This window comes from Kitasatospora sp. NPDC127111 (genome assembly GCF_042677465.1).
In the GTDB taxonomy this organism is placed as follows: Bacteria; Actinomycetota; Actinomycetes; order Streptomycetales; family Streptomycetaceae; genus Kitasatospora.
In genome coordinates this window covers 1-47,589 of sequence record NZ_JBHXTG010000073.1, presented here as the reverse complement: position 1 = coordinate 47,589, position 47,589 = coordinate 1, and the positions used below count along the sequence as shown (strand labels likewise).

The 47,589-nt window shown below is 73.1% G+C and carries 40 protein-coding genes and 1 pseudogene; 17 read left to right on the top strand and 24 right to left on the bottom strand.

Features of this window, described 5'->3' with window-relative positions; translation table 11 throughout:
* Window positions 1-29: 29 nt before the first annotated feature.
* Window positions 30-2,132 carry a hypothetical protein gene (locus ACFVHB_RS32480; protein WP_380329366.1) on the bottom strand — a complete coding sequence of 701 codons (2,103 nt, stop codon included), beginning with the start codon at window positions 2,130-2,132 and terminating at the stop codon, window positions 30-32.
* A 182-nt stretch (window positions 2,133-2,314) separates the two neighbouring features.
* Here ACFVHB_RS32480 and ACFVHB_RS32475 point away from each other — a divergent pair, with 182 nt between their 5' ends.
* Window positions 2,315-3,235, top strand: a complete 921-nt coding sequence (locus ACFVHB_RS32475) for a 1-aminocyclopropane-1-carboxylate deaminase/D-cysteine desulfhydrase (RefSeq protein WP_380329364.1) — start codon at window positions 2,315-2,317, stop codon at window positions 3,233-3,235.
* Here ACFVHB_RS32475 and ACFVHB_RS32470 read toward each other — a convergent pair.
* The gene (locus tag ACFVHB_RS32470) at window positions 3,232-4,809 is read right to left on the bottom strand and encodes an LCP family protein (RefSeq protein WP_380329362.1); all 1,578 of its coding nucleotides are present in this window, start codon (window positions 4,807-4,809) and stop codon (window positions 3,232-3,234) included. The two genes, ACFVHB_RS32475 and ACFVHB_RS32470, sit on opposite strands and share 4 nt — an antisense overlap.
* A 158-nt stretch (window positions 4,810-4,967) precedes the next feature.
* A complete protein-coding gene (locus ACFVHB_RS32465) occupies window positions 4,968-5,432 on the bottom strand; it encodes a MarR family winged helix-turn-helix transcriptional regulator (RefSeq protein ID WP_380329360.1) in 465 nt (154 codons plus the stop codon).
* Between the two features lie 94 nt (window positions 5,433-5,526).
* On the opposite strand from ACFVHB_RS32465, the gene ACFVHB_RS32460 reads away from it, so the two are divergent.
* Complete coding sequence (locus tag ACFVHB_RS32460) at window positions 5,527-6,549, top strand: NADP-dependent oxidoreductase (RefSeq protein WP_380329358.1); 1,023 nt, start codon at window positions 5,527-5,529, stop codon at window positions 6,547-6,549.
* A 373-nt stretch (window positions 6,550-6,922) separates the two neighbouring features.
* Window positions 6,923-7,417: a DUF3145 domain-containing protein gene (locus ACFVHB_RS32455; protein ID WP_238740953.1), complete on the top strand. Its 495-nt coding sequence runs from the start codon at window positions 6,923-6,925 to the stop codon at window positions 7,415-7,417.
* Window positions 7,418-7,588: 171 nt separating this feature from the next.
* Here the strand turns inward: ACFVHB_RS32455 and fabF are convergent, their stop codons facing one another.
* From fabF to ACFVHB_RS32430, 5 genes are all read right to left on the bottom strand, one after another.
* Window positions 7,589-8,854, bottom strand: coding sequence for a beta-ketoacyl-ACP synthase II (gene fabF / locus ACFVHB_RS32450; protein ID WP_380329356.1), 1,266 nt, complete (start codon window positions 8,852-8,854; stop codon window positions 7,589-7,591).
* Between the two features lie 146 nt (window positions 8,855-9,000).
* Window positions 9,001-9,243 (bottom strand): acyl carrier protein, encoded by a 243-nt coding sequence (locus tag ACFVHB_RS32445; protein ID WP_380329354.1) that lies wholly within the window; start codon window positions 9,241-9,243, stop codon window positions 9,001-9,003.
* Between the two features lie 80 nt (window positions 9,244-9,323).
* Complete coding sequence (locus tag ACFVHB_RS32440; protein ID WP_380329352.1) at window positions 9,324-10,355, bottom strand: beta-ketoacyl-ACP synthase III; 1,032 nt, start codon at window positions 10,353-10,355, stop codon at window positions 9,324-9,326.
* Window positions 10,352-11,299, bottom strand: a complete 948-nt coding sequence (locus tag ACFVHB_RS32435) for an ACP S-malonyltransferase (protein ID WP_380329350.1) — start codon at window positions 11,297-11,299, stop codon at window positions 10,352-10,354. The genes ACFVHB_RS32440 and ACFVHB_RS32435 overlap by 4 nt, the downstream gene beginning before the upstream one ends.
* Before the next feature lie 91 nt (window positions 11,300-11,390).
* Window positions 11,391-12,587 (bottom strand): PucR family transcriptional regulator, encoded by a 1,197-nt coding sequence (locus tag ACFVHB_RS32430; RefSeq protein WP_380329368.1) that lies wholly within the window; start codon window positions 12,585-12,587, stop codon window positions 11,391-11,393.
* Between the two features lie 264 nt (window positions 12,588-12,851).
* Here ACFVHB_RS32430 and ACFVHB_RS32425 point away from each other — a divergent pair, with 264 nt between their 5' ends.
* Window positions 12,852-13,628, top strand: a complete 777-nt coding sequence (locus ACFVHB_RS32425; RefSeq protein ID WP_380329348.1) for a pirin family protein — start codon at window positions 12,852-12,854, stop codon at window positions 13,626-13,628.
* A 39-nt stretch (window positions 13,629-13,667) separates the two neighbouring features.
* Here the strand turns inward: ACFVHB_RS32425 and ACFVHB_RS32420 are convergent, their stop codons facing one another.
* Window positions 13,668-14,501 (bottom strand): serine hydrolase domain-containing protein, encoded by an 834-nt coding sequence (locus tag ACFVHB_RS32420; protein ID WP_380329346.1) that lies wholly within the window; start codon window positions 14,499-14,501, stop codon window positions 13,668-13,670.
* Window positions 14,502-14,658: 157 nt separating this feature from the next.
* On the opposite strand from ACFVHB_RS32420, the gene ACFVHB_RS32415 reads away from it, so the two are divergent.
* Window positions 14,659-15,168 (top strand): MerR family transcriptional regulator, encoded by a 510-nt coding sequence (locus ACFVHB_RS32415; protein ID WP_380329344.1) that lies wholly within the window; start codon window positions 14,659-14,661, stop codon window positions 15,166-15,168.
* Window positions 15,165-16,178, top strand: a complete 1,014-nt coding sequence (locus tag ACFVHB_RS32410; RefSeq protein WP_380329342.1) for an aldo/keto reductase — start codon at window positions 15,165-15,167, stop codon at window positions 16,176-16,178. The genes ACFVHB_RS32415 and ACFVHB_RS32410 overlap by 4 nt, the downstream gene beginning before the upstream one ends.
* A 122-nt stretch (window positions 16,179-16,300) precedes the next feature.
* Here the strand turns inward: ACFVHB_RS32410 and ACFVHB_RS32405 are convergent, their stop codons facing one another.
* The gene (locus ACFVHB_RS32405) at window positions 16,301-16,879 is read right to left on the bottom strand and encodes a TIGR03086 family metal-binding protein (protein WP_380329340.1); all 579 of its coding nucleotides are present in this window, start codon (window positions 16,877-16,879) and stop codon (window positions 16,301-16,303) included.
* Between the two features lie 102 nt (window positions 16,880-16,981).
* On the opposite strand from ACFVHB_RS32405, the gene ACFVHB_RS32400 reads away from it, so the two are divergent.
* Window positions 16,982-17,965 (top strand): helix-turn-helix transcriptional regulator, encoded by a 984-nt coding sequence (locus tag ACFVHB_RS32400; RefSeq protein ID WP_380329338.1) that lies wholly within the window; start codon window positions 16,982-16,984, stop codon window positions 17,963-17,965.
* A 35-nt stretch (window positions 17,966-18,000) separates the two neighbouring features.
* Here the strand turns inward: ACFVHB_RS32400 and ACFVHB_RS32395 are convergent, their stop codons facing one another.
* The 7 genes from ACFVHB_RS32395 to ACFVHB_RS32365 all read right to left on the bottom strand — a co-directional run bounded on the left by ACFVHB_RS32395 (window position 18,001) and on the right by ACFVHB_RS32365 (window position 27,223).
* Entirely contained in the window at window positions 18,001-19,212 is a 1,212-nt protein-coding gene (locus ACFVHB_RS32395) for an alpha/beta hydrolase (RefSeq protein WP_380329336.1), read from the bottom strand.
* A gap of 181 nt (window positions 19,213-19,393) precedes the next feature.
* Window positions 19,394-19,759 carry an MmcQ/YjbR family DNA-binding protein gene (locus ACFVHB_RS32390; RefSeq protein ID WP_380329334.1) on the bottom strand — a complete coding sequence of 122 codons (366 nt, stop codon included), beginning with the start codon at window positions 19,757-19,759 and terminating at the stop codon, window positions 19,394-19,396.
* 78 nt (window positions 19,760-19,837) lie between these two features.
* On the bottom strand, window positions 19,838-22,198 hold the full coding sequence (locus ACFVHB_RS32385; RefSeq protein WP_380329332.1) for a Dyp-type peroxidase: 2,361 nt from the start codon (window positions 22,196-22,198) through the stop codon (window positions 19,838-19,840).
* A gap of 29 nt (window positions 22,199-22,227) precedes the next feature.
* Entirely contained in the window at window positions 22,228-24,162 is a 1,935-nt protein-coding gene (locus ACFVHB_RS32380; protein WP_380329330.1) for a galactose oxidase-like domain-containing protein, read from the bottom strand.
* A gap of 283 nt (window positions 24,163-24,445) precedes the next feature.
* The gene (locus tag ACFVHB_RS32375; protein WP_380329328.1) at window positions 24,446-25,120 is read right to left on the bottom strand and encodes a response regulator; all 675 of its coding nucleotides are present in this window, start codon (window positions 25,118-25,120) and stop codon (window positions 24,446-24,448) included.
* On the bottom strand, window positions 25,117-26,412 hold the full coding sequence (locus tag ACFVHB_RS32370; RefSeq protein ID WP_380329326.1) for a sensor histidine kinase: 1,296 nt from the start codon (window positions 26,410-26,412) through the stop codon (window positions 25,117-25,119). Before ACFVHB_RS32370 ends, ACFVHB_RS32375 begins: the two co-directional genes overlap by 4 nt.
* Before the next feature lie 109 nt (window positions 26,413-26,521).
* Entirely contained in the window at window positions 26,522-27,223 is a 702-nt protein-coding gene (locus ACFVHB_RS32365; RefSeq protein ID WP_380329324.1) for a TetR/AcrR family transcriptional regulator, read from the bottom strand.
* 222 nt (window positions 27,224-27,445) lie between these two features.
* Between ACFVHB_RS32365 and ACFVHB_RS32360 the strand changes: the two genes are divergently transcribed.
* Window positions 27,446-29,050: an MFS transporter gene (locus ACFVHB_RS32360; protein ID WP_380329322.1), complete on the top strand. Its 1,605-nt coding sequence runs from the start codon at window positions 27,446-27,448 to the stop codon at window positions 29,048-29,050.
* A 150-nt stretch (window positions 29,051-29,200) separates the two neighbouring features.
* Here the strand turns inward: ACFVHB_RS32360 and aceE are convergent, their stop codons facing one another.
* The gene (aceE, locus tag ACFVHB_RS32355) at window positions 29,201-31,951 is read right to left on the bottom strand and encodes a pyruvate dehydrogenase (acetyl-transferring), homodimeric type (protein WP_380329320.1); all 2,751 of its coding nucleotides are present in this window, start codon (window positions 31,949-31,951) and stop codon (window positions 29,201-29,203) included.
* Between the two features lie 512 nt (window positions 31,952-32,463).
* Here aceE and ACFVHB_RS32350 point away from each other — a divergent pair.
* The 5 genes from ACFVHB_RS32350 (at window position 32,464) to ACFVHB_RS32330 (ending at window position 36,458) form a co-directional block, all read left to right on the top strand.
* Entirely contained in the window at window positions 32,464-32,898 is a 435-nt protein-coding gene (locus tag ACFVHB_RS32350; RefSeq protein ID WP_380329318.1) for a DUF3052 domain-containing protein, read from the top strand.
* A gap of 229 nt (window positions 32,899-33,127) precedes the next feature.
* Window positions 33,128-33,586 (top strand): peroxiredoxin, encoded by a 459-nt coding sequence (locus ACFVHB_RS32345; RefSeq protein WP_380329316.1) that lies wholly within the window; start codon window positions 33,128-33,130, stop codon window positions 33,584-33,586.
* Window positions 33,587-33,781: 195 nt separating this feature from the next.
* On the top strand, window positions 33,782-34,357 hold the full coding sequence (locus tag ACFVHB_RS32340) for a TerD family protein (protein ID WP_380329314.1): 576 nt from the start codon (window positions 33,782-33,784) through the stop codon (window positions 34,355-34,357).
* Window positions 34,358-34,711: 354 nt separating this feature from the next.
* Window positions 34,712-35,287 carry a TerD family protein gene (locus ACFVHB_RS32335; RefSeq protein ID WP_380329312.1) on the top strand — a complete coding sequence of 192 codons (576 nt, stop codon included), beginning with the start codon at window positions 34,712-34,714 and terminating at the stop codon, window positions 35,285-35,287.
* A 61-nt stretch (window positions 35,288-35,348) separates the two neighbouring features.
* A complete protein-coding gene (locus ACFVHB_RS32330; RefSeq protein WP_380329310.1) occupies window positions 35,349-36,458 on the top strand; it encodes a DUF475 domain-containing protein in 1,110 nt (369 codons plus the stop codon).
* Window positions 36,459-36,564: 106 nt separating this feature from the next.
* Here the strand turns inward: ACFVHB_RS32330 and ACFVHB_RS32325 are convergent, their stop codons facing one another.
* A complete protein-coding gene (locus tag ACFVHB_RS32325) occupies window positions 36,565-37,776 on the bottom strand; it encodes a DUF2637 domain-containing protein (protein WP_380329308.1) in 1,212 nt (403 codons plus the stop codon).
* Between the two features lie 633 nt (window positions 37,777-38,409).
* Between ACFVHB_RS32325 and ACFVHB_RS32320 the strand changes: the two genes are divergently transcribed.
* Complete coding sequence (locus ACFVHB_RS32320) at window positions 38,410-39,150, top strand: Tellurium resistance (RefSeq protein WP_380329307.1); 741 nt, start codon at window positions 38,410-38,412, stop codon at window positions 39,148-39,150.
* A 139-nt stretch (window positions 39,151-39,289) separates the two neighbouring features.
* Here ACFVHB_RS32320 and ACFVHB_RS32315 read toward each other — a convergent pair whose 3' ends face one another.
* Window positions 39,290-40,489 (bottom strand): TerD family protein, encoded by a 1,200-nt coding sequence (locus tag ACFVHB_RS32315; RefSeq protein ID WP_380329305.1) that lies wholly within the window; start codon window positions 40,487-40,489, stop codon window positions 39,290-39,292.
* Between the two features lie 569 nt (window positions 40,490-41,058).
* On the opposite strand from ACFVHB_RS32315, the gene ACFVHB_RS32310 reads away from it, so the two are divergent.
* From ACFVHB_RS32310 to ACFVHB_RS32300, 3 genes are all read left to right on the top strand, one after another.
* Complete coding sequence (locus ACFVHB_RS32310) at window positions 41,059-42,396, top strand: HpcH/HpaI aldolase/citrate lyase family protein (RefSeq protein ID WP_380329303.1); 1,338 nt, start codon at window positions 41,059-41,061, stop codon at window positions 42,394-42,396.
* A gap of 153 nt (window positions 42,397-42,549) precedes the next feature.
* Complete coding sequence (locus ACFVHB_RS32305; RefSeq protein ID WP_380329301.1) at window positions 42,550-45,222, top strand: phosphoribosyltransferase domain-containing protein; 2,673 nt, start codon at window positions 42,550-42,552, stop codon at window positions 45,220-45,222.
* Between the two features lie 5 nt (window positions 45,223-45,227).
* Window positions 45,228-46,091, top strand: a complete 864-nt coding sequence (locus tag ACFVHB_RS32300; RefSeq protein WP_380329299.1) for an HAD family hydrolase — start codon at window positions 45,228-45,230, stop codon at window positions 46,089-46,091.
* A gap of 232 nt (window positions 46,092-46,323) precedes the next feature.
* Here ACFVHB_RS32300 and ACFVHB_RS32295 read toward each other — a convergent pair whose 3' ends face one another.
* The 4 genes and pseudogenes from ACFVHB_RS32295 to ACFVHB_RS32280 form a co-directional block, all read right to left on the bottom strand.
* Window positions 46,324-46,545 (bottom strand): zinc ribbon domain-containing protein, encoded by a 222-nt coding sequence (locus ACFVHB_RS32295; protein ID WP_380329297.1) that lies wholly within the window; start codon window positions 46,543-46,545, stop codon window positions 46,324-46,326.
* A gap of 19 nt (window positions 46,546-46,564) precedes the next feature.
* Window positions 46,565-46,864 (bottom strand): DUF4442 domain-containing protein, encoded by a 300-nt coding sequence (locus ACFVHB_RS32290; RefSeq protein WP_380329295.1) that lies wholly within the window; start codon window positions 46,862-46,864, stop codon window positions 46,565-46,567.
* Window positions 46,861-47,052 (bottom strand): hypothetical protein, encoded by a 192-nt coding sequence (locus tag ACFVHB_RS32285; RefSeq protein ID WP_380329293.1) that lies wholly within the window; start codon window positions 47,050-47,052, stop codon window positions 46,861-46,863. Before ACFVHB_RS32285 ends, ACFVHB_RS32290 begins: the two co-directional genes overlap by 4 nt.
* Window positions 47,053-47,246: 194 nt before the next feature.
* A pseudogene (locus tag ACFVHB_RS32280) lies at window positions 47,247-47,589 on the bottom strand (hypothetical protein); the annotation flags it as partial.

Here is a 47,589-nt window from a genome sequence, read left to right as displayed (position 1 = left end):
CTGCGCGGCCGGTCGCGGGCGGCGACGGGTCAGGCCGACTTCATCGGCTCGGCGACGAGGTCGCCGTCGCCGTCCCAGTGGACGACGGAGACCGCCAGCTCCGGGTGGTCGCGGCCGGCCGTCAGTGCCCGCAGGTCGGTGAGCAGCTGCGAGTGCTCCTCGACGAAGAACCGCAGCGGTACCGGGGAGGAGGCCGCGAAGTTCAGGAGGTCCTGCGCGCTCCTGCGGTGGAGTGCCCATTCCCAGCCCCGCCACGAACGGCCCTGGTCACGGTTGAGGACGCTGAGCCAGAGGTTGTCCTCGGCCGAGGCCCAGTCCTCTTCGAGCTCACCCCAGGCGCGGTCGCCGACCAGCGAGACCACGGCGCGGCCGTCCTGCGGGCTGTTGGCCTTGATCGCGGCGATCCGCGCGGCCACGCCGGGGCGTGCCAAGGCGGCGCGCAGCATGGTCCGCCCCTCGGAGGCCTGCCAGCCCGCCGGGCTGGCGTCCGGCTGGCCGTTGTCGACCACCGTGAACAGCAGGCAGCCGGTCGCCACCGCGACGGTCACGCCCGCGCGGAGCCTGGTCGGCCGCTCGCCGCGCCGGTCCGTTCCGGCACCGTTCCACTGACCGGCGAGGACCCTCCGGCCGAACAGCGGCAGCAGGGCGGCGGCGAAGCAGATCAGTCCGATCACGAGCAGCTGGTGGAGCAGCTTCTCGTAGAAGTAGGAGGTCTGGCCGACGGTGCTGATCTGGTAGCTCAGCAGGCCGACGCAGAGGGCCGAGATCGCGGTGAGCGCCAGGAGCGCGACCCGGCGGGGCCGGTTGGCGAGCGAGCCGCGGGTCAGCAGTGCCGCGAAGGCGGCGACGACGACGGGCAGCAGGAAGTGCCGGCCGACCGGTCCGATGCCCCCGGGCAGCGTCAGCACGTCCGCCGAGCCGGCCGACTTGTGGTTGACGTACACGGGGAAGAGGGCGAGGGCCGCCGTGGCCGCGCCGAGGGCCAGGACGGTCACCCGGTGCGGCAGCCAGCGGCGGCGGTGCACCACGGCCCAGGCGAGCACGGTGGCGAGGGCGGCGGGCAGCAGCAGGTAGTGGCCGAAGGAGACGCCGACCGTGAGCGTGGCCAGGGCCACGACCTGCTCGGGGGCCCGGTTCAGCGGGCGGATCGCCAGCCCGACCAGGAGGGCGAGCAGTCCGAGTGCGAAGAGCTCACTGAGGAATCCGCGGCTGTGCATGCGGGGCAGCTCGGAGCCGACCAGGTAGGCGGCGGCGGGCAGGACCAGGGCGAGCCCCCGCCAGCCGCGCAGCGCGGGGCCCGCGGCGCGGCGCATCGCCCACAGCACGGCGGTCGCCAGTGCCGCGGTGACCGCGGCGAACAGGGCGATGAAGAGCGACAAGCGGCCCAGGGTGGCTCCGTGGTCGGCCCCGTCGTACAGGAAGCTGGTGATCACGGCCAACGTGAGGTGGCTGCCCTGCGGGTAGGTCGCCAGGCCGAGCGTCACGGTGTCGAACGCCTCGCCCTGGCGGAGCGAGGTGAGGCCGCCCAGGCGCAGGATGGTGTCGTACAGCGCGGCGTGCCGGCCGAGGTCCTCGGCGCCGACCACGGTGCCCAGCCGCCCGACGGCGTCCCGGCGCAGCACCGGGTACAGCACGAAGGCGAAGGACAGGCCGGCGGACAGGAGGACGGGGAGGTCCCTGCCGGGCACCAGGCGGCGCAGCCGTGCGCGTACGGGGAGGTGCCGGCCGGTGGTCGTCGGGGCCGGTTCGGGCCGGCGGCCGAGCCGGATCGCGATCAGCGGGAGCGCGGTGGCCTCGGCGAGGCCGACCGGGTGGAGCCCCCAGGGCCAGTAGCTGGCCACGACGCCGAGGGCGCAGGTCCAGCCGATCAGCGCCGCGCCGGAGACGACCAGCCGGTCGAAGGCGGTGGCCCGTGACCGGATCAGCGACGCCGCCGCGTACCAGAGCATCAGGAAGGTCAGCAGGTCCGCGGAGAGCAGGTGGAACAGTGGTGGCAGGCCGATGAGCGCGAGCGCGAACCCGAGGCGCCGGCCGTCCGGACGCCTGAGGTCGGGCCCGGGGAGCCCCCCGCCCCGGCCCGGTCCCTGCCCCGTTCCCTGCCCCGTTCCCACCGGGGTGTCCGCAGATCTCACCTGCGTGACTGTCGACATGATGTTTCCCCCACACATATGGCGATAGTTTGAAACTAGTTGGCGAAGATGTGAATGAACTCGCGCGCTAACAGTGTGAAGTACGGTCAGCGCACGTACTGCGGCGGGGTGCACCGAATGGAGTCCGGATTCCACCCGGACCAGCGGCTCCGTATTCTGGCCCGATGCTCGAACCCGCCCTGCTGCCGACCCCGCTGGTGGACTGCACCGACGAGGTGCTGGCCCGTGCCGGCGTGGAGCTGCGGCTCAAGCGGGACGACCTGCTGCACCCCGCGGTGCCGGGCAACAAGTGGCGCAAGCTCGGGCCCAACCTGGCGGCGGCGGTCGAGCAGGGGCGGACCCGCCTCCTGACCTTCGGCGGGGCCTACTCCACGCACCTGCGCGCGGTCGCGGTGGCCGCGGGCGCGCTGGGGCTGGAGAGCGTCGGGCTGGTCCGGGGCGAGGAGTTGGCCACCGCCCCGCGCAACTGGTCGCTCCGGGCGGCCGAGGCGGCGGGCATGCGGCTGGAGTTCCTGTCCCGGACGGCCTACCGGGAGACGGCGGCGGCGTGCGGGACGGACGACGAGGTCGCCGCGGAGCTGCAACGGCGTTGGGGCCCCTGCCTGGTGCTGCCGGAGGGCGGCTCCAACGCGCTGGCGGCGGTCGGCGCGGCGGCCGTCCCGGCGGAGCTGCCCGGTCTCGGTGAACGGGACGTGGTCTGCTGCCCGGTCGGCACCGGCGGCACCCTGGCGGGCATCGCGGCCGGCCTGCCGCCCGGCGCGCGGGCGCTCGGCGTGGCGGTGCTGCGCGGCGGCGCCGGCTACCTGGAGGGCGAGGTCGCCCGGCTGCAGCGGGCCGCCTTCGGACGGGAGTCCGGCAACTGGCGGATCGACCACGAGCACCACGGCGGCGGCTACGGCCGGGTGCCGGCCGGGCTGGCCGCCTTCGCCGAGGACTTCGAGCGGCGGCACGGCATCGCCCTGGAGCGCCGCTACGTCGCCAAGCTGCTCGCCGCCCTGTACGACCTGGCGGCGGCCGGCGCCTTCCCGGCGGGCACCCGGCTCACCGCCGTGGTCACCGGTCTGCCGGACCCGCACGGGAGCTAACCGAAGGTCAGGTTGGCGCAAGGGTCGGTGTCGGCCCCGCGGGCGTTCTCGGTGATGCCGGTGGGGACGCCGCTCGGCGCCGGCGGGGTGGCGCCGGCGGTGGGGGAGCCCGACGCCGGGGCGCCGGTGCGCCGGTCGGTCGGGCCGGCCGTCGGGGCGTCGACGGCGTCGATGCCGGTGGACAGGGCCGGGAGGTAGTCGCGGCCCAGCGTGACGGTGATCCCCTCGGCGCCCGCCTCCTCGGTGAGCCGGGCCCCGGGGAAGAGCGGTGCCAGCTGGTCGGCGACGGCCTTCAGCGCCGGGTCGTACGCGATCTCGGTCTGCAGCCGGCCGCCGTTGGTGGGGCCGAGGGTGACGTTCTGGAAGCCCCTGGCGCGGACGGCCTCCGCCCCCTTGCCGGCCAGGCCGGAGGTGCCGACGCCGTTCACCACGGTGATCGGCGTGGCCGCCTGCTCCGGTGCGAGCGGGCCGGGCGGGGTCGCCGGGGCGGCCGCGGGGCCCTGCGGGCCGCCCGGGGCGGTGGCGGCGGTGGCGGCGGGGGAGGCGGGGCCGGGGACCTGGCCGGTGCTCTGGCCGTCCAGCGTGCGGTCCTCGCGCAGCAGCTTCCAGAGGGTGTCGACGTCGGGGTGGACCAGGGCGACCCGGTCGCCGGAGTAGCGCCAGGGGGTGGTGACGAAGGTGATGTCGGAGAGCTTGATCTGCTGGAGCGACTGGGCGAAGTCCACCAGCTTCATCGCGGTGCCCAGGCCCTCGTCCACGGTGAGCGAGCGGGTGGCGGCGTCGGCCAGCGGGAGCAGGGTCGGCAGGGAGAAGCCGAGGCCCTGGACCTTGCGGATCATCGAGGAGAGGAAGGCCTGCTGGCGCTTCATCCGGCCGATGTCGGAGTTGTCGCCGAAGCCGTACCGGGCCCGGAGGTAGTCCACCGCGGGCTGACCGGAGAGCTTCTGCATGCCCTTCCGGAGGTGGATGTTGTGCGAGTTCACGTCGTTGGGGACGCAGACGTCCACGCCGTTGACCGCCTCGGTCATCGCGGCGACGCCCTTGAAGTCGACCACGATGGTGTGGTCGATCCGCAGACCGGTGAGGGTCTCGACGGTGTTCTGCGTGCAGGCGGGGTTGCCCTTGGGGAACTCGCCGATGGTGAACGCCGAGTTGAACATCTGGTTCGTCTTCGGCGTCGTCCAGTTGCCGCTGGGCAGCCGGCAGGACGGGATGGTCACCAGGGCGTCGCGGGGTATCGAGACGCCGACGGCGTGCTTGTGGTCGGCGTATATGTGCAGCAGGATCGCGGTGTCCGAGTGGCCGACGCCCTCCTCGCCGCCGCCGAGGTCGGAGTTGCCGTCGTCGCGGGTGTCCGAGCCGAGCACCAGGACGTTCACCGGTACCGAGGCGCCGGGGGTGACCGGCACGGGGGCCGGCGGCCGCTCGGTGGCGACGCCGCCCGCGTCGAAGGTGGTGATGTTGCTGTCCAGCCGGTGGTAGAACCAGGCACCGGCGCCGGCCACCGACAGCACCAGGACGGCGGCGAGGCCCACGGCGGTCCGTACGATGCGCCGGCGCGTGCGGTTGCTCATCCCTCCGGGCCCCCCGTCTTCTGGTGTCGTTCCCCGCGCGCACCGGCGTCCGGGCGTGCTGGTGCGAGTCTCGAACGTTAGACGTTTCGGGGGAGTGTTCGGTTACCGTCGACCGCCGGTCATTTGCGACACATCGGCCGTCGGGGCTGTGATGCTGCTCACGCTCCGGGGCCGGAGGCCCCCGAGAGCATCCGGCGGAGCAGGTCGCGCAGCTGGGTCCGCTCGTCCGGGTCGAGTGCGGCCAGCGGCTCGCGGGCGAAGTTCAGCGACTCGCGCAGCTCCGCGGAGGCGGCCGCCCCGCTCTCGGTGGCGGCGACCAGCTTGACCCGGCGGTCCTGCCGGTCGGCCTCGCGGGTGACGAAGCCCCGCGACTCCAGGCGGTCGACGATGCCGGTGATGTTGGACGGCTCGCAGCTGAGCGTCTGGGCGATGTGGCGCATCGGCATCGGCCCGCGCCGCAGCAGGGCCAGCACCTTGGCCTGGGCGCCGGTGAGCGAGCGGGCGGCGGCGGCCTCCTCGTACTCGCGGTGGAAGAGCGCGACCAGATTGGCCATCAGGTCGACGACCTCACGGGTGATCTCCTCGGGCTGCGGCGCGGCGTCCCGGGTCGGCTGGGTGTCCATGCCCGACAGTCTACCTGAACAGTTGACAACATGAACCTTTCATGTCCATCGTTACTTCAGTAAATCAACCTTTCATGCACCAAGGAGTACTCCGATGGCCGAGCAGGAAGCGCCCGCCACCGCCCGTGAGTGGCACCTCGCCGCCCGTCCGCAGGGCTGGCCGGTCCCGGCCGACTTCGCGCTGGTCGAGGCCCCGGTCCGGACCCCCGGCCCGGGCGAGATCCTGGTCCGCAACGCCTACCTCTCGGTGGACCCGTACATGCGCGGCCGGATGAACGACGTGAAGTCCTACCTCCCGCCGTTCGAGCTCGGCCGGGTGATGGAGGGCGGCGCGGTCGGCTACGTGGTCGCCTCCGCGGCCGAGGGCTTCGCCCCGGGGGACGCCGTGCTGCACGGGCTCGGCTGGCGCGAGTACGCCACCGTCGAGGCGAAGCGCGCGGTGAAGGTGGACCCGTCGGTGCCGCTCTCCGCCTACCTCGGCGTGCTCGGCATGACCGGCCTGACCGCCTACGCCGGCCTGCTGGCGGTCGGCGGCCTCAAGGAGGGCGACCGGGTGTTCGTCTCCGGCGCGGCCGGTGCGGTCGGCACGATGGTCGGCCAGATCGCCCGGCTGAAGGGCGCCGCGCTGGTGGTCGGCTCGGCGGGTTCGGCGGAGAAGGTCGCCAAGCTGGTCGACGAGTACGGCTTCGACGCCGCGTTCAACTACAAGGACGCGCCGGTCGCCGAGCAGCTCGCCGAGGCCGCCCCGGACGGCATCGACCTCTACTTCGACAACGTCGGCGGTGAGCACCTGGAGGCCGCGATCGGCGCCCTCGGCGTGCACGGCCGCGCGGTGCTCTGCGGCGCGATCGCGCAGTACAACGAGACCTCGGCGCCCGCCGCCCCGCGCAACCTCGCGCTGGCGATCGGCAAGCGGCTGCGCCTGGAGGGCATGCTGGTCGGCGACCACGCCGCCCTGCAGCCGCAGTTCGTCGCCGAGGTCGGCGGCTGGCTGCGGGAGGGCGGGCTGCGCAACGAGGAGACCGTCGTGGACGGCTTCGAGCACACCGTGGACGCCTTCCTGGACCTGCTGCGCGGCGCCAACACCGGCAAGATGGTGGTCCGCCTCGACGGCTGACGCGCCGTCGGCGTCCCCGGCCCGCCGACCGCCCCGCCGCCCCGCCACCCCGGCGGGTGCGCGGGGCGGTTTGCGTACCGGGCGCAGGCGATCCGGCCGCACTACCGCATTCCGGCCGGATCCGAAAGTGCGTCAGCCACGGTGCGGGGCGGCGCGGTACGGTGGTCCCGCCCGGCGATGGGGCCGTTCGGGGGAGAGATCCGACCGAGGGGTGGACCACGTTGAGGATTCGACTAGCATTGAGCGAAAGCCTGTCCGTTTTGCTCAATTTAGTGGCTTAATGTCGGCTAACGTGGGTAACTGTGGATCAACTACAGGCGCGAACGCGAGGCAGCTGGGGAAGGCGACCCTCGTCCACAGCCTGGAGGTCCCGGTGACGACACGTGGAGTCCTGTACGTCCACTCCGCGCCCCGCGCGCTGTGCCCGCACGTCGAGTGGGCCGTCGCGGGGGTGCTCGGTGTGCGGGTGAGTCTGGACTGGATCCGCCAGCCGGCCGCACCCGGGCACTGGCGCGCCGAGCTCTCCTGGCAGGGCGAGCCCGGCACGGCCTCGAAGCTCGCCTCCGCCCTGCGCGGCTGGCAGCTGATGCGGTACGAGGTCACCAGCGAGCCCTGCGCCACGGCGGAGGGGGAGCGCTACAGCAGCACGCCCACGCTCGGCATCTTCCACGCCGTCACGGGCATCCACGGCGACATCCTGATCCCCGAGGACCGGCTGCGCGCCGTCCTGCTGCGCGCCCGCAGCGAGGGGGCCGACCTGGAGGCGGAGATCTCCCGGCTGCTCGGCAAGCCCTGGGACGACGAGCTGGAGCCGTTCCGCTACGCCGGCGAGGGCGCCCCGGTGCGCTGGCTGCACCAGGTGGTCTGAGGCCGCGAAGGCCGCACCCGGGAGCCGACACCCGGAGCCCGGAAACCCGCGGCTCGTGACCGGAGCCCGTGACCGGAGCCCGTGGCCGGGCCCGCACCGCGGACCGGGCCGCTCCGGAAAGCCGGAAGGGGCCGGCGCTCGTACTGAGCGCCGGCCCCCTCGCGTGCGGGATCAGACGGTGCGGAAGGCCAGCACCACGTTGTGGCCGCCGAAGCCGAACGAGTTGTTCAGCGCCGCGATCCGGCCCTCGGGCAGCGCGCGCGGCTCGTCCCGGACGATGTCCGCGTCCACGTCGTCGTCCAGGTCCTCGACGTTGATGGTCGGCGGGGCCGTCCGGCTGTGCAGGGCCAGCACGGTGGCGACGGTCTCGATGCCGCCGGCGCCGCCCAGCAGGTGGCCGGTCATCGACTTGGTGGCCGAGACGGCGATGTGGTCCAGGTGCTCGCCGAGCTCCTTGCGCAGCGCCTTCAGCTCGGCGGTGTCACCCTGCGGGGTCGAGGTGGCGTGCGCGTTGACGTGCACGATCTCGGCCTTGTCCAGCTCGTTGCGCTCGAACAGGTCGGCCAGCGCGCGGGCCACGCCGGCACCGGTCGGCTCGGGCTGGGCGATGTGGTGGGCGTCCGAGGACAGGCCCTGGCCGACGGCCTCGCAGTAGATGCGGGCGCCGCGCGCCTCGGCGTGCTCGATCGACTCCAGCACGACCACGCCCGCGCCCTCGCCGAGCACGAAGCCGTCGCGGCCCTTGTCGTACGGGCGGGACGCGCGCTCGGGCTCGTCGTTGTTCTTGGACATCGCCATCATGTTGGCGAACGCGGCGATCGGCAGCGGGTGGACCGCGGCCTCGGTGCCGCCGGCCACCACGACGTCGGCGCGGCCGGTGCGGATCATCTCGATCGCGTAGCCGATCGCCTCGGCGCCGGAGGCGCAGGCGGAGACGGGGGTGTGCACACCCGCGCGGGCGCCGACCTCCAGGCCGACGTTGGCCGCCGGGGAGTTGGGCATCAGCATCGGGACGGTGTGCGGGGAGACCTTGCGGGCGCCCTTGTCCTTCAGCACGTCGTACTGGTCGAGCAGGGTGGTGACGCCGCCGATGCCGGAGGCGATCACGGCGCCCAGGCGCTCGGGGGCCAGCTTCGACGACTCGTCGGTCGCCGGGGTCTCGTAGCCGGCGTCGGCCCAGGCCTCGCGGGCCGCGATCAGCGCGAACTGCGCCGAGCGGTCCAGCCGGCGGGCCAGCGGGCGGGGGAGGATCTCACCCGGGTCGACGGCGGTGCGCGCGGCGATCCGGACGGGCAGGTCGGCGGCCCATTCCTCGGTCAGGGCAGCCACCCCGGAGCGCCCGGCGAGCAGGTTCTCCCAGGTGGTGGCGGCGTCGCCGCCCAGCGGCGTGAAGGCGCCGATACCCGTGACGACCACGGTACGGTTTTCAACGGTCACTGGATCTTCTTCTCTCACGTTTGTGCGGGATTGCGGCGGCGCGCCGGGGGTGGGGCCCGGCCGGGCGCCCACGGGGGCGTCCCGGCCGGCGGGTCGGCCGGCTCGCGGGGAGCCGGCCGACGTCAGGCGTCGAACGGGTCGAACGCTCAGGCGTTGGCGAGGATGTAGTCCACCGCGTCGCCGACGGTCTTCAGGTTCTTGACCTCGTCGTCCGGGATCTTCACGTCGAAGCGCTCCTCGGCGGCCACGACGACCTCGACCATGGACAGCGAGTCGACGTCCAGGTCGTCGGTGAAGGACTTGTCGATCTCGACGTCCTCGGTCGGGATGCCGGCGATCTCGTTGACGATCTCAGCGAGACCTTCCAGGACCTCGTCCTTGGTAGCCATACTGGCTGCTCCTCTTCGGTGTTGAATGCGGCCGCCCGGCGGACGGACGCAGGCTCTGTGGATGATCGGGCGAAAAGTGCCTAGGGGAGCGTAACGACTGCCGCCGCGTAGACCAGACCCGCCCCGAACCCGATGATCAGTGCGAGGTCGCCGCTGCGGGCCTCGCCGCTCTCCAGCATGCGCTCCATCGCCAGCGGGATGGAGGCGGCGGAGGTGTTGCCGGTCTCGGTGATGTCGCGGGCGACCGGCACCGAGTCGGGCAGCTTCAGCGCCTTGATCATGGCATCGGTGATGCGCATGTTGGCCTGGTGCGGGATGAACGCGCCGAGCTGGTCGGCGGTGATCCCGGCGGCGTCCAGCGCCTGCTGGGCCACCTTGGCCATCTCCCAGACCGCCCAGCGGAAGACCGTCTGGCCCTCCATCCGCAGGGCCGGCCACCTGGTCTCCTCGCCGGCGCCGTTGACGGCGTCCTCCTTGGCGAAGGCGGTGTCCCAGGCCTGGGTCTGCGAGATGACGTCCCGGTGGGAGCCGTCCGAACCCCAGATGACCTTGCCGATGCCGGGCGTGTCGGACGGGCCGACGATCGCGGCGCCGGCGCCGTCACCGAAGATGAAGGCGGTCGAACGGTCCGAGGTGTCGGTCAGGTCGCTGAGCCGCTCCACGCCGATCACCAGCACGTACTCGGCGCTGCCGCCGCGGATCATGCCGTCGGCCAGGCCCAGGCCGTAGCCGAAGCCGGCGCAGGCGGCCGAGATGTCGAAGGCCGGCGCGGTGCCGCAGCCCAGCCGCTCGGCGATCTCGGTGGCGATCGCGGGGGTCTGCTTGAGGTGCGACACGGTCGCGACGATCACGCCGCCGATCTGCGCGGCGTCGATCCCGGCGTGCGCGATGGCCTTGCCGGCGGCCTGCACCGACATCTCGGCGACGGTCTCCTCCGGGCCGGCCCAGCGGCGCTCGGCGATCCCGCTGCGGGTGCGGATCCACTCGTCCGAGGAGTCGATCCAGTTCAGCACCTCGGCGTTCGGGATCACCCGGACGGGGCGGTAGCCGCCGACACCGTGGATGCGCGAGTACTGGGCGCCGATGACCGGCTTGATCTGGGGAGCGGTCATGCCTTGTTCTCCTCCTGCCCGCCGTGTTCCGCGACGAGCTCGCGGGCCTTGTCCAGGTCGGCGGGGGTCTTGAGGGCAAGCGTGGCCACACCCTTGAGGTTGCGCTTGACCAGTCCGGTGAGGGTGCCCGCGGGGGCGAGCTCGATGACGGCGGTCGCGCCCAGCCGCTGCAGGGTCTCCATGCAGAGGTCCCAGCGGACCGGGTTGGAGACCTGCGACACCAGGCGGTCCAGCACCTCGGCGCCGGAGGTCACGACCTGGCCGTCCTTGTTGGAGACGTAGGCGACCTTCGGGTCCTCGACCGGCAGCGTCGGGGCCAGCTTGGCCAGTCGCTCGACACCGGGCGCCATGTGCTCGGTGTGGAACGCGCCCGCGACCTTGAGGGCGATCAGGCGGGCGCCGGCCGGCGGGTCCTCCCGCAGGGCGTCCAGCTGGGCCAGCGTGCCGGCGGCGACGATCTGGCCGCCGCCGTTGTTGTTGGCCGCGGTCAGGCCGTGCTCGGCCAGCTTGGCCGCGACGGCCTCGGCGTCGCCGCCCAGGACGGCGATCATGCCGGTCTCGGTGGCGGCGGCGGCCTCGGCCATGGCCAGGCTGCGCTCGCGGACGAAGGTCAGCGCGTCATGGGCGGACAGCACCCCGGCGCCGGCGGCGGCGGTGATCTCGCCGACGCTGTGGCCGGCCACGGCACCGACCAGCGCACGGGCGCGGTCCTCGTCCGGGAAGAGCGCGCGGGCGGTCACCAGGCCGGCGGCCACCAGCAGCGGCTGGGCGACGGCGGTGTCCTTGATCTCCTCGGCGGACGCCTCGGTGCCGGCGTGCACCAGGTCGAGCCCGGCGACCTCCGACCAGCCGCGAAGGCGGTCGGCGACACCGTCGAGCTCCAGCCAGGGGCTGAGGAAACCGGGGGTCTGGGCACCCTGTCCAGGGGCGACGATTACGAGCACGGTTCAACCCTCTCTCGCCGGACGCCCGGGGGCGGGTAGGCGACGGTAACGAAGAAAAGCATCCGGGATTGTAAGGTCCCTACATCGGGGCTCAGCCCTGCTCCCCGGCGGCGGTGAGTCGTCCCAGCGCCAGTGCGATGCGCAGCGTGAACGCCGAACGTACGTCGGACGGAGCGTAGCCCGTGACGTCAGTCACACGTCGGAGCCGGTAGCGCACCGTGTTGGGGTGGACGAAGAGCATCCGGGCCGCGCCCTCCAGGGAGGACGCCTGTTCGAGGTAGACACTCAAGGTTTCCAGGAGTGCCGAGCCGGCCTCGTCCAGCGGTGTGTAGATCTCCTCCACCAGCTGACGGCGGGCCGCCTGGTCGCCGGCCAGCGCGCGCTCGGGCAGCAGGTCGTCCGCCAGGACCGGGCGGGGGGCGTCCGGCCAGGCGGCGCAGGCCCGCAGGCCGGCCGCGGCGGCGTGCGCCGAGCGGGTCGCCGAGAGCAGGTCCGGGACGGTCGGGCCGACCACCACCGGGCCCGGCGCGAACTGGCCGATCAGCGCGCGGGCCGCGTGCACCGGCTCCTTCTCGCCGCCGACCACCACCACCAGGCGCTTGCCGAGCACACCGGTCAGCACGTGCAGCTTGGCGTACCGGGCGGCGCGGCGGATCGCCTCCACCACCAGCTCGCTGTCGCCGTCCGGGGCGCTGCCCATCACCACCCGGACCTGGCTCGGCTGGCCCCAGCCGAGCGCGGCGGCCCGGGAGAGCACGCCCTCGTCCGCGTCGCCGGAGAGCAGCGAGTTGACGACCAGGGCCTCCAGCCGGGCGTCCCAGGCACCGCGTGCCTCGGCCGCCTGGGCGTACACCTGGGCGGTGGCGAAGGCGATCTCACGGGCGTAGACCAGCACGGACTCGCGCATGTCCGCCTCGTCGCCGGGGGCGGCCACCTCCTCGATGGCCTCCTCCATCACCTCGATCGTGGTGCGGATCAGCTCGACGGTCTGGCGCAGCGTGATCGCCCGGGTCAGCTCGCGCGGCGCGGTGCCGAAGACGTCGGTGGAGATCGCCTGCGGGGCGTCGGGGTGGCGGTACCACTCGGTGAAGGCGGCGATGCCGGCCTGGGCGACCAGGCCGATCCAGGAGCGGTGCTCCGGCGGCATCCGCCGGTACCAGCCGAGCTGGTCGTCCATCCGCGCGATCGCCGCGGTGGCCAGCTTGCCGGCGGACTTCTCCAGCCGCTTGAGCGTCGCGGCCCGGCGCTCGGCCCGCTCGGCGGCGAGTCTGCGCTCCTGGGCGGTCAGGCGTGGCGCCGCGCGGCCGGGACGGTCACGGCCCGCCCCGGGGGTCGGGCCCTTCCCGTTCTTCTCGGGCTTGGCGGTCGGATCGCTCTTGGAGTTCGCGGATGCGGCTGGCACAAGGACAAGACTGCCTCACCGGAGTGACTGCTCGTGCACGCCCCCCGGCGGAGCGGCACGGTGGCGACCGTCACACCGCCGGTCGCAGGGCGCGCGGACACCGGCTCCGGAGCGCCCGGGACGAGCCGTCGAGCACGTTACCGTGGGGCCGTGACCGACGCCCCCGCCCGCCCCCGCGCCGACCTGCGCCGCACCGCCGAGCGCTACCTCTCCACCCCGGCCGAGGGCATCGAGACCAGACACGCGTTCTCCTTCGCGGGCCACTACGACCCGAAGAACACGCACTTCGGCGCGCTGCTCGCGTGCAACGAGGAACTGCTCGCCCCCGGCGCGGGGTTCGACGAGCACCGGCACCGGGACACCGAGATCCTCACCTGGGTGCTGGAGGGCGCGCTCGCCCACCGCGACTCCCGGGGCCACAGCGGCGTGGTCCGACCCGGCATGCTGCAGCACCTGAGCGCCGGCTCCGGCGTCACCCACACCGAGCGCAACGTCGGCGGCGCCGAGGGGCCGGTCCGCTTCGTCCAGATGTGGCTCCAGCCGGACGTGTTCGACGCGCCCCCGGCGTACGGGCTGCGCCGGGTGGAGCCGGCGGACGGCGGGTTGACGCTGCTCGCCTCCGGTCTGGAGCGGGACGCCGGTACGGACGCCCTGCGGCTGCGCCGCGGCGACGCCGCGCTCTGGCTGGCCACCGCCGGCCCCTGGCAGCCGCTGCCCGCGCTCCCGGCCGCCGGCTGGCGGTACGCGCACCTGACGGCCGGTTCGCTCGGCTACCGCACGGTGCCGGGGCCGCAGGGCGGTGGTCGTTCGATGGTGCCCGGCGACAGCGTCCGGATCACCGGCGACGCCTTCGCCGACCCGACGGCCGGCGAGGGCGGCGCCCAGCTGCTGCTGTGGGAGATGCACTCGCCGGTCTCGTACGGCTGACGGGCGGCCCGGGGTCCGGCCCCCGGGCCGCGCCGCGCGCTAGCCGCGCAGTTCGGCCAGCACGGCGTCGGAGAGCACCGGCCAGACCTCGGCGGCCCACGGCCCGAAGTCCCGGTCGGTCAGCGCGATGCAGGCGACGTCGGCCTCCGGGTCCACCCAGAGGAAGGTGCCGGACTGGCCGAAGTGGCCGAAGGTGGCGGGCGAGTTGGTGGTGCCGGTCCAGTGCGGCGCCTTGCCGTCGCGGATCTCGAAGCCGAGGCCCCAGTCGTTCGGCCGGCGGTGGCCGAAGCCCGGCAGCACGCCGCTGGTGCCCGGGAAGGCCACCTCGCGCGTGGCCGCGCGCACGGTGGACGGGTCCAGCAGCTTGGGCGCCTGCAGCTCGGCCGCGAACAGCGCGAGGTCGGCCACGGTGGAGAGGCCGCCGGCCCCGGCCGGGGACTTGTGCGCGGTGTTGATCAGCGTCGAGCGCATGCCGAGCGGCTCGAACACGGCCTCGGCGGCGTACCGGCCGAACTCGATGCCCGCGGCCTGCTGGAGGGTCTGGGCCAGCACGTCGAAGCCGGCGTTGGAGTAGAGCCGCCGGTTGCCCGGCTCGGCCATCGTCCGGTGCTCGTCGAAGGCGAGCCCCGAGGTGTGCGCCAGCAGGTGGCGGACGGTGGAGCCCTCCGGGCCGGCCGGGTCGTCCAGCTCGAAGACGCCCTCCTCGACCGCGACCAGCACGGCGTACGAGGTGAGCAGCTTGGTCACCGACGCCAGCGGGAACAGGTGGTCCTGCGGGCCGTGCCCGCCCAGTACCGCGCCGTCCGCACCCCGCACCACGGCCGCCGCCGCGTGGGGCACCGGCCAGGTCTCGATCATCCGCAAGCTCTCCATGCGCCCGACTCTAACCGGACCGCCCGGCCGTTCCCGAGGGCCTCCCAGCCGGGTGCTCCCGGCACCGGGCTGGGAGGCTTGCTTCGAGTGCACTCCAACTCGCTAGCGTCGTGCCTGCTCGTCCGAAGCGGGCCGCTCACCACTGGGGGTTCCGGTCATGGCAACACTCGCTCCGATCACGGTCGACCTGCGGACGTGCTCCGAGGTGTTCAGCAGCCCGGTCGGCGAACCGGACCGCACCCCGCGGCACAGCATCAGCGAGGTCGCGGCGGCCAGCGGACTGACCGCCCACACCCTGCGCTGGTACGAGCGGATCGGCCTGCTCGACCCGGTCGACCGTTCCGCCTCCGGCCGGCGCAGCTACTGCGACGCCGACCTGCACCGCCTGGCGTTCCTGGGCCGGCTGCGGCTGACCGGCATGACGGTGGCCGACATGCTCCGGTACGTCGAACTGGCCCGTCTCGGCGAGCAGACCTTCGAGGACCGGCGTGACCTGTTGCTCGCGCACCGCGAGGAGGTCCGGGCGAAGATCGCCGACCTGCACGCGACGCTCGCCGTCCTCGACTACAAGATCGATCTCTACGCCGGGAAGATCGCCGACCGCGGCGGACCGGCGGACCTCCCGCAGACTCCGCAGCAGACCCCGCAGAGGAAGAAGAGCGCATGAGCCTCCCCACTCTCCCCACCGCGCAGCTCGGCACCGACGGTCCGGCCGTCGGCGTCCAGGGCCTCGGGTGCATGGGCATGAGCGAGTTCTACGGCCCGACCGACACCGCCGAGGCGCTCGCCACCCTGGACGCCGCCCTGGAGCGCGGTGTCACCCTGTTCGACACCGCCGACGCCTACGGCTTCGGCCGCAACGAGGAGCTGATCGGCCCCTTCGTCCGCGCCAACCGCGACCGGGTGGTGATCGCCACCAAGTTCGCCATCGAGCGGCGGGAGGACGACCCGACGCACCGCGGCATCCGCAACGACCCGGCGTACGTCCGCGCCGCCGTGGACGCCTCGCTGCGCCGGCTCGGCGTGGACGTGATCGACCTCTACTACATGCACCGCCGTGACCCGGCCGTGCCGCTCGCCGAGTCGGTCGGCGCGATGGCCGAGCTGGTGCGGGCGGGCAAGGTGCGCCACCTCGGGCTCTCCGAGGTGACCGGTGCCGAGCTGCGCGAGGCGCACGTGGTGCACCCGATCGCCGCGCTGCAGTCGGAGTGGTCGGTGTTCGCCCGGGACGTCGAGCGTTCGGCGGTGCCGGCCGCGGCCGAGCTGGGCGTCGCCTTCGTGCCCTACTCGCCGCTCGGGCGCGGCTTCCTGACCGGCTCGTTCGCCGCCGCCGAGGAGCTCGCCGCGGACGACATCCGGCGCAGCCAGCCGCGGTTCTCCGGCGCCAACGCGGCGGCCAACACCGGGCTGCTCGACCCGATCCGGAAGATCGCCGAGGCGCGCGGGATCACCCCCGCCCAGGTGGCGCTCGCCTGGGTCCAGCAGCGCGCCGAGGTGCACGGACTGACGGTCGTTCCGATCCCCGGCACCCGCAAGCGCACCCGGCTCGCCGAGAACACCGCCGCCGCGACGCTTCGGCTGGAGGCCGGGGAGCTGGCCGCCCTGGAGCCGGTGGCCGGCCTGGTCGCCGGCGACCGCTACCCGGACATGGCCTTCACCTCGGTCGGCCGGGAGTAGCGGAGGCGGCGTGGCGGAGGCCGGGAGGAGCGGAGCGGAGAGCCCCGGGCCCGGGAGCGGTCGCTCCCGGGCCCGCCGTGGCCCGACCCCGCGGCCCGACCCCGCGGCTGGGGACTCGCGGTTCAGACCTCGCGGCCCAGCCAGGCGGCCAGCCGGGCGTAGGTGTCCGCGTCGGCCGGCACGGGCCGCACCTCGCCGAACGGGACCGGGCCGCCGCGGTTCTCGGCCGGCAGGACGAACCGGGCGATCCCCAGCGCGGCCTCGGCCAGCTGCTCGTCCAGGGCGAGCCCGCTGCGCAGCGACCGCGCGATGTCCCAGGAGTGGGTGACCGTCTCCATCACGTACCCGCCGACCGCGGCCCGGCCGGGGACCTCGCCCCAGGGCGCGAAGGACGGGCGGTCCAGCTTGGCGTCGTCCGCCCAGGCGGCGGTCGCCCGGGCGCGGGCCCGGGCGAAGGCGGCCGGCCACCCGTCGTCCGGCAGGTCGCCGGTGGCCGCCACGACGTCCTCGGCCCGGCCGCCCTCGCCGATGTAGGCGAACCGGTGCACGCCGCCGACCACGTGGCCGAGCAGCTGCCGCAGGTCGTACTCGGTGCACGGGGTGGGCCGGTCCAGCGCGTCCGGGGTCACCTCGGCGATCAGCTTCTCCAGCTGGCCGAGCGCGAGCTGGTACAGCGGGCGGGGGTCCTGGGTGGTGTCCATGCGGGGTCAACTCCATCGGTACGGGAGGGGGTTCGTCTTCCGGGAGGCAATCTCCCGGTAAAACCTGACAACTACCGTCAGGCTTTCTGGGATCCTTCCGGCATGAAGGCCGACCGCCTGCTCTCGATACTGCTGCTGCTCCAGACCCGCGGCCGGGTGTCCGCCACCGAACTGGCCGAACGGCTGGAGGTGTCGGTCCGCACCATCTACCGCGACGTGGAGGCGCTCTCCTCGGCCGGCGTGCCGGTCTACACCGAGCGCGGCCGGCACGGCGGGATCGCGCTGCTGCCCGGCTACCGCACCGACGTCAGCGGTCTGACCGCGGACGAGGCGCGCGCCCTGTTCGTGCTCTCCGCCCAGGGCGCGCACAGCGACCTCGGGCTGGACGGCGCCCTCGGCTCGGCGCTGCGCAAGGTGATGGCCGCGCTGCCCGCCCCGCACCGCCCGGGCGCCGAGCGGATCAGCGAGCGCGTGCTCGTCGACCCGGCCCGCTGGCTGCAGCCCGGCGCGCCCGCGGGGCCGGACCTCGGCGAGCTGCAGCACGCCGTCTTCACCGACCGCCGGCTGCGGCTGCGCTACCGGCACAGCGGTACGCCCGTGCCGGTGGAGTACACCGTCGACCCGTACGGCCTGGTCTCCAAGGCCTCGGTCTGGTACCTGGTGGCCGATCTGCAGGGGGAGCCCCGGCTGTTCCGGGCCGAGCGGGTGCTGGCCGCCGAGACCGCGGAGGAGCCGGTGCGCCGCCGTCCCGGGGTGGGGCTCGGCGACGTCTGGACGGTGCTGCGCGAGCAGGTCGAGCGGCTGCCGAAGGAGGTGCCGGTGAAGGTCCGGGTGCGGCGCGGCCGGCTGGACATGTTCGTCCGGATCCACGGCGCCCGGCTCACCGCGCCGCCGCCCGAGCCGTCCTGCTCCGGGCCCGGGGGCGGGGAGGAGTGGGTGGAGCTGGCGATGGCCTTCCAGGCGCTGCCGGCCGTCCGCGCGCTGCTGTCCTTCGGTGCGGACGCCGAGGTGCTGGCGCCGCCCGCGGCCCGCCGCGAGCTGGCCAGGGCCGCCGCCGAGGCGGCCCGGCTCTACCGCGAGGGCTAGGCCCAGGCCCACGGGGCGGCCGGCCTTCCGGTGGCTCAGGCCTCCGGGGCGGGGCGGACCACGTCCTCGTAGTGGCCGAGCGAGATGGCCGCGAAGTTGTGCAGGCTGTCGGTGCCCTCGGCGAAGTAGCCGTTGTGGCCGGAGGAGCGGGCCGAGGAGATCTGCTCGCCGCCGAAGTCGGCGGAGGTGGGGTCGGCGCCGTGGCCGAGCCCGCCGACCTCCAGGTACGGCACGTTGCCGATCCAGTCGCTGCCGTTGCGGGTGGCCCAGACGTGGACGCCGGTGCCCAGTTCGGCGGTGCTCTGCACGCCCATGCCGGGGCTGCCGAACACCATCAGGTCGGTGACCCCGGAGGTGTCGGACGGCGAGGCGGCCGCGCGCGGGATCTCGGGGGCGGCGCTGCCGCAGACCACCGAGCCGTAGGAGTGGCAGAGCAGGGACGGCGGCGCGTCCGGCCGGGTGGTCTCCTTGAGCCCGGCGAGCAGTCGCTCCAGCCGGGGCGCGCCGACGTCGGCGAGCCGGGAGGTGACGGCGTCCGGGCCGAGGCCGGAGGGCGTGACGTATCCGGTCCAGGAGATCACCGCGGTCCGGGTGCCGGGCGCCTGCCGGTGCTCCTCGGCGTAGAGCGCGCGGGCCATCCCGGCGGGGGAGCGCAGCGGCTCGACCGCCTGGTCGTGGTGGCCGAGGTCGGCGTCCGAGCCGGGGACGAGCACGGCGATCCGGTCGGCGTTCCCGAGGTCGCCCCAGACCTCGGTGACCAGGCCGCGGCCGCGCGGGTCGAAGGCGAGGATCTGCCGCTCGGGGGCGAGCAGGTGCTCGACGTCGTTGGCGCGGGAGACGGCCAGCGCCCGCAGGTCGGAGTCGAGGTTCCGGTCGGCGGCGCGGGCCCGGGCGGCGTCCCGTTCGGCGGCGAGCGCGATCCGGTTGGCGCGGTAGCGCAGCTCGACCGGGGCGCCGTCGAAGTTGCCGACCACCAGCGGGTAGTCCTGGATCAGCCGGTCCAGCTCGGTGGGCGCCAGCGAGGCGAAGAACTCGGCGGCGGCGGCCGGCGTGGTGGTGGCCGGGTCGGGCAGGGAGCGCCCGAAGGAATGGTCCTGGACCCAGGCGGCGCTGCCGGCCGGGGGCGTGGAGATGGCGAGCTGCTCGGTGGAGGCGGCGGCCTGGGCCGCGGCGGCGCCGGCATCGGCGAGCACGGCGCATCCCGCGAACGCACCGATCAGTACGTGCTTCCACCGCCGACGGCGCATCGCGTCAACTCCCTAGGGGCCCGTGACCGTTCCACGGGCGGGGCCCGGAGGGTGGTACGCCTGCCAACTTCGACTGCCAACTTCCCTGGGCAAGCCTAGGGGCCCGCACGGAACACCGGGCCGCCTCAAACTGTGGGATGGATCACATGAACCGGAGGTATCCGGCCGGCGTCTCCGGTCTTCACCGGCCGGTTCCGGCGTCGTCCCCCGCCTCGGCGTCGAACTCCCGGACCAGCCGTCCGGGCGCGGCCCGCCGCCAGGCCTCGGCCAGCAGGCCCCGCAGCTCCTCCGGGTCGACCCGGTCGAGCCGGACGCCGACCCAGCCGTGGCGGCCGACGTACTTGGGGTACGAGAAGACCTCGGGATCGGCGGCGATCAGTTCGGCCTGGTCCTCCCGCGAGGCCTTGACGCTGACGGTGCCGCCGTCCGGCGAGCCCATCGCGAAGATCTTCGCCCGGACCCGCAGGGTCTCGATCTCCCAGGTGGGCTGTTGCTCGGCCTCGGGCAGGGCGAGTGCCATCGCCCGGAACTCGTCGAACGTCACCATGGGGGCAGCGTAGGGCAAGGCGGTGACGGGCCGCCCCCGGTACGCGCGGTGCGCCGGGGGCGGCGGTCGGGCCCTCGGTCAGAGCAGCGAGGACCAGGCGTCGCAGGAGCGGTCGCCCGCGACCTGCCGGTCCGGGTGGCCGTTGCCGTCGGCCACGGTGATCCGGCGGTAGTTCTGGCCCGAGAAGACCCAGAACTCGCTCTGGCCGCCGACCCGCTGGCAGTCCGGGACGGGCAGGAAGCAGTCCACCCGGTTCAGCCCGTTCAGCGAGCCCCACTGGGAGAGCTCACGGTCGGTCCGTTCGCGCACGTCGGTGTGGGCGGAGCCGTCGGCGATGGAGACCAGCCGGTACTGCTGGCGGCCGCCGGTGGTGTGGAACACCCAGTACCAGCTCTTGCCGCCGACCCGCTGCTGGTCGGGCACCGGCAGCCAGCAGTCGACCTGGCCGACGCCGCTGAGCGAGCCCCAGGCGGTGAGGTCGCGGTCCGGGCGCTCCAGCGCGGTGCTGTGGCCGCCGGTGCCGCAGGTGATCGAGACGGCCCGGTACTGCTGCTGGCGGCCGGCGGTGCTGTGGAACACCCAGTACCAGCTCTTGCCGCCCGGGTTCTGCAGGTCGGGCATGGGCAGGACGCAGTCGACCCGGCCGACGCCCTGCAGACAGCTCCAGGTGGTCAGCCAGGTGTCGTCCTCGACCTTGCGGTCGGCGTGGCCGGAGCCGTCGGCCACCGAGATCAGCCGGCACCGGTCGCCGTGGAACGCCCAGTACTGGCTCTGCCCGCCGCGGCGCTGCTGGTCGGGGACGGCGAGGAACTCGTCGCAGGGGTACGCCTTCACGGGCTGCGGCGTGGGCTGCGGGCGGCCGCCGGCCTGCTCCTGGGCGGTGCTCTGCCCGCCGCCCTGGGGGGTGAGCTGGCCGTCGGCGAGCGCCTTGAGGACGCTGATGGACGGCATGAAGGCGTACACCGAGCCGGTGGTCCGGACGAACTGCTGGAAGCTGACCGGGGTGTGCTTGATCAGGCCGTCCGGCTCCCGGCTCTCGAAGTCGACGTCCGGGGCCTCCTGGGTGACCGGGTCCTTGCCGGGCACCGGCCTGGGGTTGGCGTGGCCGGGCGGGGTGGTGCCGCCGCTGTCCCGGTTCGGCGGGAAGTTCGGCTGGTCCATCCAGTCGGCCTGGATGAACTCGAACTGCCGCTGGATGTCCGCCTGGTAGCAGATGAAGAGCAGGCCGCGCGGGTCGTCGGGGCCGCCCGGGCCCTCGGAGGCCGGGTCGAACGGGGCCCCGTACGGGGTGCCGCGGCGGATGATCCGCCGGCCGTCGAGGACCTTGGCGGGGAACGGGGGCTCGTCGGGCTTCTCCTGCAGGCCGGCCCGCGGGCTGGTCTTGCGCAGGTGCGACCAGAGCGGGGTGACCAGGCCCTCCGGGTCGTCCCCGAAGTCGAAGTCGTTGTCGTTCGCGGCACCGGGGTCGTTCGGCTTGTCGGCGTCGTGGAACTTGCAGACCGGGGCGCCGGAGCGCCAGCGGCCGACCATCCGGGCGGCCAGCCACTCGGTGGTGGCGCTCTCCGGGACGGCCTTGGCCTGCTTGAGCTCCCGCAGCTTGATCGAGACCTGCGACCACCAGCCGGGGACGTCCTGGGCGAGCCGGCGGACCACCTGGAAGGACCCGTTGCGCGACCAGACCGGGTACTGGTCCCTGGGGAAGCTGAACCGGTCGTTCTCCTCGCCGCAGACGAACTCGCCGGCCGGGATGAGCCGGGTGCCCGGGTGGCCCTCCACCTCCTCCGGGTCGGCCGGGTTCGGCCGGTCGAAGCCCTTGACGCCCGGCTCGCTGATGCCGTCCTTGAAGCCGAAGTGCTCCTTGCCGCGCCGGCTGCCCAGCAGGGTCTGGGCGTTCTGCTGGTAGACGATCAGGACGCGGTTCTCGGCGGCGGCGATGCGCTGGGCCTCGATGGCCGTCCTGAGGTCGTTCTCGGTGTCGGCGGAGATCTTGAGGAGGGCGTGGACCGGCTGGTTCTTCCCGTTGCCGAAGAGCCAGTTCTCCGGGGAGTTGTCCCCGCTGTCGCCGAGTGCGCCGGCCCGCTTGGCCGAGCCCTCCTTGAACGCCTCCAGGCCGCTGCCGACCGGCGGGGGCGTCGGGAACGGGTCGGTGGCGGAGAGCATCCGCAGGCCCTCGTAGGTGAAGCTGACGCCCAGCCAGGTGGCCTTGAGCGTCTTCGGGTCGTCGCCGCCCGAGGACCTGCGGGCCTCGCTGAACGCCTCGTTGAACGCGGCCACCTCGCGGGTGGTCGAGATCTGCGGCGCCAGCTTGCGGACCCAGTCGCGGGCCCGGGCGGCGTCCTCGAACTTGAGGAACAGGACGCTGACGTTGTCCTTCTTGAAGCCGGCGAGGATGTCGCCCTGGATCTCTTCGCTGTCGCGGAGTCTCAGATCCGTTGCCATGGTTCTCGGTGTCCTTTCGGGGGCGGGGGTCAGGCCGAGGAGCTGAGCTGGATCCACTGGGCGACGCTGGGCACGCCCTGGTCGTCGAGGAGGAAGAGCATGTACCAGCCGGGCGGCGCGGCCTTGGCGTCCGGCGGGGCCTGGAACTCCAGCCGGTTGCCGGCCCGGCCGGTGAGCCGCAGGTCGAGGTGGCGCTGGCTGGTGTTGACCGAGTGGGTGGAGGTGGTCGGCGACAGCAGGACGGCCTTCGAGGCGAGGCCCGGGGTCGTGCTGGTCACGGTGAACTTCTTGTCGTAGCCGACCGGGGTGGTGGGCGCGTTGCCCAGCTGGGGCCGGTCGCCCTGGTGCAGGTAGGCGGGCTCGTAGATCTCGATGGTGCCGTTCATGGTGACCGGGCCGGTGGTGCCGGGGACGCCGCTCACCGTGCCGTCGATGTCCGGGTTGTTGGCGAGCTGCTGGAGCTCGTCGCCGGTCACCATGACCCGCCCGTCGGGCAGGACGACGGCGTTGGAGTGGTAGCCGCGCGGCAGCCGCTGGACCGGGCCGAGCTTCCAGTTGCCCTGGTCGTCACGGAGCTCGATCTGGCGGTACTTGAGATCGGCGTTGGGGTTGTAGGGGCCGTTCCCGTAGTCGCGGATGTCGTACGCGCCGTTGACGGTCATCAGCTTGCCGTTGGGCAGCAGGAGGGTGTCGTCCTGGGTGCGGCCGAAGGCACGGGACTTCTCGGCGGTCCAACTGCCGTTGGAGAAGCGCAGGGTGCTCGGGTTGTCGCGGTCGCCGCCGAGGATCAGCGCGGAGTCGGGGCCGTTGACGCCGCCGGGCAGCGGGACGGCCGAGCCGTAGTTGCGCTTGCGGCCGTCCGGGCGGGCGGTCAGGTCGCCGCGGGTCTCGGCGAGCGGGTCGAACTTCCACTGTTCGGCGGCCTGGCGGCCGAAGCCGTAGACGTTGCCGTCGTTGAGCGAGAACAGGTGCGGGTAGTCCAGGCTGAACGGGGCGTCCGCCTTGAACCGGTCCACCGGGTTCCGGGGGACGTCGGTCTTCCGCTGCGGGACCGGGAAGTTCTTGGCGGGGAAACGTTCCACCACCGGGGTCGGGGTGCCCCAGCCGAGCTCGGACTGGCCGGACATGATCAGCTGCCGGCCGTCGGCGCCGGTCACCACCGAGGGGTACCAGCGGCCGACCGACATGTCGGGGTTCCTGGTCCAGGTCTCGGTCCACGGGTCGAAGATCAGCGAGAGCTTGGCGCCGGTACCGCCGTTGCCGCCCAGGTTGCCGCCGAAGACGCCGAGCATGCCGTTGGGCAGGAAGGAGTGCCCGGAGCAGAAGAACGGCGCGGGCCGGGGCTGGTCGAGGCCGTCCGGCATGTCGACGACCGGCGGCGTGACCTGCTTGAAGGCGTCCTTGCCGTAGCCCTTGGCCGGGTCCCAGAGGAAGGCCCGGCCGGCGTTCTCGGTGCCGGTGGTCTGGGTCGGCGCGGGCTCCTTCTCCGGGTTGGTCTCGATCCGCTCGAAGGAGAACAGCAGCACCTTGCCGGTCGGCAGCAGGGCGACGTGGTCGCCGAAGTCGGGCGAGGGGAAGTACTGGTTGAACGCGCCGAAGGCGGCCTTGTCGAAGGCGGCGTTGGTGGTGCTCTGGGAGTCCGTCAGCGCCTTGAGCCGGTTGGTCCTGGTGGTCTGCGGGTAGTCGCCGACGCCGCGGACGGCCGCGCGCATCCGGGCATGCTCCTCGGCGTGCTCCTGGCCGAGCGCCGCGACCTCGTCGTCCCGCATCTCGGCGAGCACGCGGGGCGCGGTGACGTGCGGGGCCAGGTCGTCGGCCCCGCCGTGGGCGGGGACCAGGGCGAGGGCCGGGGCGGCGGTCAGCAGGGTGCCGGTGGTCAGTGAGCAGACCACGGCGGTGGCGACGGCGGTCAGCCGGCGGCGGGCCCGCGGCCGGTGCGGCGGCCGCGGTGAGGACAGGGACATGGGACTCCTCGGGAAGGGGGCGGGAGAGGCGCCGGCGGGCGCGGGCGGAGGCCGTGGGCAGGCGCAGGCGCAGCGATCGTTGCCGACCGTCACAGAACATCACAGCGCGTGTCGGTTCGCATGCGGACGCACTGCGTTGGTGGGCGCGTGTCGTCGGCGAACGGGGTGTCTGCCCGAACGGCTCACGCCGCGTCAGTCCCCGTCCGGCCCCGGGTTCCTGGCCGCCTTCGGCCCCCTGGCGCGCACGCGGCGGAGAGCGGCGCCGCCCTTCCGGGGGAGTCGGCTACTGGCCCGGCGTCACCAGGCCGGACTCGTAGGCGAGGATGACCGCCTGGGCGCGGTCGCGCAGGTCGAGCTTGGCCAGGATGCGGCCGATGTGGGTCTTGACGGTCTGCTCGGCGAGCACCAGCCCGGTGGCGATCTCCTGGTTGGAGAGGCCGCGGGCGATCAGCTCCAGCACCTCCGTCTCCCGCGGGGTCAGGCCGTTCAGCCGCAGCTTCGGGTCACGGCGCCTGACCGGCCCGGTCCGGGCGAAGTCCTCGATCAGCCGGCGCGTCACCGAGGGGGCGAGCAGTGCCTCGCCGGCCGCGACCACCCGGACGGCGGCGATCAGGTCGGCCGGCGGCGCGTCCTTGAGCAGGAAGCCGCTGGCCCCGGCCCGCAGCGCCTCGTACACGTAGTCGTCCACGTCGAAGGTGGTCAGCATCAGCACCCTGGGCCGGTGGGCGCCGGGGGCGGCCGGGTCGAGCAGCCGGCGGGCCGCCTCCAGACCGTCCATGCCGGGCATCCGGACGTCCATCAGCACCACGTCCGGGTGGGTGCGGCCGCTGAGCTCCAGGGCCTGCGCGCCGTCCGCCGCGTCGCCCACCACGTCGATGTCGTCCTGGGCGTCCAGCAGGGCGGCGAAGCCCGCCCGCACCATGGCCTGGTCGTCGACGATGATCACGCGGATGGTCATGCGGTTGTCTCCCCCGAGGTGTCGAGCGGCAGCACGGCGGCCACCTGGAAGCCGCCGTCCGGCAGCGGGCCGGTGTCCAGCCTGCCATCGAGCAGCCGGACGCGTTCCCGCATTCCGACCAGGCCCTGGCCGGTGCCCTCGACCGAGGCCTCCAGCGACTCGGCGCGGGCGGGCGGGGCGCCGTTCACGACGGTGACCAGCAGCCGGTGGTCGTCGACGGCCAGGGAGACCCGGGCCCGCGCGCCGGGCGCGTGCCGGACGACGTTGGCCAGCGCCTCCTGCACGATCCGGTAGGCGGAGAGGCCGACGGCCGGCGGCAGCGCGTCGGCCAGTTCCGGCGGGGCGGCCAGCTCGACGGGCACGCCGGCCCGGCCCACCGTCTCGACCAGTTGGGCCAGCTGCCCGACCCCCGGCTGCGGCGTCCGGTCGGCGTCGGACTCCTCGCTGCGCAGCACGCCCAGCAGCCGGCGCATCTCGGCCAGCGACGCGCGGGCGGTGCCGGCGATGGCGGTGAACTCCTCCGCGGCCGCGGTCGGGATCCCGGGCACCCGGTACGGGGCGCTGGCCGCCTGCACGGCGATCACCGACATGTGGTGGGCGACCACGTCGTGCAGCTCGCGGGCGATCCGGGCCCGCTCCTCCAGCAGGGTGCGCCGCTCGCGCTCGGCCTCGCTGATGTGCTCCTGCTCGGCGAGCAGCCGACGGGCCTCGGCCCGCTCCCGCAAGGCCCCGCCGAGCACCAGGACCACACCGGTCAGGGCCACCGCCAGCACGCTGTTGTCGCCGCCGGGGTGGCCGAGTCCGGCCAGCGACAGGGCGAGGCCGGCGGCCGCGGTGACCAGCCAGACCGGGACGAGGACGCGCCGGGGCTCGCGCAGCGCGAGCGGCAGCATCAGCAGCAGGTAGCCGACCAGGCCGGTGGCCGGCCAGGGCAGGCTGGCCGAACCGCTGCCGAGGAGCAGGACGAGGACGGAACCCACCACGTCGGCGCCGCCGACCAGCCACCACGCGGGCAGCGGGCGGCTCACCGCGAGCAGCAGCGGGACGGTCTGGGCGACCGCCAGGGAGGCCGCGAGCCCCAGGCCGAGCCCGTAGTCGTGGTGCAGGACGTTGACCGCGCTGGGCAGCAGGGCGCAGACGGCGGCCGCCGCGAGCGCCAGGGGGAGGTGGCGGATCCAGCGGCGCGAGGCGTGGGCGAGCAGCGGGGTGTGGTCGGCGGACGGCTGGGTGAGCGGGGCGAGCAGGGCGGTCACGGCGCCACCCCGTCCCGACCCGGCGGGCGGCTTGATCATTCCGCCAGCCTAGGGCGGGGCGGGGCGGGCCCGGGCGCCGGGACCGGGTGGGGTGCCCAGGGCCCACGTACGCGGGGGCCGGGGCCGTGGTGGGGCCCGTGGTCAGGCCCTAGACCCGCCAGTCTCCGGCCAGGGCCGGGCCGAGCTGGTCGAAGTGACGCTCGATCAGGGCGATCATGCCCTCCGGGCCGGTGTCCTCCTGCTCGGCGCTCCAGGACAGGTGGGCGGCGCGCAGCACGCTGCCGAAGACGGCGGCGATCACGGTCGGGCGCAGGTCCTCGGCCGGGTCCAGCCCCTCCCGGGCCGCGATCACCTGGGCCACCACCCGCTCCTGTTCGGTGACCCGGCGCAGGTGGGCGGCGAGCAGGGTGGGGGTGTCCTCGATCATCTGCAGCAGCTCCAGCGCGCGGGTGACCGAGCCGGAGCCGGTCCGGGGCGGGGAGCCGAGGTCGCGCCAGGACGCCACGATCGCCGCCCGCATCGCCTGCAGCGGGCTCTCCTCGGCGGGTCGCCGGCGCAGCAGGTCGATGAAGTGGTCCTCGGCGTCGGCGAGCACGGCGAGCGCGACCTCGTCCTTGTTGGCGAAGTAGCGGAAGAAGGTGCGCTGGGAGACGTCCACGGCGGAGGCGATCTCGTCCACCGTCGTCCGGGCGAAGCCCTGGTCGAGGAAGAGCCGGTGGGCGGCGTCGATCAGGGCTTCCCGGGTCTGCCGCTTCTTGCGCTCGCGCAGGCCGGGGCCGCCGGCCGGGCCGCCGGGGCCACCGGCGCCGTCGGCGGGTGCGGTGGCGGCGGGCGGGGGCTGAGCGGCCATGGCGGGGCCTTCCGGACTGGGCTGCGGACGGGGGCAGGAGCACAACTGTAGCGGTCTGACAAATGTCAGTTGGGGTCACAAGTCAGTGTTTGCCGAATGACAGTCACTGACATAATCTCCCCGAGGTGGCGCCCGACAGGCCGGGTAACTCGTGGGGACGGGTGGGCCGGGGCGCCCCACCCATGCCTTTTTTCGCAGCCCCACGCCTCCGGAGGGCCCCAGATGAGCCAGTCCGTCGTCAAGAGCGCCCGGGCGGACCGTCCGCCGCAGCGCACGACACCGTCCGGGGGCGGCCTCCAGGGGCACCCCTGGCTGACCCTGCTGACCGTCGCGGTCGGCGTGATGATGGTCGCCCTGGACGGCACGATCGTCGCGATCGCCAACCCGGTCATCCAGGCCGACCTCAAGGCCGCGCCCTCCGAGATCCAGTGGGTGACCAGCGGCTACCTGCTGGCCCTCGCGGTCTTCCTGATCACCGCCGGCAAGATCGGTGACCGGTTCGGCCACAAGACCACCTTCCTGGTCGGCGCGGTCGGCTTCGCCGCCACCTCCGCCGCGATCGGCTTCGCCGGCGACATCCGGACGGTGATCGCCTTCCGCGTCCTCCAGGGCCTGTTCGGCGCGCTGCTCCAGCCCGCCGCGCTCGGCCTGCTGCGCGGCGCCTTCCCGGCCGAGCGGCTGAACATGGCGATCGGCATCTGGGGCGGGGTGATCGGCGCGTCCACCGCGGCCGGCCCGATCGTCGGCGGCCTGCTGGTCGAGCACGTCAACTGGGAGTCGGTGTTCTTCATCAACGTCCCGGTCGGCCTGATCGCGCTGGCCCTCGGGGTCTGGATCCTCAAGGACGTCCGGGCCGAGAAGGCCGCCAAGTCCTTCGACCTCCCCGGCATCGCGCTGCTCTCGGCGGCGATGTTCGCGCTGGTCTTCGGCATCATCAAGGCGCCCGAGTGGGGCTGGGGCGACGTCTCCACCCTGCTCTTCCTGGGCGGTGCGGTGGTCCTGATGACGGTCTTCGCGCTGTGGCAGCGGGTGGCCCGCGAGCCGCTGATCCCGCTCAGCCTGTTCCGGTCGCTGCCGCTGTCGGCCGGCACCCTGCTGATGGTGCTGATGGCCTTCTCGTTCTTCGGCGCGATCTTCTTCGTGACCTTCTACCTGCAGAACGTGCACGGGATGTCGCCGGTCCAGGCCGGCGTCCACCTGCTGCCGATGACCGGCATGATGATCGTCGGCTCGCCGCTGGCCGGCCTGGCGATCGGCAGGCTCGGCCCGCGGATCCCGATCGTGGCCGGCATGCTGATCACCACCGCCGCGATGTCCGGCATGTCCACCCTGGACGCCGGCTCGGGCAACGGCGTGATGTCGCTCTGGTTCGTGCTGATGGGCCTGGGCATCAGCCCGGTCATGGTCGGCGCCACCGAGGTCATCGTCGGCCACGCCCCGCTGGAGCTCTCCGGGGTGGCCGGCGGCCTGCAGCAGGCCGCGATGCAGGTCGGCGGCAGTCTGGGCACCGCGGTGCTGGGCGCGCTGATGGCCGCCGAGGTCACCGACGTCCTGCCGGGCAACTGGGCCGGGGCCGGCCTGCCGCCGGTCGAGGGCGCCCAGGCCGAGGGCCTCAAGCAGGCCGCCCAGCTCGGGATCGCCCCGCCCGCTCCGCCCGGCACCCCGCAGCAGGTGGTGGACGCGATGGCCGGCGCCGTCCACGACTCCTTCGTCAGCGGCATGTCGCTGGCCTTCGCGGTCGCCTCCGTGGTGGCCTTCGCCGCCGCGCTCCTCGGCCTGCTCACCCGGCGCGGCGCCACCGACGCCGGGCCGGCCGTCCACATCTGAACCCCGTCCGCGGACCGCGGCGGCCCCGGACCCGGCGAGGTCCGGGGCCGCCGCTCGTGCGCGACGGGCGCCGTCCCGTCGCCTCCCCGGAACGCCGAAGGCCGGGCCTCCCCGCGCGGGGGAGGCCCGGCCTTCCAGGTCGGCGGACCGTCAGGCGTCGCCGCCGGCGGCGCCCGGGTCGGCGGCCGCGACGTCCAGCAGCTGGTAGCGGTCGATCGCGTCCTTCAGCGCGCTGCGGTCGATCTTGCCCTGCTTGGCGAGCTCGGTGAGCACCGCCAGGACGACCGACTGCGCGTCGATGTGGAAGTAGCGACGGGCCGCACCGCGGGTGTCGGCGAAGCCGAAGCCGTCGGCGCCCAGCGACTGGTACTGGCCCGGCACCCAGCGCGAGATCTGGTCCGGCACCGCGCGCATCCAGTCGGAGACGGCGACGAACGGGCCCTCGGCGCCCTGGAGCTTCTGGGTCACGTACGGGACGCGCTCCGGCTCCTCGGGGTGCAGCAGGTTGAACTCCTCGGCCTCCACCGCGTCGCGGCGCAGCTCGTTCCAGGAGGTCGCGGACCAGACGTCGGCCTTGACGTTCCACTCCTCGGCGAGGATGCGCTGGGCCTCCAGGGCCCACGGCACCGCCACGCCGGAGGCGAGGATCTGGGCCGGGATCTGGCCGGCGGTGCCGGGCGCGTACCGGTGCAGACCCTTGAGGATGCCCTCGACGTCGACGTTCTCCGGCTCGGCCGGCATCTTGATCGGCTCGTTGTAGACGGTGAGGTAGTAGAACACGTCCTCGCCGTGCGGGTGCTGCTCGCTGGAGCCGTACATCCGCCGCAGACCGTCCTGGACGATGTGCGCGATCTCGAAGCCGTACGCCGGGTCGTACGCGACGACGCCCGGGTTGGTCGAGGCCAGCAGGTGCGAGTGGCCGTCGGCGTGCTGCAGGCCCTCACCGGTCAGCGTGGTCCGGCCGGCGGTGGCGCCGAGCACGAAGCCGCGGGCCAGCTGGTCGGCCATCTGCCAGAACTGGTCGCCGGTGCGCTGGAACCCGAACATCGAGTAGAAGACGTACACCGGGATCAGCGGCTCGCCGTGGGTCGCGTAGGACGAACCCGCGGCGATCAGCGAGGCGGTGCAGCCGGCCTCGGAGATGCCGTCGTGCAGCATCTGGCCGGTCGGCGACTCCTTGTACGCCAGCAGCAGCTCGCGGTCGACCGACTCGTAGGTCTGGCCCAGCGGGTTGTAGATCTTCGCCGACGGGAACAGCGAGTCCATGCCGAAGGTGCGGTACTCGTCCGGGGCGATCGGCACGAAGCGGTTGCCGATGCCCTTGTCGCGCATGAGGTCCTTGAGCAGCCGGACGAACGCCATGGTGGTGGCGATGGTCTGGTTGCCGGAGCCCTTCTTGACCGCCTTGTACGCGTCGTCGCCCGGCAGCTCCAGCTTGCGCGGCCGCACCTTGCGGGTCGGCACGTAGCCGCCCAGCTCCTGGCGGCGGTCGTGCATGTACTGGATCTCTTCGGAGTTGCGGCCCGGGTGGTAGTAGGGCGGGTAGCCCTCTTCGAGCTGCTTGTCCGTGATCGGCAGGTGCAGGCGGTCGCGGAAGCGCTTGAGGTCCTCGACCGTCAGCTTCTTCATCTGGTGGGTGGCGTTGCGGCCCTCGAAGTTCGGGCCGAGGGTCCAGCCCTTGACCGTCTGGGCGAGGATGACCGTCGGCTGGCCCTTGTGCTCGCGGGCCGCCTTGAACGCCGCGTAGATCTTGGCGTGGTCGTGGCCGCCGCGACCCAGGTGCTGGATCTGCTGGTCGGTCATGTTCTCGACCATCTTGCGCAGCCGCAGGTCACCGCCGAAGAAGTGCTCGCGGATGTACGCGCCGGTCTCGGTGGCGTAGGTCTGGAACTGGCCGTCCACCGTGGTGTTCAGCTTGTTCACCAGGACGCCGTCGCGGTCCTGGGCGAGCAGCGGGTCCCAGCTGCGGTCCCAGATCAGCTTGATCACGTTCCAGCCGGCGCCCCGGAACTGGGACTCCAGCTCCTGGATGATCTTGCCGTTGCCGCGGACCGGGCCGTCCAGACGCTGCAGGTTGCAGTTGACCACGAAGGTCAGGTTGTCGAGGCCCTCGCGCGCGGCGAGCGACAGCTGGCCGAGCGACTCGGGCTCGTCCATCTCGCCGTCGCCGAGGAAGGCGTAGACGTGCGAGTCGGAGGTGTCCTTGATGCCCCGGTGCTCCAGGTAGCGGTTCATCCGGGCCTGGTAGATCGCGCCGAGCGGGCCGAGGCCCATCGAGACGGTCGGGAACTCCCAGAAGTCCGGCATCAGCCGCGGGTGCGGGTAGCTGGACAGGCCGTACGGGAACTTGGACTTCTCCTGGCGGAAGGCGTCGAGCTGCTGCTCGGTGAGCCGGTCCAGGAGGAAGGCGCGGGCGTAGATGCCGGGGGAGGCGTGGCCCTGGAAGAAGATCTGGTCGCCGGACTCGCCCTCGGCGTCCTTGCCGCGGAAGAAGTAGTTGAAGCCGACGTCGTAGAGCGACGCGGAGGAGGCGAAGGTGGCGATGTGGCCGCCCACGCCGATGCCCGGGCGCTGGGCGCGCGAGACCATGACGGCCGCGTTCCAACGGGTGGCGTTGAGGACCTTGCGCTCGATCTCCTCGTTGCCGGGGAAGAAGGGCTCGTCCTTGGTGGCGATGGTGTTGACGTAGTCCGTGCTGCGCATCTCGGGCACGGCGACACGCTTCTCGCGGGCGCGCTCGATCAGCCGCAGCATCAGGTAGCGGGCGCGCTCGCGCCCCCGCTCGTCGATGGCCGCGTCAAGCGACTCCAGCCATTCCGCGGTCTCCTCGGGATCGAAGTCCGGGACCTGACTCGGAAGGCCGCCAATGATGATCGGGTTGCGATCGGATCCGGAAGCCACGCTGTTCCTTCACTGTCGGTCGATAGGTGTGTCGCGCCGCCTCCATCGTGCTACCGCGCTCGGAGATCCGTCATCTCTACCGACCGGTAACCGTTCCGCCTGGTGGGCGACCCGGTCTGGGGGCGTCCGGTGCAGGCGCTGTTGCCTGTGCCGTGCACCCCCGGGTGTTACGAAAAGAGGTGGTCCGACCTGGGTGCCCGGCCGTCCGATGGCGGACGGTCGGGGTGAGGGCCAACAGGAGACTCTACGCCCGCGCACGCGCGGACCCGAATGCCGTTCGCATCTCGGGCACGCGTACGGCCTGTGGACCAGGGTCACCCGAAGCATCCTTGTCCCATGCAGAGAAGGGCAAATCGGTGTGATTCCCGACACGTCGACCGGCGTGTCCCGCCGCGACACGTCAACCTTTGGAGGGGATCGGGGGTCGGGTACTTGCGCGAACCGCCGCGCCCGTGTGGACTACGGCCACAGCCTCGGCATGGACGCCGAGCCGAATACTGGAGGTTATTCCCGTGAGCGCGACCGCGGACCCCGCGGACAAGTCCAACCCGGCGCACCGTCTCGGTTTCGAGAAGGACCAGATCATCCAGGAGCTGGGGTACGACGAAGACACTGACCAGGAACTCCGCGAGGGCATCGAGGAGATCACCGGGACGGATCTCGTCGACGAGGACTACGACGACGTCGCCGACGCCGTCCTGCTGTGGCACCGCGACGACGACGGGGATCTCACCGACGCCCTCGTCGACGCCCTGGAATACCTGGCCGAGGGCGGCCTGATCTGGCTGCTGACGCCCAAGACCGGCCGCGACGGCCACATCGAGGCCTCCGACATCGCCGACGCGGCGCGGACCGCCGGCCTCTCGCAGACCAGCTCGATCGCGATCGCCAAGGACTGGGCCGCCACCCGCCTGGCGACCAAGGCGGCCAAGGGCGGCAAGCGCTGAGTACCTCGTGACGCCACCGGCCGGGCCCCGCTGGAGCTTCCTCCAGCGGGGCCCGGCCGTTTCGCCGGACCGGCTGGAGGCCCTGCCGGGGGCGGCGTTCGCCCAGGGCGAAAGCGGGCGTCCCGGAGGCCGGCGTCGTCACCCGTCCGGCCGAATCGGGGCGAACGGATGCGAGGATGGCGCTCGCCGCGCCCGCCGCGCGGCCCCGTCGCGTCAGAAAGGTCCCACCATGGCCATCGAGGTCGGTACCGAGGCTCCGGACTTCGAGCTGAAGAACCAGCACGGCGAGCTGGTCAAGCTCTCCGACTTCCGGGGCGAGAAGAACGTCGTCCTGGTCTTCTACCCGTTCTCCTTCACCGGCGTCTGCACCGGCGAGGTCTGCGCGATCCAGAAGGAACTGCCGCGGCTGCAGAACGACGACGTCCAGGTGCTCGGCGTCTCGAACGACTCGCCGTTCACCCAGCGGGTCTTCGCCGACCAGGAGGGCCTGGACTACCCGCTGCTCTCCGACTTCTGGCCGCACGGCGAGGTCTCCCGCGCCTACGGCGTCTTCAACGAGGAGAAGGGCTGCGCCGTCCGCGGCACCTTCGTGATCGACAAGGCCGGCGTGGTCCGCTGGAGCGTCGTCAACGACCTGCCGGACGCCCGTGACGAGCAGGAGTACCTGAAGGTCCTCGCCTCGCTCTGAGCCGTCGCACCGCCCCCGCGGGCCCGGCCCGGCTGAGATTCGAACAGCCACGCCGGGCCCGTTCCCTGCCCAGGACGGGAACCCGGCACTACGATCGGTCCGTTGGCTGGTCAGAGGCCCGGGGGCAACCGCCGCCGGAGCCTTGAACCGCACCACGGGGGCACCGGCGCGTGCCTCCCGATTCTTGGAGGACAAGTGGGTGTCAGCCTGAGCAAGGGCGGCAATGTCTCGCTCACCAAGGAGGCCCCCGGCCTGACCGCCGTGGTCGTCGGTCTTGGCTGGGACGTCCGAACCACCACCGGCACGGACTTCGACCTGGACGCCAGCGCCCTGCTCTGCAACGACCAGGGCAAGGTCGGCACGGACGGCAACTTCGTCTTCTTCAACAACCTGAAGAGCCCCGACGGCTCGGTCGAGCACACCGGCGACAACCTCACCGGTGAGGGCGAGGGCGACGACGAGCAGATCAAGGTCAACCTGGCCACCGTCCCGGCGGACGTGGCCAAGATCGTCTTCCCGGTGTCGATCTACGACGCCGAGAACCGGACCCAGAACTTCGGCCAGGTCCGCAACGCGTTCATCCGCGTGGTGAACCAGGCCGACAACAAGGAGCTGGCCCGGTACGACCTCTCCGAGGACGCCTCGACCGAGACCGCGATGGTCTTCGGCGAGCTCTACCGCAACGGCGCCGAGTGGAAGTTCCGCGCCATCGGCCAGGGCTACGCCTCCGGCCTGCGCGGCATCGCCCAGGACTTCGGCGTCAACGTCTGAGTCGGGCGCGGGCCCGGGCGGGCCTGACGGAGTACCACCGGCCGGGGCGGCCGCGGGCGCGAGACGCCGGCGGCCGCCCCGGCTCCTTGCTGGGCGGCTGCCGCCTCGGCCGGCTTGTTCTCGTGCGGGGTTGCGCCCGTCCCGGGTTCCGCCTCGGCCGGCTTGTTCTCGTGCGGGGCTGCGCCCGTCCCGGGTTCCGCCTCGGCCGGCTTGTTCCCGGGCCGGCTTCGTCCTGGGCCGGCGCACTGGAAGGATAGGAGTTCAGGAAGTTCAGCCGGCCGGAAGAGGCCGGGCGGGGCCGCGGGGGAATAGACCTGAGATGCGCCCCGGGAGGCAAAGGGAGGAAGGACAGCCATGAGTGTCACGCTCGCCAAGGGTGGAAACGTCTCGCTCACCAAGGCCGCGCCGAATCTGACGCAGGTGCAGATCGGCCTCGGCTGGGACGCCCGCTCGACCACGGGTGCGCCGTTCGACCTCGACGCCAGCGCGCTGCTCTGCGCGGGAGGGCGGGTGCTCGGCGACGAGTACTTCGTCTTCTACAACAACCTGAAGAGCCCCGAAGGCTCGGTGGAGCACCAGGGCGACAACCTCACCGGTGACGGCGAGGGCGACGACGAGGTCGTGCTGGTCAATCTGGAACTCGTCCCGCCGCAGGTGGACAAGGTGGTCTTCCCGGTGTCGATCTACGACGCCGAGTCGCGGCTGCAGAACTTCGGCCAGGTGCGCAACGCCTACATCCGGGTGGTCAACTCCCTGGACGGGCAGGAGATCGCGCGCTACGACCTGACGGAGGACGCGTCCAGCGAGACCGCGATGATCTTCGGCGAGCTGTACCGGTACGCGGGCGAGTGGAAGTTCCGCGCGGTGGGCCAGGGGTACGCCTCGGGCCTGCGCGGCATTGCTCTCGATTTCGGCGTAAACGTACAGTAAAGGCGCGATTCACCGTCCTTCGACGGTTCGACGCCATGAACTCGAAAGGTAACCACGTCCCGTGTTCCTCCGCACATTCGGCTGGTCATTCGCGATCACCGTCCTCGGGCTGATCGCAGCCAGCCTGCTCTGGGGAGCCGAAGGATTCGGCATCGTCCTGATCCTCTCGATCCTGGAGATCTCCCTGTCGTTCGACAACGCGGTGGTCAACGCCACGGTGTTGAAGCGGATGAACCCGTACTGGCAGAAGATCTTCCTCACCGTCGGCGTGCTGATCGCCGTCTTCGGCATGCGGCTCATCTTCCCGCTGCTGGTGGTCGGCCTCACCGCACACCTCAACCCCGCGACGGTCATCGACCTGGCGCTGCACTCGGACAAGACGTACGAGGGCATGACCTACGCCCAGTACCTGGAGGCCGCCAACCCGGCCATCGCGGCGTTCGGTGGCGTCTTCCTGCTGATGATCTTCCTCGACTTCATCTTCGAGGAGAAGGACTACAACTGGCTGGCCTGGATCGAGCGTCCGCTGGAGAAGGTCGGCAAGCTGGACGCCTTCTCGACGGTGGTCGCGCTGGTCTCGCTGCTGCTGGCGTCCAACTTCTTCGCCGGTGAGCACGCCGAGACGGTGCTGCTCGCCGGTGTGCTCGGCCTGGTCACCTACCTCTCCGTGAACGGGCTCTCCTCGGTCTTCGAGGCGGGCCTGGAGGAGGAGGCCGAGAAGGAGGAGGAGGCCGAGAAGAGCGGCAAGTCCATCGTCCAGGTCGGCGGCAAGGCCGCGTTCTTCCTCTTCATGTACCTGGAGGTCCTGGACGCGTCGTTCTCCTTCGACGGCGTGGTCGGCGCGTTCGCCATCTCCAGCGACATCTTCCAGATCACCCTGGGCCTCGGCATCGGCGCGATGTACATCCGCTCGCTGACCGTCTTCCTGGTCCGCAAGGGCACCCTGGACGACTACGTGTACCTGGAGCACGGCGCGCACTACGCGATCGGTGCGCTCTCGGTGATCCTGCTGGTGGGCATCGAGTACCACATCCCGGAGATCGTCACCGGCCTGATCGGCGTCGCCTTCATCGGCCTCGCGCTCGGCTCGTCGATCCTGCGCAACCGCCGCGAGGCCGCCTCGGGCGGCGAGGGCGGCGAGGAACGGGAGCTGGTGAGCAGCGGCAAGTAGTACCGGCCGCGGGCACCCGCGAACACGACGGAACGGCCGTCCCCCCGGAGTGGGGGGACGGCCGTTCCCGTTCCGTCCCGATCGAGCGGGTGCCGTCGGGCCGCGGCTAGCCGAGCTGCTGCTCGATGGCGCGCAGCTTGCGCTCCAGCGAGTCCAGCTTCGGCATCGACAGGGTGTCGTCCTCGACCGTCAGGTCGATGGCCGGGCTGCGGTAGGCCGAGGAGGACGACGACGAGGAGCCGGTGCCGCTGCCGCGGTACGACGACTCGTCGGCGGAGCCCGCGTACGAGGAACCAGAGGGGGAGGAGCCGGAGTACGAGGAGCCGGAGTAGGAGGAACCGACGGCGGCGCGCGGGCGGCGGCCGGTCTCCAGGACGCTCCGCGGGGCGGGCTCCAGAGAGGAGGAAGCGGTCTGGGCGGCGGTCTGGGTGGAAGAGTCGGCCGCGGAGGCTAGGGCAGGCTCCGTAGCGTTCGGGCCGTCGCCGGCGGCGGTCAGCGCGGGCACCTGGCGGCCGCCGCGCGCCCGGGCGAGCATGCCGCCCTGGCGGGAGATGGCCTTGAGCTCGGCGCGCTCGCGACGGTCGGCGGTCCGGGCGCGCAGCTTGGCGTCCAGCTTCGCCTGGCGCTCCTCGCGCACCTCCTCGACCGCCTCGTCCAGGCTGCGGACGTTCTCCAGCAGCATCAGCGACCAGGCGGCGTAGGTCTCGCGGGGAGCGCGCAGCCAGCGCACGATGCGGATCTGCGGCAGCGGGCGCGGCACCAGGCCCTGCTCGCGCAGCGCGGCCTTGCGGGTCTGCTTCAGCGCCCGGTCGAACAGGATCGCGGCCGAGATCGACATGCCGGAGAAGAACTGCGGGGCGCCGTCGTGCGACACGCCGCGCGGGGCGTGCACCCAGTTGAACCAGGCCGAGGCGATCGCGAACACCCAGACCAGCAGGCGCGAACCGAGCGCCGCGTCACCGTGGCTGGCCTCGCGCACGGCGAGCACCGAGCAGAACATCGCCGCGCCGTCCAGGCCGAACGGGACGAGGTACTCCCAGCCGTTGGACAGGCCCAGGTTCTCCTTGCCGAAGCCCACCAGGCCGTGGAACGAGAGCGCGGCCGCGACGCCAGCGCAGCAGAACAGCAGGACGTAGGAGGAGATCCCGTAGATCATCTCCTTGCGCCGGCGGCGCTCCTCGCTGCGCTCCCAGGAGTCGCCCGGCTCCTCGGTCTTGTTGTTGTTCTTGAAGCGCAGCGTCGCCACCAGGATGGCGGTGAACAGCAGGGCTGCGCCGCCGATGACGGTCCAGACCAGCTGTATGGAGGTCAGGTTCATTGCGGGTCGGGCCTCGGGTTTCCGCAGGGGACAGGTCACAGTGCGACACAAGCGGTCAGATCCGTCCCCGGTACCGGGCCTGACGGTGCGTCGGTGCTGTCGGCGCCCCCGTTGACACCCGGGGGAGGGGTGGACGGGACACCTGTGCGGCAAGACGATATCGCGTCCGAGGGGACGGCATGTTACGGGAGGGGAGCTTCGTCCTGCCAATCGACCTGCCGGTGCCGGTCGTTGTGCCCCGGTGTACGCCTTCGCGCCGCTGGTCCGTGCTGCTGGGTCGTTGCTGCTGGGTCATGCTGCTGGGGCGCGCTGATGGGTCATGCTGCTGGAGCGCGCTGATGGGTCGTGTTGCTGGGGCGCGCTGATGGGTCGTGTTGCTGGAGCGCGCTCCCCCTGGGGCATGCTCCAGGGGCGTGCTGCCGGTTCGTGCTCCTGGTTCGTGCTCCCGGTCCGTGCCGCGGGACGGTGTCCGGGGTGCGGTGGTGGGTAGGGGAAGGCCGGGCGCGGTGTACCGGCCGGGTGGCGGGATCCGGTGCCCGGTGGGCGGGTTCGCTACCCGACGGGCGGGCTGATGCCCGATCATGGAGCCGCGGACCCGTCGGACCTGCTGGCGGGGGCTGGGGGAGGACTGGGATGGCCTCGATTTGGGAGTACCTGCGCGGGGAGCGGAACACCCTCGACCCGGGCGGGCAACACAAGATCACGCTCACCAAGTCGGCCCCGCAGCACGCGATCACCGGAGCCGCCGCCACCACCGGGTACCTCTACGTCAACCTGCACTGGACCACCCGGATAGGAGCTCCGCGCCCGTCCGGCCGGGACACCCTCAAGCGCTGGTTCAGCCCGCGCATCCTCAGCCCGATGGAGCCGGACTCGCACCAGGGCGCGCAGGTCAACGTCGACCTCGACCTGGCCTGCATGTACGAACTCGCCGACGGCAGCCGGGGCGTGGTGCAGCCGCTCGGCGGCTACTTCGGCGATCTTCAGCGCGCGCCCTACGTCAAGCTCAGCGGGGACGACCAGTACGGGGCGCCGTCCGGCGAGACGATGTACGTCAACCTCGAGAAGAAGGAGCAGTTCAAGCGGCTGCTCGTCTTCGTCTACATCTACGACGGGACGCCCGCGTTCGAGCAGGCCAACGCGGTCGTGACGATCGTGCCGCAGACCGGTCCGCGGATCGAGATCAAGCTGGAGGAGCGCGCTCCGGCGGCGCGCTCCTGCGCGGTGGTGCTGATCGAGAACACCGGGGACAACACGCTGACGGTCCGCCGCGAGGTGCGGTACGTCAACGGGTTCCAGGCGGACATCGACCGGCTGTACGGCTTCGGGATGCAGTGGCAGCGCGGCTACAAGAACGCCTCGAAGCCGGAGTAGCCGCCGGGCGGGGGCTTCGGCCGCGTCAGCGCCCGGCTTCGGCCGGCTCCGGCGCCGCGGCGTCGGGTGGCGTTCGGCGGGGGGCGGCTTTCGGCGTCGGGCGGCTTGCGGGGTCGGGCAGTGTTCGGCGTCGGCGGCCTCAGCGCGGCTGGAACTGTGGGCCCTGCGGCGGCAGCGCGAACTCCTCGGCGGCGGCCGGGGGCTGGTGGGGCTGGTGCTGCTGCGGGTGTTGCGGGTGCGGGAGCTGGGGGCGCGGCTGCTGGGCCTGCGGGGCGGTGTTCGGCTGCGGGTAGCCGTAGCCGCCGGGCTGCTGGGTGTGCTGCGGCGGCGGATAGCCGTAGCCGTGGGCCGGCTGGTTCGCCTGCTGCTGCGGGTAGGGCTGCTGCTGCGGCTGCGGGTAGCCGTACCCCGGGCGGGGGGCCTGCGGCGGGTAGCCGTAGCCGCCCGGCTGGGGTTGCTGGGCCTGCGGGGCGGTGTTCGGCTGCGGGTAGCCGTACCCCGGCGGCGGGGTCGGCGGAGCCTGCGGCACCGGCGGCGTGGTCGGCGGCAGGGTGGGCGGGGACGTCGGCGGCGGGGGAGTGTTGGCGGGCAGGCCCGGCGCCGAGGCCTGGGCGGCGGCCGGCGCGGGCGTGGGCGTGGGCAGCGGGACGGCCGGGGCCAGCGTGAAGGTGCCCGGCTCGGGCCGTGCGGCCGGGCGCGGGTCCGGCAGGGCGGCGCGCGGGTCGGCGACGGGGGCCGACGTGGGCGGGTTCTGCGGGCCGGCGGGCTCGCCGGCCCGGGGCTCGGCCGTCTCGTCCTCGACGGTGATGCCGAAGTCGGTGGCCAGGCCGATCAGCCCGGAGGCGTACCCCTGGCCGACGGCCCGGAACTTCCACGCCCCCGCCCGGCGGTAGAGCTCGCCCGCGACCAGGGCGGTGACCTCGTCGGCCTCCGGGATGGCGAACTCGGCGAGCGCGGGCGCGCCCTCGCCGCCGGCCGCGTCGAAGATCAGCACCCGCAGCCCGGTCACCGAGCGGAACGAACCGCCCTCGGAGGAACCGGCCAGCACGACCCGGTCCACGTCGGCCGGCAGCTTGCCGAGCTCGGCCTCGATCGTGTCCGCGATCTCGGCGCCACCGGCGGTCTGCTGCTTGGGCAGGTGGCGCACCAACCCCGAGGGGTGGCGCGGCTGGTTGTAGAAGACGAAGTCGGCATCCGAACGAACCCTGCCGTCGGCGCCGAGCAGCAGCGCGGAAGCGTCCACGTCCGGCGCGCCGGGCGTCGCGCTCCAGCGCAGCACGGCGCGGACCGCCGCCACCGGCAGTGCGATGTTGGCGCCCTTGGCCATCACGTGCGTCATAGCCGACCATCCTGCCTGTTCGCCACCCCTTCGGACAACGTGACCGAAGGTGGCGAAACGGTAGGACTTTGCCAACGCTTGCGCTTTGTGAAGCGGAGGGTAACCTTCCGAGAATTCGATGTTTCGGAACCGGGTTCGGCCGGAAGTCGTCCGTACGATAGGCGGCCAGAAGGCCCCGGGGGGTTCGGCAGGGGGGTATCAGCAGCGCGCGCCCGGGAACCACCGCGCCCGGCGGGCCGGTTAAACCAGGGTGAGGACCGCACTCCGGGCCGGGTCCCGATCACCTCCGTTCCGACCACCGCACCTCGCATCGACCCCCGCGTCCCCGCCCCGAGTCCCTGCCCGCATCGCCGCCCGAACCGCCGCCCGCATCCCTGTACCGAGCTCCGCTCCGAACCCGCGTTCCCCCGTCACGCCGGCCCGGCGCCCGGCCGGTCCGAAGCCGACCCACCCCGCGTACCCGGGCACCGCAGCACCACCCGCCCGAGCCCCCACCGCCGCACACCCGAACCCGCCCGAGCACCCTGAACCCGCCCGAACGGCGGTCCGCAACCCCTGAGGAGAGCACCTTGCGCCATTTCGGCCACCTCGCCGACGACGTACGCGGCCGGCTCTTCCTCGAACAGCCCCGGGCCTTCTCCTCGGAGAGCGACGCGGCCGTGCTGGCCACCGCGCTCGGTGCGACCCTGTACAGCCCGGCCACCCGGCCGACGCTGCGCGCGGACATCCGGAAGCAGGCCGCCCGGGGCGTGGTCTCGATGGTGCTCTGCCTGGAGGACTCGATCGCCGACCACGAGGTGACCGCCGCGGAGGCCAACCTGGTCGCGCAACTCGGCGAGCTGTTCGCTGAGGCGGTGGGGGCTGAGGGGGTGGCCTCGACTGTTGGGGTGGCCGGGGCCGCTGCGGATGCCGGGGATGCCGGGGCTGCTGAGGGTGACGGGGCTGCCGAGGGTGACGGGGCTGCCGAGGGTGACGTGGTCGCTGAGGGTGTCGAGAGCAACACAATCTCCATCGATTACGCACAGGATCTTCCCCTCCTCTTCATCCGAGTGCGCACCGCCTCCCAGATCGGCGACCTCGCCCACCGGCTCGGCCCGGCGGTCCGGCTGCTCACCGGCTTCGTGCTGCCGAAATTCACCGACGAGAACGGCGCCGAGTACCTGGAGGCGCTCGCCGCCGCCGAGGCCGCCACCGGCCGACGGCTGTTCGCCATGCCCGTCCTCGAGTCCCCCGAACTGGCCCACCTGGAGACCCGCCGCGAGCAGCTCTTCGGCATCGCCCGGCTGCTGGACAAGTACCGCGAGCGCGTCCTCGCCGTCCGCCTCGGCGTCACCGACCTCTGCTCCGCGTACGGCCTGCGCCGTTCGCCCGACCTGACGGCGTACGACGTCGCCCTGGTCGCCGCGGTGATCGGGGACGTGGTCAACGTGCTCGGCCGGGCCGACGGCACCGGGTTCACCGTGACCGGGCCGGTCTGGGAGTACTTCCCGGTCCAGGAGCGGATGTTCAAGCCGCAGCTGCGCCGCACCCCGTTCGCCGAGGCGGAGCCCTCCGGGGAGGCGGTGCGGCAGCGGATCATCGAGCACGACCTGGACGGGCTGATCCGCGAGTTCGAGCTGGACCGGGCCAACGGCCTGCTCGGCAAGACCTGCATCCACCCCAGCCACGTCCCCGCCGTGCACGCCCTTTCGGTGGTCACGCACGAGGAGTACTCCGACGCCCGCGACATCCTCGACCGGGAACGCGGCGGCGGCGGGGTACTGCGCTCGGCGTACACCAACAAGATGAACGAGGCCAAGCCGCACCGGGCCTGGGCCGAGCGGGTGCTGCTGCGGGCCGAGGTGTTCGGGGTGGCCCGGGAGGACGTCAGCTTCGCGGAGCTGCTCTCGGCCTGCTTGTGCGGGTGAGGCGCCTGGACCGATTCCTCTGACTCGCCCTGTTCGCACCGGGGCCGCCTGACTCGCACCCCCGGCCCTCCGCACCGCGTGTACGACCCGCACTCGTTCGACCCGCGCCCGTTCGACCCGCACGACTCCGCACCATCGAAGGCAGGACCAGCAGTGACAGCACAGCAAGAGTGGACCGGCCGCTGGGTGGCCGACCGGGCCGGCGTCGGCCTGACCGGCTCGGACCGGCTCCCGGAACTGGTCGGCCTGGCCCTGCGCGAGAACCGCAAGCGCGCCCACCTGCTGGTCTCCACCGTGCTCGGCAAGCACGTCCCGCAGCGGCCGTCCGTGGTGCACGGCGCCGGCCTCGACCTCGGCCGCCGGGTGCGCGAACTGCTCGGCGAGGAGGCGGCCGCCCGGGCCGTCGTGCTCGGCTACGCCGAGACCGCGACCGGGCTCGGCCACAGCGTCGCCGACGGCCTGGACGCCCCTTACCTGCACTCCACCCGCCGCCCGGTGGCCGGTCTGACCCCGGTCGGCGGCTTCGAGGAGGAGCACTCGCACGCCACCTCCCACCTGCTGCTGCCCGCCGACCCCGCGCTGCTCGCCGGGGACGGCCCGCTGGTGCTGGTCGACGACGAGTTCTCCACCGGCAACACCGTCCTCAACACCATCCGCGAGCTGCACTCCCGCCACCCGCGCGACCACTACGTGGTGGTGGCCCTCGTCGACCTGCGGGACGACACCGACCGCCGCCGGCTGGCCGACACCGCCGCCGAACTCGGTACCCGGCTCGACCTCGTGGCCACCGCCAGTGGAGGCGTCGCGCTGCCCGCCGACATCCTGGACCGCGCCGAGCGCCTGATCGCCGAGGTCGGCCCGGCGCCGGAGCCGCCGTCCGCCCCGTCCGCCCCGCTGGTCCGGGTCGCCCTGGACTGGCCCGCCGGTCTGCCGGACGGCGGCCGGCACGGCTTCACCGCCGCGCACCGCGGTCAACTGGAGGCGCTGCTCCCGCAGTTGGCCGCGCAGCTGGCCGCGGCGCTGGACGGTGCCGGTAGCGGGGGCGACGGTAGCGGGGGTAGCGGTGGTAACGGTGGCGGCGACGACGGTGGCAACGGTGGCGGCGACGACGGTAGCAACGGTGGCGGCGGCTCCGATGACGACGGCCGGGTGCTGGTGCTCGGCTTCGAGGAGCTGATGTACGCGCCGCTGCGGCTGGCCGGCGCGCTCGCCGACCTCCTGCCGGACGGCGCCGAGCGGGTCCGCTACTCGACCACCACCCGCTCGCCCGTCCTCGCCGTGGACGACCCGGGCTACGCCATCCGCACCCGGCTCGCCTTCCCCGCCCACGACGACCCGGCGGACTCCGCCCCGCGCGAGCGCTTCGCCTACAACGTCGCCCCCGGTGCCGACCCGACGCGCCGCTTCGGCACCGTCGTGCTGGTGGTGGACGACGTCGCCGACACCCCCGCCCTGCACGAGGGCGAGCGGGCCCTGCTGACCCAGCTGCGCCGGGTCACCGACCGGGTGGTGCTCGCCGTGCTGCCCTCGCACCGGCCGTCCCCGCAGCCGGCTCCGGCGTCGGACCCGGCCTCGGCGTCGTCCCTGCAGTCGTCCCCGGTGTCGGACCCGTTGCCGTCCCTGCAGTCGTCCCCCGTGTCGGACCCGGCCTCGCCGGCGACGGCGTCCCCGCTGTCCGGCCGTTTGCCCAGCCCGCTTCGGGGGCCCGCGTTCTCCTCGTACCGCCCGGACGAGGTGGCCTGGCTGCTCAAGGACCTCTCCGACGTCCCGCTGGAGGCCCCCACCGAGGAGCGCGAGGAGGCCGTCCAGAACGGCGGCGCCCACTACGCCGAGTCGCTGCCGGTCGAGTACCAGCCCAGCCCCGAGTACCAGGAACTGTTCCACCAGGCCCTGCGGGTCTCCGCCCGCCGGATCGCCCTCGCGGTCGGCACCGTCGCCGAGACGCTCGTACGGGAGCGCGGTCGCGGCCTGGTGCTCGCCTCGCTGGCACGGGCCGGCACGCCGGTCGGCGTGCTGATCCGCCGCTGGCTCGCCTTCGCCCACGGCCTGGACACCCCGCACTACGCCGTCTCGATCATCCGCGGCCGGGGCATCGACCCCGTCGCCCTGCGCTACCTCGACGCCCACCACCACGCCCCCGACGTGGTGTTCGTCGACGGCTGGACCGGCAAGGGCGCGATCACCCGCGAACTCGCCGCGGCGCTGGAGGGATCGGCCTTCGACCCCGAGCTGGCCGTCCTCGCCGACCCCGGCCGCTGCGTCCGCACCTACGGCACCCGCGACGACTTCCTGATCCCGTCCGCCTGCCTCAACTCCACCGTCTCCGGCCTGATCTCGCGCACCGTGCTGCGTGCCGACCTGATCGGCCCGGACGACTTCCACGGCGCCAAGCACTACACCGACCTGGCCGGCGGGGACGTCTCCCAGGCCTTCCTGGACACCGTCACCGACCACTTCGCCGACGTCCGGGAGGAGGCCGCGGCCGCCGCCGGCCGGCTCGCCATCGAGGACCGGACCCCGGACTGGGCCGGCTGGGCGGCCGTCGAACGCATCAGCACCGAGTACGGCATCGACAACGTCAACCTGGTGAAGCCCGGCGTCGGCGAGACCACCCGGGTCATGCTGCGCCGCGTCCCCTGGCGGGTGCTGGCCCGCCGCGGCGCCGGCGCCGACCTCGACCACGTCCGTCTGCTCGCCGCCCAGCGCGGCGTTCCCGTCGAGGAGGTGGACGACCTGCCGTACTCGTGCGTCGGCCTGATCCACCCCCGCTACAGTCGGGGAGCGACCGGTGCCTCCGGCACGGCCGTCCTGGCGAAGGAGTCCTGAACCCGATGAGCGGTACCGGCAGCTTCCTGGTCGCGAGCGACCTCGACCGCACGCTGATCTACTCCAACCGGGCCCTCGCCCTCGACGTGCCCGACCGGCTCGCACCGCGGCTGCTCTCGGTCGAGGTGCACGACGGCAAGGCGCTGTCGTTCATGACCGAGCAGGCCGCCGCCCTGCTGGTCGAGCTCGCCCGCGAGGCCGTCCTCGTGCCCGCCACCACCCGGACCAGGACGCAGTACGAGCGGGTCAACCTGCCCGGCCCGACGCCCGGTTGGGTCCCCGCGTACGCGATCTGCAGCAACGGCGGGCGGCTGCTGGTGGACGGCGTGCCGGACGAGGACTGGCAGGCGGAGGTGGCCGGCCGGCTGACCGCCGCCGCGGCGCCGCTGGCCGAGGTGGTCGAGCACCTGGCGCTCTGCGCCGAACCGGAGTGGACGCACAAGCGGCGGGTCGCCGACGACCTCTTCGCCTACCTGGTGGTGGAGCGCGCCGGGCTGCCGGCCGGCTGGCTGGACGAGCTCACCGGCTGGTGCGCGGAGCGCGGCTGGAACGTCTCGCTGCAGGGCCGCAAGGTGTACGCGGTGCCGGCGCCGCTCAGCAAGAGCGCGGCGCTGGCGGAGGTCGAGCGGCGGGTCGGCGGGGCCACCGTGCTGGCGGCCGGCGACTCGCTGCTGGACGCCGACCTGCTGCTCGCCGCCGACGCCGCGTGGCGCCCCGGCCACGGCGAACTCGCCGACACCGGTTGGACGGCGCCCGGCGTCACCGCCCTCGACCAGGTGGGCGTGGCGGCGGGGGAGGAGATCGTCCGTCAGTTCCTGGCCCGGGTCCGCGGCGAGGTGGCGGCGGTGGACGCCGTCGCCGCCGGGTAGCGGCCGCCGGGTAGCGGCCGCCGGGAGGTGGGGGCCGGAGGTCGGGGGTCGGGGGTCGGAGGCCTGCGGGGGAGGTTCGCAGGGGCTCTGTCGGCGCGTCGGTCGGGGCCTCCGCTGGGGACGTCCGTGGGGACGTCCGTTGCGGGTGTCCGGGGGGTAGGTCCGCTGGGTGCGTCCGTGGGGAGGTCCGCTGGGGGCGTCCGGCGGGGACGCCCCCGGGGCTGTCGGCGCCTCAGCCGCAGCAGCCGCCCCCGCAGCAGCCGCCTCCGCCCCCGGACGGGGCCTGCCGCGGGGCGCCGCCGGACGCCGCGCCGGTGACGGCGACGGTCGACAGCAGCTTCACGGTGTCCTCGTGCCCCTGCGGGCACACCGCCGGGTCGTTGGCCTGCGCCATCGTGCGGCGGAGTTCGAAAGTGGCGCCGCAGGAGCGGCAGCGGAAGTCGTAACGTGGCATACCCGCAGGGTACCCAGCCTCAGGCGGCGGCAGCCCGGGCGGTGCTGCGGCGCTTCTCCCGGACGTAGAGCTGCTTGCGCACCCTGGCCACCACCGAGCCGTCCGCCGCCAGGACCTCGGTGTCGAACCACACCAGGGCCTTCTTGCCGTCCCGGGTGAGTTCGCGGATCTCGGCCAGCCGGTCGTCGGTGAGCACGAACTCGGCGAAGATGTCCCCGCGCCCGGGCGAGACGAAGCTGATCTCGGCGGCCGCGTCCCAGACCACGTACTCGCGGCCGAGGTTCTGCATCACCAGCAGCATCCAGAACGGGTCGGTCATCGCGAAATCGACCCGCCGAAGTGCGTGCCCACGTAGTTGCGGTTCAGCCGCCCCAGCCGGAGCCGGACCTTCGCGCGCCGGTAGTCGTCCGAGACGCCCAGCACCTTGATCCCGGCGAACAGGAACGGCGGCCAGAGGTTGATCCCGCGCCGGAACGTGCGGGCGGAGAGGTTGCGCTTACGAGCCATGGCGCGACTCTAGCCCACGAAGTTACTCGCGGGTAACCCTTCTTTTCCGCTGCTCCCGGGGACCGGCTCGTCCGGTGACCGCTGATGTCCCCCTACCGGCGACCGCCGTCACCTCCTCTACCGGTGACCGCCGATCTCCCCCTTTACCGGTGACCGCCGATCTCCCCCTCTACCGGTGATCACCGATCTCCCCTTTACCGGTGACCGCCGAGGTCCCCGCGGATCATCCCCACCACCTGGGCCGCCGTCTCCCGCACCCCCGCCAGCTCGGTCAGGAAGTGCCAGTAGTCGGGGTGCCGGCCGGCCGCCTCCAGCTCCGCCACCGCCCGGTCCAGCCGCCCGACCGCCGCGTCCAGCGGGCCGGCGTGCCGCGGGTCCGGGGCCTGTCGCCCCGCCATCGCCAGCCGCTGGGCGTCGCGCAGGGCGAACCGGGTGCGCTCGATCTCCCGGTTCGGGTCGTGCTGCACCTCGTTCAGCTGCCGCAGCCGCTCGTTCACGGCGACCACCGAGCCGTCCGCGCTGGCCAGCAGGGCGCGC

Coding starts and splice junctions, on each gene's coding strand:
- ACFVHB_RS32375 (WP_380329328.1), bottom strand. CDS start 25,120: ATGACCATCCGCGTGATCATCGTCGACGACCAGGCCATGGTGCGGGCG.
- ACFVHB_RS32370 (WP_380329326.1), bottom strand. CDS start 26,412: ATGATCAAGCCGCCCGCCGGGTCGGGACGGGGTGGCGCCGTGACCGCC.
- ACFVHB_RS32290 (WP_380329295.1), bottom strand. CDS start 46,864: ATGACCGACCCGTTCTGGATGCTGCTGGTGATGCAGAACCTCGGCCGC.
- ACFVHB_RS32410 (WP_380329342.1), top strand. CDS start 15,165: ATGAGCCTCCCCACTCTCCCCACCGCGCAGCTCGGCACCGACGGTCCG.
- ACFVHB_RS32405 (WP_380329340.1), bottom strand. CDS start 16,879: ATGGACACCACCCAGGACCCCCGCCCGCTGTACCAGCTCGCGCTCGGC.
- ACFVHB_RS32300 (WP_380329299.1), top strand. CDS start 45,228: ATGAGCGGTACCGGCAGCTTCCTGGTCGCGAGCGACCTCGACCGCACG.
- ACFVHB_RS32460 (WP_380329358.1), top strand. CDS start 5,527: ATGGCCGAGCAGGAAGCGCCCGCCACCGCCCGTGAGTGGCACCTCGCC.
- ACFVHB_RS32335 (WP_380329312.1), top strand. CDS start 34,712: ATGAGTGTCACGCTCGCCAAGGGTGGAAACGTCTCGCTCACCAAGGCC.
- ACFVHB_RS32325 (WP_380329308.1), bottom strand. CDS start 37,776: ATGAACCTGACCTCCATACAGCTGGTCTGGACCGTCATCGGCGGCGCA.
- ACFVHB_RS32295 (WP_380329297.1), bottom strand. CDS start 46,545: ATGCCACGTTACGACTTCCGCTGCCGCTCCTGCGGCGCCACTTTCGAA.
- ACFVHB_RS32285 (WP_380329293.1), bottom strand. CDS start 47,052: ATGGCTCGTAAGCGCAACCTCTCCGCCCGCACGTTCCGGCGCGGGATC.
- ACFVHB_RS32475 (WP_380329364.1), top strand. CDS start 2,315: ATGCTCGAACCCGCCCTGCTGCCGACCCCGCTGGTGGACTGCACCGAC.
- ACFVHB_RS32365 (WP_380329324.1), bottom strand. CDS start 27,223: ATGGCCGCTCAGCCCCCGCCCGCCGCCACCGCACCCGCCGACGGCGCC.
- ACFVHB_RS32315 (WP_380329305.1), bottom strand. CDS start 40,489: ATGACGCACGTGATGGCCAAGGGCGCCAACATCGCACTGCCGGTGGCG.
- ACFVHB_RS32395 (WP_380329336.1), bottom strand. CDS start 19,212: ATGCGCCGTCGGCGGTGGAAGCACGTACTGATCGGTGCGTTCGCGGGA.
- ACFVHB_RS32445 (WP_380329354.1), bottom strand. CDS start 9,243: ATGGCTACCAAGGACGAGGTCCTGGAAGGTCTCGCTGAGATCGTCAAC.
- ACFVHB_RS32390 (WP_380329334.1), bottom strand. CDS start 19,759: ATGGTGACGTTCGACGAGTTCCGGGCGATGGCACTCGCCCTGCCCGAG.
- ACFVHB_RS32345 (WP_380329316.1), top strand. CDS start 33,128: ATGGCCATCGAGGTCGGTACCGAGGCTCCGGACTTCGAGCTGAAGAAC.
- ACFVHB_RS32380 (WP_380329330.1), bottom strand. CDS start 24,162: ATGTCCCTGTCCTCACCGCGGCCGCCGCACCGGCCGCGGGCCCGCCGC.
- ACFVHB_RS32420 (WP_380329346.1), bottom strand. CDS start 14,501: ATGGAGAGCTTGCGGATGATCGAGACCTGGCCGGTGCCCCACGCGGCG.
- ACFVHB_RS32320 (WP_380329307.1), top strand. CDS start 38,410: ATGGCCTCGATTTGGGAGTACCTGCGCGGGGAGCGGAACACCCTCGAC.
- ACFVHB_RS32465 (WP_380329360.1), bottom strand. CDS start 5,432: ATGGACACCCAGCCGACCCGGGACGCCGCGCCGCAGCCCGAGGAGATC.
- ACFVHB_RS32415 (WP_380329344.1), top strand. CDS start 14,659: ATGGCAACACTCGCTCCGATCACGGTCGACCTGCGGACGTGCTCCGAG.
- ACFVHB_RS32400 (WP_380329338.1), top strand. CDS start 16,982: ATGAAGGCCGACCGCCTGCTCTCGATACTGCTGCTGCTCCAGACCCGC.
- ACFVHB_RS32385 (WP_380329332.1), bottom strand. CDS start 22,198: ATGGCAACGGATCTGAGACTCCGCGACAGCGAAGAGATCCAGGGCGAC.
- ACFVHB_RS32360 (WP_380329322.1), top strand. CDS start 27,446: ATGAGCCAGTCCGTCGTCAAGAGCGCCCGGGCGGACCGTCCGCCGCAG.
- ACFVHB_RS32470 (WP_380329362.1), bottom strand. CDS start 4,809: ATGAGCAACCGCACGCGCCGGCGCATCGTACGGACCGCCGTGGGCCTC.
- ACFVHB_RS32440 (WP_380329352.1), bottom strand. CDS start 10,355: ATGACCGCTCCCCAGATCAAGCCGGTCATCGGCGCCCAGTACTCGCGC.